The sequence below is a fragment of the Spirosoma luteum DSM 19990 genome (assembly GCF_000374065.1).
In the GTDB taxonomy this organism is placed as follows: Bacteria; Bacteroidota; Bacteroidia; order Cytophagales; family Spirosomataceae; genus Spirosoma; species Spirosoma luteum.
In genome coordinates this window covers 230,686-288,356 of record NZ_KB893268.1, presented here as the reverse complement: position 1 = coordinate 288,356, position 57,671 = coordinate 230,686, and the positions used below count along the sequence as shown (strand labels likewise).

The 57,671-nt window shown below is 51.6% G+C and carries 57 protein-coding genes (2 of these 57 only partly in view); 23 read left to right on the top strand and 34 right to left on the bottom strand.

The annotated features are described in order from the left end of the window. Positions 1–1,087: the 3' portion of an MBL fold metallo-hydrolase gene (locus B156_RS0119315; RefSeq protein WP_018621428.1), read on the top strand. It extends 20 nt beyond the left edge of the window; 1,087 of the gene's 1,107 nt are visible here — the last part of the coding sequence; its start codon lies beyond the left edge, outside the window; its stop codon occupies positions 1,085–1,087. Positions 1,088–1,164: 77 nt separating this feature from the next. On the opposite strand, the gene B156_RS0119305 is transcribed toward B156_RS0119315, so the two are convergent. From B156_RS0119305 to B156_RS0119295, 3 genes are all read right to left on the bottom strand, one after another. Continuing rightward, positions 1,165–2,052, bottom strand: coding sequence for an alpha/beta fold hydrolase (locus tag B156_RS0119305; protein WP_018621427.1), 888 nt, complete (start codon positions 2,050–2,052; stop codon positions 1,165–1,167). Between the two features lie 37 nt (positions 2,053–2,089). Next, positions 2,090–2,224 (bottom strand): hypothetical protein, encoded by a 135-nt coding sequence (locus B156_RS32420; RefSeq protein WP_018621426.1) that lies wholly within the window; start codon positions 2,222–2,224, stop codon positions 2,090–2,092. A 71-nt stretch (positions 2,225–2,295) separates the two neighbouring features. Continuing rightward, on the bottom strand, positions 2,296–3,693 hold the full coding sequence (locus B156_RS0119295) for a mercuric reductase (RefSeq protein WP_018621425.1): 1,398 nt from the start codon (positions 3,691–3,693) through the stop codon (positions 2,296–2,298). 215 nt (positions 3,694–3,908) lie between these two features. On the opposite strand from B156_RS0119295, the gene B156_RS0119290 reads away from it, so the two are divergent. The 4 genes from B156_RS0119290 to B156_RS0119275 all read left to right on the top strand — a co-directional run bounded on the left by B156_RS0119290 (position 3,909) and on the right by B156_RS0119275 (position 7,129). Then, on the top strand, positions 3,909–5,270 hold the full coding sequence (locus tag B156_RS0119290) for a Gfo/Idh/MocA family protein (protein WP_018621424.1): 1,362 nt from the start codon (positions 3,909–3,911) through the stop codon (positions 5,268–5,270). A gap of 94 nt (positions 5,271–5,364) precedes the next feature. Then, positions 5,365–6,591, top strand: a complete 1,227-nt coding sequence (locus B156_RS0119285; protein WP_018621423.1) for a sugar MFS transporter — start codon at positions 5,365–5,367, stop codon at positions 6,589–6,591. Beyond that, positions 6,588–6,908, top strand: coding sequence for a DUF4258 domain-containing protein (locus tag B156_RS0119280; RefSeq protein ID WP_018621422.1), 321 nt, complete (start codon positions 6,588–6,590; stop codon positions 6,906–6,908). Before B156_RS0119285 ends, B156_RS0119280 begins: the two co-directional genes overlap by 4 nt. After that, a complete protein-coding gene (locus B156_RS0119275) occupies positions 6,905–7,129 on the top strand; it encodes a type II toxin-antitoxin system MqsA family antitoxin (RefSeq protein ID WP_018621421.1) in 225 nt (74 codons plus the stop codon). Before B156_RS0119280 ends, B156_RS0119275 begins: the two co-directional genes overlap by 4 nt. Positions 7,130–7,195: 66 nt before the next feature. Here the strand turns inward: B156_RS0119275 and B156_RS0119270 are convergent, their stop codons facing one another. Together B156_RS0119270 and rbfA are read right to left on the bottom strand one after the other, a co-directional pair. Next, positions 7,196–8,404, bottom strand: coding sequence for an ABC transporter permease (locus B156_RS0119270; protein WP_018621420.1), 1,209 nt, complete (start codon positions 8,402–8,404; stop codon positions 7,196–7,198). A 109-nt stretch (positions 8,405–8,513) separates the two neighbouring features. Next, positions 8,514–8,885: a 30S ribosome-binding factor RbfA gene (gene rbfA / locus B156_RS0119265; RefSeq protein ID WP_018621419.1), complete on the bottom strand. Its 372-nt coding sequence runs from the start codon at positions 8,883–8,885 to the stop codon at positions 8,514–8,516. 200 nt (positions 8,886–9,085) lie between these two features. Between rbfA and B156_RS0119260 the strand changes: the two genes are divergently transcribed. Then, positions 9,086–10,495 (top strand): hypothetical protein, encoded by a 1,410-nt coding sequence (locus tag B156_RS0119260; protein ID WP_018621418.1) that lies wholly within the window; start codon positions 9,086–9,088, stop codon positions 10,493–10,495. Between the two features lie 56 nt (positions 10,496–10,551). Then, complete coding sequence (locus B156_RS0119255) at positions 10,552–11,340, top strand: queuosine precursor transporter (RefSeq protein WP_018621417.1); 789 nt, start codon at positions 10,552–10,554, stop codon at positions 11,338–11,340. A 135-nt stretch (positions 11,341–11,475) separates the two neighbouring features. On the opposite strand, the gene dnaJ is transcribed toward B156_RS0119255, so the two are convergent. Continuing rightward, positions 11,476–12,639 carry a molecular chaperone DnaJ gene (gene dnaJ / locus B156_RS0119250; RefSeq protein ID WP_018621416.1) on the bottom strand — a complete coding sequence of 388 codons (1,164 nt, stop codon included), beginning with the start codon at positions 12,637–12,639 and terminating at the stop codon, positions 11,476–11,478. A 90-nt stretch (positions 12,640–12,729) separates the two neighbouring features. Further along, the gene (locus B156_RS0119245; RefSeq protein ID WP_018621415.1) at positions 12,730–13,335 is read right to left on the bottom strand and encodes a nucleotide exchange factor GrpE; all 606 of its coding nucleotides are present in this window, start codon (positions 13,333–13,335) and stop codon (positions 12,730–12,732) included. 206 nt (positions 13,336–13,541) lie between these two features. Between B156_RS0119245 and queG the strand changes: the two genes are divergently transcribed. From queG to B156_RS0119230, 3 genes are all read left to right on the top strand, one after another. Then, positions 13,542–14,477, top strand: a complete 936-nt coding sequence (gene queG / locus B156_RS0119240; protein ID WP_018621414.1) for a tRNA epoxyqueuosine(34) reductase QueG — start codon at positions 13,542–13,544, stop codon at positions 14,475–14,477. A gap of 20 nt (positions 14,478–14,497) precedes the next feature. Continuing rightward, positions 14,498–15,172 (top strand): response regulator transcription factor, encoded by a 675-nt coding sequence (locus B156_RS0119235; RefSeq protein ID WP_018621413.1) that lies wholly within the window; start codon positions 14,498–14,500, stop codon positions 15,170–15,172. Between the two features lie 94 nt (positions 15,173–15,266). Continuing rightward, positions 15,267–16,631, top strand: a complete 1,365-nt coding sequence (locus B156_RS0119230; RefSeq protein WP_018621412.1) for a sensor histidine kinase — start codon at positions 15,267–15,269, stop codon at positions 16,629–16,631. 52 nt (positions 16,632–16,683) lie between these two features. Here B156_RS0119230 and B156_RS29470 read toward each other — a convergent pair whose 3' ends face one another. The 3 genes from B156_RS29470 to B156_RS0119210 all read right to left on the bottom strand — a co-directional run bounded on the left by B156_RS29470 (position 16,684) and on the right by B156_RS0119210 (position 19,101). Beyond that, positions 16,684–17,181: a hypothetical protein gene (locus B156_RS29470; RefSeq protein WP_018621411.1), complete on the bottom strand. Its 498-nt coding sequence runs from the start codon at positions 17,179–17,181 to the stop codon at positions 16,684–16,686. Positions 17,182–17,519: 338 nt separating this feature from the next. Further along, a complete protein-coding gene (locus tag B156_RS0119215; protein WP_018621408.1) occupies positions 17,520–17,975 on the bottom strand; it encodes a nuclear transport factor 2 family protein in 456 nt (151 codons plus the stop codon). A 163-nt stretch (positions 17,976–18,138) separates the two neighbouring features. Next, complete coding sequence (locus B156_RS0119210) at positions 18,139–19,101, bottom strand: nitrilase family protein (RefSeq protein WP_018621406.1); 963 nt, start codon at positions 19,099–19,101, stop codon at positions 18,139–18,141. A 692-nt stretch (positions 19,102–19,793) separates the two neighbouring features. Here B156_RS0119210 and B156_RS0119205 point away from each other — a divergent pair. From B156_RS0119205 to B156_RS0119190, 4 genes are read left to right on the top strand one after another with little or no spacing between them, the layout of a single operon-like run. Then, on the top strand, positions 19,794–20,114 hold the full coding sequence (locus tag B156_RS0119205) for a hypothetical protein (protein WP_018621404.1): 321 nt from the start codon (positions 19,794–19,796) through the stop codon (positions 20,112–20,114). A gap of 48 nt (positions 20,115–20,162) precedes the next feature. Continuing rightward, entirely contained in the window at positions 20,163–21,281 is a 1,119-nt protein-coding gene (locus B156_RS0119200; protein ID WP_018621403.1) for an efflux RND transporter periplasmic adaptor subunit, read from the top strand. A 27-nt stretch (positions 21,282–21,308) separates the two neighbouring features. Next, on the top strand, positions 21,309–24,512 hold the full coding sequence (locus tag B156_RS0119195; protein ID WP_018621402.1) for an efflux RND transporter permease subunit: 3,204 nt from the start codon (positions 21,309–21,311) through the stop codon (positions 24,510–24,512). Further along, positions 24,505–25,938 carry a TolC family protein gene (locus tag B156_RS0119190; protein WP_018621401.1) on the top strand — a complete coding sequence of 478 codons (1,434 nt, stop codon included), beginning with the start codon at positions 24,505–24,507 and terminating at the stop codon, positions 25,936–25,938. The genes B156_RS0119195 and B156_RS0119190 overlap by 8 nt, the downstream gene beginning before the upstream one ends. Before the next feature lie 64 nt (positions 25,939–26,002). Here the strand turns inward: B156_RS0119190 and kynU are convergent, their stop codons facing one another. Further along, positions 26,003–27,316: a kynureninase gene (kynU, locus tag B156_RS0119185; RefSeq protein WP_026260922.1), complete on the bottom strand. Its 1,314-nt coding sequence runs from the start codon at positions 27,314–27,316 to the stop codon at positions 26,003–26,005. 109 nt (positions 27,317–27,425) lie between these two features. On the opposite strand from kynU, the gene B156_RS0119180 reads away from it, so the two are divergent. Continuing rightward, on the top strand, positions 27,426–28,529 hold the full coding sequence (locus B156_RS0119180) for an alpha/beta hydrolase (RefSeq protein ID WP_245563782.1): 1,104 nt from the start codon (positions 27,426–27,428) through the stop codon (positions 28,527–28,529). Positions 28,530–28,649: 120 nt separating this feature from the next. Here the strand turns inward: B156_RS0119180 and B156_RS0119175 are convergent, their stop codons facing one another. The 13 genes from B156_RS0119175 to aroB form a co-directional block, all read right to left on the bottom strand. Further along, the gene (locus tag B156_RS0119175) at positions 28,650–29,015 is read right to left on the bottom strand and encodes a heavy-metal-associated domain-containing protein (protein ID WP_018621398.1); all 366 of its coding nucleotides are present in this window, start codon (positions 29,013–29,015) and stop codon (positions 28,650–28,652) included. A gap of 69 nt (positions 29,016–29,084) precedes the next feature. Then, a complete protein-coding gene (locus B156_RS0119170; protein ID WP_018621397.1) occupies positions 29,085–30,608 on the bottom strand; it encodes a hypothetical protein in 1,524 nt (507 codons plus the stop codon). A 19-nt stretch (positions 30,609–30,627) separates the two neighbouring features. Then, positions 30,628–31,671 (bottom strand): sialidase family protein, encoded by a 1,044-nt coding sequence (locus B156_RS0119165; protein ID WP_018621396.1) that lies wholly within the window; start codon positions 31,669–31,671, stop codon positions 30,628–30,630. 55 nt (positions 31,672–31,726) lie between these two features. Further along, positions 31,727–32,074, bottom strand: a complete 348-nt coding sequence (locus B156_RS0119160; RefSeq protein WP_018621395.1) for a four-helix bundle copper-binding protein — start codon at positions 32,072–32,074, stop codon at positions 31,727–31,729. A 93-nt stretch (positions 32,075–32,167) separates the two neighbouring features. Further along, entirely contained in the window at positions 32,168–33,316 is a 1,149-nt protein-coding gene (locus tag B156_RS0119155; protein WP_018621394.1) for a glycosyltransferase family 61 protein, read from the bottom strand. A gap of 80 nt (positions 33,317–33,396) precedes the next feature. Further along, entirely contained in the window at positions 33,397–33,963 is a 567-nt protein-coding gene (locus B156_RS0119150; protein WP_018621393.1) for an AraC family transcriptional regulator, read from the bottom strand. After that, positions 33,963–36,230, bottom strand: coding sequence for a TonB-dependent receptor (locus B156_RS0119145; protein ID WP_018621392.1), 2,268 nt, complete (start codon positions 36,228–36,230; stop codon positions 33,963–33,965). The genes B156_RS0119150 and B156_RS0119145 overlap by 1 nt, the downstream gene beginning before the upstream one ends. 76 nt (positions 36,231–36,306) lie before the next feature. Further along, the gene (locus B156_RS0119140) at positions 36,307–36,756 is read right to left on the bottom strand and encodes a hypothetical protein (RefSeq protein WP_018621391.1); all 450 of its coding nucleotides are present in this window, start codon (positions 36,754–36,756) and stop codon (positions 36,307–36,309) included. Between the two features lie 112 nt (positions 36,757–36,868). Next, positions 36,869–37,393, bottom strand: a complete 525-nt coding sequence (locus tag B156_RS0119135) for a DUF4494 domain-containing protein (RefSeq protein WP_018621390.1) — start codon at positions 37,391–37,393, stop codon at positions 36,869–36,871. Positions 37,394–37,530: 137 nt separating this feature from the next. Beyond that, positions 37,531–38,472 (bottom strand): SDR family oxidoreductase, encoded by a 942-nt coding sequence (locus B156_RS0119130; RefSeq protein ID WP_169518267.1) that lies wholly within the window; start codon positions 38,470–38,472, stop codon positions 37,531–37,533. Positions 38,473–38,597: 125 nt separating this feature from the next. Further along, positions 38,598–39,437 carry a crotonase/enoyl-CoA hydratase family protein gene (locus tag B156_RS0119125; RefSeq protein WP_018621388.1) on the bottom strand — a complete coding sequence of 280 codons (840 nt, stop codon included), beginning with the start codon at positions 39,435–39,437 and terminating at the stop codon, positions 38,598–38,600. Positions 39,438–39,675: 238 nt separating this feature from the next. Next, a complete protein-coding gene (locus tag B156_RS0119120) occupies positions 39,676–40,209 on the bottom strand; it encodes a DUF4136 domain-containing protein (protein ID WP_026260921.1) in 534 nt (177 codons plus the stop codon). Positions 40,210–40,336: 127 nt separating this feature from the next. Then, positions 40,337–41,374 (bottom strand): 3-dehydroquinate synthase, encoded by a 1,038-nt coding sequence (gene aroB / locus B156_RS0119115; protein WP_018621386.1) that lies wholly within the window; start codon positions 41,372–41,374, stop codon positions 40,337–40,339. A gap of 89 nt (positions 41,375–41,463) precedes the next feature. Here aroB and B156_RS0119110 point away from each other — a divergent pair, with 89 nt between their 5' ends. Then, on the top strand, positions 41,464–42,705 hold the full coding sequence (locus B156_RS0119110; protein WP_018621385.1) for an MFS transporter: 1,242 nt from the start codon (positions 41,464–41,466) through the stop codon (positions 42,703–42,705). Between the two features lie 78 nt (positions 42,706–42,783). On the opposite strand, the gene truA is transcribed toward B156_RS0119110, so the two are convergent. Next, on the bottom strand, positions 42,784–43,527 hold the full coding sequence (gene truA / locus B156_RS0119105; protein WP_018621384.1) for a tRNA pseudouridine(38-40) synthase TruA: 744 nt from the start codon (positions 43,525–43,527) through the stop codon (positions 42,784–42,786). A gap of 66 nt (positions 43,528–43,593) precedes the next feature. Beyond that, entirely contained in the window at positions 43,594–44,817 is a 1,224-nt protein-coding gene (locus tag B156_RS0119100) for a helix-turn-helix domain-containing protein (RefSeq protein WP_018621383.1), read from the bottom strand. Between the two features lie 134 nt (positions 44,818–44,951). Here B156_RS0119100 and B156_RS0119095 point away from each other — a divergent pair, with 134 nt between their 5' ends. Together B156_RS0119095 and B156_RS0119090 are read left to right on the top strand one after the other, a co-directional pair. Continuing rightward, positions 44,952–46,370, top strand: coding sequence for an aldehyde dehydrogenase family protein (locus B156_RS0119095; protein WP_018621382.1), 1,419 nt, complete (start codon positions 44,952–44,954; stop codon positions 46,368–46,370). Between the two features lie 64 nt (positions 46,371–46,434). Further along, the gene (locus B156_RS0119090) at positions 46,435–47,103 is read left to right on the top strand and encodes a hypothetical protein (RefSeq protein WP_018621381.1); all 669 of its coding nucleotides are present in this window, start codon (positions 46,435–46,437) and stop codon (positions 47,101–47,103) included. An 18-nt stretch (positions 47,104–47,121) separates the two neighbouring features. On the opposite strand, the gene B156_RS0119085 is transcribed toward B156_RS0119090, so the two are convergent. The 6 genes from B156_RS0119085 to B156_RS0119060 all read right to left on the bottom strand — a co-directional run bounded on the left by B156_RS0119085 (position 47,122) and on the right by B156_RS0119060 (position 52,243). Continuing rightward, entirely contained in the window at positions 47,122–48,987 is a 1,866-nt protein-coding gene (locus B156_RS0119085) for a cytochrome c peroxidase (RefSeq protein WP_018621380.1), read from the bottom strand. Positions 48,988–49,083: 96 nt separating this feature from the next. Next, positions 49,084–50,562 carry a PhoX family protein gene (locus B156_RS0119080; RefSeq protein WP_245563781.1) on the bottom strand — a complete coding sequence of 493 codons (1,479 nt, stop codon included), beginning with the start codon at positions 50,560–50,562 and terminating at the stop codon, positions 49,084–49,086. 138 nt (positions 50,563–50,700) lie between these two features. Beyond that, a complete protein-coding gene (locus B156_RS0119075) occupies positions 50,701–50,964 on the bottom strand; it encodes a hypothetical protein (RefSeq protein ID WP_018621378.1) in 264 nt (87 codons plus the stop codon). A gap of 15 nt (positions 50,965–50,979) precedes the next feature. Continuing rightward, positions 50,980–51,306, bottom strand: coding sequence for a hypothetical protein (locus tag B156_RS0119070; protein WP_018621377.1), 327 nt, complete (start codon positions 51,304–51,306; stop codon positions 50,980–50,982). 23 nt (positions 51,307–51,329) lie between these two features. Further along, positions 51,330–51,881: an RNA polymerase sigma factor gene (locus tag B156_RS0119065; protein WP_018621376.1), complete on the bottom strand. Its 552-nt coding sequence runs from the start codon at positions 51,879–51,881 to the stop codon at positions 51,330–51,332. A 104-nt stretch (positions 51,882–51,985) separates the two neighbouring features. Continuing rightward, on the bottom strand, positions 51,986–52,243 hold the full coding sequence (locus B156_RS0119060) for a hypothetical protein (RefSeq protein WP_026260917.1): 258 nt from the start codon (positions 52,241–52,243) through the stop codon (positions 51,986–51,988). A gap of 129 nt (positions 52,244–52,372) precedes the next feature. On the opposite strand from B156_RS0119060, the gene B156_RS0119055 reads away from it, so the two are divergent. Genes B156_RS0119055 through B156_RS31830 form a run of 5 tightly spaced genes read left to right on the top strand, consistent with a single transcriptional unit; the run spans position 52,373 to position 56,564 of the window. Continuing rightward, positions 52,373–53,470 carry a carboxylate-amine ligase gene (locus tag B156_RS0119055; protein ID WP_018621374.1) on the top strand — a complete coding sequence of 366 codons (1,098 nt, stop codon included), beginning with the start codon at positions 52,373–52,375 and terminating at the stop codon, positions 53,468–53,470. Between the two features lie 51 nt (positions 53,471–53,521). Continuing rightward, positions 53,522–54,373: a type 1 glutamine amidotransferase gene (locus tag B156_RS0119050; protein WP_018621373.1), complete on the top strand. Its 852-nt coding sequence runs from the start codon at positions 53,522–53,524 to the stop codon at positions 54,371–54,373. 4 nt (positions 54,374–54,377) lie between these two features. Beyond that, a complete protein-coding gene (locus B156_RS0119045) occupies positions 54,378–55,592 on the top strand; it encodes a hypothetical protein (protein ID WP_018621372.1) in 1,215 nt (404 codons plus the stop codon). Between the two features lie 17 nt (positions 55,593–55,609). After that, positions 55,610–56,386 (top strand): SDR family NAD(P)-dependent oxidoreductase, encoded by a 777-nt coding sequence (locus tag B156_RS0119040; protein ID WP_018621371.1) that lies wholly within the window; start codon positions 55,610–55,612, stop codon positions 56,384–56,386. A 40-nt stretch (positions 56,387–56,426) separates the two neighbouring features. Beyond that, positions 56,427–56,564 (top strand): hypothetical protein, encoded by a 138-nt coding sequence (locus tag B156_RS31830; protein WP_169518265.1) that lies wholly within the window; start codon positions 56,427–56,429, stop codon positions 56,562–56,564. 13 nt (positions 56,565–56,577) lie between these two features. Here B156_RS31830 and B156_RS0119030 read toward each other — a convergent pair whose 3' ends face one another. Next, positions 56,578–57,117, bottom strand: a complete 540-nt coding sequence (locus B156_RS0119030; RefSeq protein ID WP_018621369.1) for a YcxB family protein — start codon at positions 57,115–57,117, stop codon at positions 56,578–56,580. Positions 57,118–57,248: 131 nt separating this feature from the next. Next, a protein-coding gene (locus B156_RS0119025; protein WP_018621368.1) for an outer membrane beta-barrel protein crosses the window boundary here: on the bottom strand, positions 57,249–57,671 show its 3' portion. 2,022 nt of this gene lie beyond the right edge of the window; only the last 423 of its 2,445 coding nucleotides appear in the window; its start codon lies off the right edge, out of view — the gene reads right to left on this strand; it ends in the stop codon at positions 57,249–57,251.

Below are 57,671 nucleotides of genomic sequence, written 5' to 3'. Positions count from 1 at the left end.
TATGCTTCTAACTATATTTATCCTTACCGGCCTGGTGGCAACTACGTTCCTGTTCATGCAGCAAAGTACCTTCGGGCGTGACCCTGCTGAAGTTCGCCTGGAGCGAATCAAACGCTCGCCCAATTACCGGGAGGGCGTATTTCAAAATCTGGAACCTACTGCCGTCATGAAGGAAAATGCGTCGTACATGGGTATGATGATGGATTTCTTCAACAAGGCGTCTGACAATATCCCCGAGCGACCCCTGCCTTCCATTAAAACAGACCTCAATGCGCTGCCCGATTCGGTTCCTTCGCTGGTGTGGTTTGGGCATTCTTCGTACCTGATCAAATCGAAAGGAGTCGTTATTTTAATGGACCCGGTTTTCAGTGGGAATGCCTCGCCCGTTTCTTTTTTCGGCAAATCATTTCCGGGAACGGATGTGTATGGCGTGGATGACATGCCCGCTATTGACATGCTGGTACTATCTCACGATCACTACGACCACCTTGATTACGAGACCATTACCAAACTTATCCCGAAGGTGAAGAAATTTTATACTGCCCTGGGGGTGGGGGCTCACCTGGAACGGTGGGGCGTACCCGCCGACCGGATTGTGGAATTCGACTGGTGGGAGAATAAGCCCGTCTCGACCGATATTGAGTTGACAGCCGTTCCGGCGCGGCACTTTTCGGGTCGTAGTTTCGCCCGTGGCAAAACCCTATGGACGGCTTTTGTGCTCAACCTGCATGGCTACCGGCTATACCTGGGTGGCGATTCGGGTTATGGCAAACACTTTCAGGAAATTGGCGATAAGTACGGTCCTTTTGACCTGGCCATGCTCGAATGTGGCCAGTATGGCAATGACTGGCCAAACATCCATATGTTTCCGGAAGAAGTAGCCACGGCCGCGCAGGATTTACGGGCAAAAACCATCCTGCCCGTTCACTGGGCTAAATTTTCGCTATCGATCCACGGCTGGAAGGAACCGGTTGAACGATTTACCAAACGGGCCACCGAACTGGAACTGGACGTAACTACGCCAATGATTGGCGAACCCGTAGTGCTGAACACAAACTACCCCCGGACCCTCTGGTGGAACTTCTGAACCGCTACAGATCCCTGCTGACGTATTCAATGAAAAAGGCTGCCTTGATGGCAGCCTTTTGGTTTTCAACCAATCGCTCAGGCATCCGATGAGCTGTTTGCAATAATAGCTACCCGATCTGCTATACCCTCCCACTGCTCTTCCTGAAGAAAATGCCGTGCTGGCAGGGTATAAATAGTATCTAATCCCGCTACCTCCTTAATTTCTTCTCCATATTCATTCAGGGAGAGGGCCGGATCGTTTGCGCCCCATATCGCCTGAACCGGATAAGGAACCTGTTGTACAGCACTATAGCATAACGCCCTGAATGCTTCCGAGTGGTCAAAATTTCGCATGATTTTCAGAAATGCTTTTCCATCATCACCACGTTTCAACAGATCAACATACGCATTGATTTCCTCTTTCGATATCCGGTCATCGCTTTCTACACCCATGGTATTGAACAGCAGCGGCCAGGTAAGGTGGGTAGTCAGGGCTAACTGAGCCTCCCCTACCAATGGTACTTCAAAAGGCCGCATGGGTAACGGTTTTTTGAAATTCACCACATCAATCCAGGTGTTCAGGATAGTCAGCGACAGCACTTTTTCTTTGTTTTCGGCGGCCATCGCGAACCCGATTGGGCCCCCAATGTCATGGATTAACAGGTGGTACCTGGTCAGCCCTAATGTTTCGGCAGCTCTGGCGCAGAACCGGGCAAAATTGGGGAAGGAGTAGTCAAAATCTTCCGGTCGATCAGATAGTCCAAGCCCGGGTAAGTCAATGGCAACTCCTCTAAGGCCTTTGCTGGCTAATTCGCGCAGCACTTTCCGGTATAAAAAGGAGGAGGTAGGTACACCATGTATACAGAAAACAGGCTCTCCGGTTCCCTGATCCAGCACAAAGGTTCGAATTCCGTCTACCTCAACAAATCGACCCGAAGACTGATGGTCGTCAATTATTTTTTCAACTGTGATGTCGTCAGCCATGGTTCTGTTAGTTGCTCATGAGTAATAACTGAAAGTCTTACCAGTCGATTAACTGCCCGGCAACACTAATCAGGGAGTGGCCAACAAGTTGAGGCTCGGGAGCCAGCAGATTCACGTGGTATTTTTCCCTAAGACTCCAAAACCAGTCCTGCACCTGACTCCACCATTCCATAGCTGTCTTTTTGATACGTAAGGCAATTTGCGTTCCCTGTTGATTGGCCCAAACACCCTATGGAACATATCTTAGTCGAGCTGGCCAAACAGCGTATTGAGGGATTCGGCCAGTGTAGGATGAGAAAATATGGCATCGCGCAGTTGCTGGTAGGGCACCTGACCCATCATGGCAATTTGCAGCATAGCCATCAGTTCGCCCCCTTCCATACCCAGTATGGCCGCCCCCAGTAGCTGTCCTGTTTGGGCATCTACCACCACCTTCATCAGGCCATTGGTCTGGCTGGTTTCAATAGCGCGGGCTACCCACGCCATGGGCATAGTTGCTACTTTAACGTTCAGCCCCTGCTCCTGCGCTTCCTTTTCCGAAAGCCCAATCCGGCCTAACTGAGGGTCTGTAAAAACGGTATACGGTACGGGTCGGCCGGTTATAGACGCCTGCCCACTGCCCAGCAGATTTTGCTTTATGATTCGAAAGTCGTCATATGAGATATGGGTAAAGGCAGGCCCGCCTTTCACATCGCCCAGTGCATAAACACCGGGCTGGCTTGTTTCCAGCTTTTCATTTACCTCTACATAGCCGTGTTTATCGGTTTTTATGCCCGCAGCATCCAGCTGAAGTGCCCCGGTATTAGGTGTCGTACCAATAGCCAGCAACAGATGTGAGCCTGTCACTGTCCTAGAATCGTTCCCGGACGTGATCGATAACTCAACGAGGCCGGACTCGTTCCGGCCTATATGGGAAACCTCCGTATTCAGCCGGATGTCAATCCCTTCTGCCATTAAGATATCCGCTAGTTCACCGGCTACATCCTTATCCTCCCGACTCAGTAACTGATCGCCACGTTCTATCAGGGTAACCTTACTGCCAAAGCGACTGAACATCTGCCCAAATTCCAGCCCAATGTAGCCACCACCCAGAATGAGCAGGTGCTCAGGCATCTCTTCCAGCTCCATCAGCGAGGTAGACGTTAGCCAGGGTACGGTATCCAGGCCATTGATCTCAGGTACACGGGGGCTGGTACCCGTATCAATAAAAATATGGTCGGCCGTGAGGGTCTGATTCCCTCCATCGTTCAGTGCTATGTTAATCTGATTAGGGCCGCCAAAGCGGGCTTCGCCCCGAATAAGCGTTAGATGCTCTGCCTTATCAACGCTCTTCTGGATACCTTCCCGAAACTGTTCAACGATCTTATCCTTGCGCTGCTTTACGGCGGGATAATCTACCTGAACAGCACCCGTAGTAATGCCGTACTCGGCCGAACGGCGGGCCTGATGAGCCACCTGGGCAGAAGCAATCAGTGATTTAGTGGGGGTACAGCCATAATTGATACAGCTTCCCCCCACATAATTACGCTCAACCAGGGCAGTTTTCCACCCTTTTTCAGAAAGGGCCAAAGCCAGCGGCTTGCCAGCTTGTCCCACACCAATAATCAGGGCGTCGAAGTGATCCGTTTTTTTGTCGTTCATATCAGAAATGAACAGTGCCCATGCCATTATGTTCACACTTGCGGTCCTGGAAACCCGGGCATCACCAAAATACCTTACCTGCTTAATAGCTACGTACTGTCGGTTGGCTATGGAGTTGGCCGGTAATAAATGGCTTCATCCGGGAAAGGCGTATGTTTTTTACGTTGAAACTGCGTTCTTTGAACAGAAAACACTTACTGTGCCGCGCATTCCTTATGCAAACCCCTACCCGACGCCAGTTTATTCGTACAGCCGCCCTGACGGGTGCGGCAACGTCCATTTTTCCGACGATTCTCACCAACGCAAAACCAGCCGATGCTAAAGTCAGGCTGGCCTTCATTGGCGTAGGGGGGCGGGGACGCAGTCACGTGCAGCAGGCCCTCTACCGGGATGATGTCGAGATAACTGCCATTTCCGACCCCGCTCCCGAAGCCATCAGCCGTACGATGGCCATGATTGAAAAAGCAGGCCGTAAAGCACCCGCTACATACGGCAAGGGGGATGAGGGCTTCCGGGAAATGCTCAAACGCGACGATATTGACGGTGTGGTGATTGCCACTCCCTGGGAATGGCATGTTCCGATGGCTGTTGCCACAATGGAAGCCGGAAAATATGCCGGGGTTGAAGTTTCGGCAACTGTGACGCTGAAGGAATCCTGGGACCTTGTCAATGCGTTCGAGAAAACGGGCTCGCCTTGTATGATTCTGGAAAACGTGTGCTACCGGCGCGATGTGCTGGCCGTTCTGAATATGATCCGAAAGGGCATGTTCGGCGAGATGACCTACGCCCACTGTGGTTATCAGCACGACCTGCGCAACATTAAATTTAACGATGGCAAATCCATTGGGGGCGTAGGCGCGGAGTTTGGGGCCAAAGGATATTCCGAAGCCCACTGGCGTACGCAGCACTCCGTTGACCGCAACGGCGATTTGTACCCGACGCACGGCCTGGGGCCCGTGGCCCACTGGCTCAATATTAACCGAGGCAACCGGTTCACGCACCTGACCAGCATGGCCACTAAAAGCCGGGGGCTGCACAAGTACGTAGTCGATAAGGGAGGAGCCGATCACCCCAATGCCAAAGTCAATTTCAAACTCGGCGACGTGGTTACGACTATGATTCAGTGCGCCAACGGCGAGAACATCGTGATCATCCACGATACCAACTCGCCCCGCCCCTACTCGCTTGGCTTCCGGGCGCAGGGTACGGAAGGTATCTGGATGGACGACAACGACATGATCTATCTGGAAGGCGTATCACCCAAGCCTCATAACTGGGAACCCTTTGCGCCGTATCAGGACAAGTATGACCACCCCCTTTGGAAACGCCACGTACAAACGGCCGAGAACGCCGGGCATGGTGGCATTGACTTCTTCGTTCTTCGGGCCTTTATCGAATCCATCAAGGCTAAAACGGCACCGCCCATCGACGTGTATGATGCTGCCGTCTGGAGTGCTATCAGCCCTTTATCGGAGGAAAGTATCGCCGGGGGTAGCAAGCCCATTGAAATTCCCGATTTCACGCGGGGCAAGTGGAAAACCAACAAACCTATTTTCGGGCTAACGGATAATTATTAACCGCTCGATGGGCGATTATTCTGGTTCTTTTCCTACTTTGTAAAATAATTTAAAATCTTTTCCTTTTACCTGCCTTTAACGATTTCCTAAACGAATGACTCCAGCTACTGCTTCTGCCAAAACCCAGAATTACGTTGGCCCACTGCTCATTATCGGTGCGCTTTTCTTTGTCTTTGGCTTCGTTACGTGGGTCAATAGTGTGTTGATTACTTTTTTCAAGCAGGCCTTTAGTTTGACCTCCTTCCAATCAACGCTGGTAGCGTTCGCGTTTTTTATTTCGTACACCATCATGGCCATCCCCTCATCGGCCGTGTTGAAACGAACGGGGTTCAAAAATGGGATGTCGATAGGTTTGGTGACGATGGCTATTGGTACACTTATTTTCGTACCGGCGGCTAAGTCAGTATCGTATCCACTGTTTCTGGTAGGGCTTTTCATTATCGGTATCGGGCTTACCGTGCTGCAAACGGCCTCCAACCCCTACGCCACCATTCTGGGCCCGCGCGAGAGTGCTGCCCAGCGCATTAGTTTCCTGGGTATTGCCAACAAACTCGCCGGCATTTGCAGTCAGTTTATTTTTGGCGGTCTGCTACTATCGGGCGCCAACGAAGTGATAAACGCGGCTTCGCTCGAAAAAGTCGTTACCCCTTATTTGATTCTGACCGGCATTTTAATTGTGCTGGCGGGGCTGATCCGCTTCTCCAACCTGCCGGAGGTATCGGAGGAGCAGGATGATGTACCAACCGATACTACGGCCATCCACACCAGTGTCTGGCAATTTCCAAACCTGGTGCTGGGCGTACTGGCCCTGTTCTGCTACGTGGGAGCCGAAGTCATCACCGGCGATTTGATTATTAGCTACGGCCACGCCATTGGCTTTACTAACGATGAGGCTAAAAACTTCACCACCTACACCTTAATTGGTCTGCTGGTAGGTTATATGCTGGGTATCATCATGATTCCCCGTTTTATTAGCCAGCAAAATGCCCTGCGCTACGGTATGATACTGGCCTTATTGCTCACCGTAGGGGCACTGGTAACGGATGGGTTTGCGTCTGTACTGTGCATTGCGCTGATGGGTTTTGCCATTTCGCCCACGTGGCCTGCCATCTGGCCACTAGCCTTAAACCGGCTCGGTAAATTCACCAAACTTGCCTCTGCCCTGTTGATTATGGGTATTTCAGGCGGTGCCCTGCTCCCACTGCTACACGGCTACCTGACGGACTCCGTTAGTCCCAAAGCGGCCTACGCGCTGCTGCTTCCCCTGTTCGGGTTCATCTTGTACTATGCCATTTCGGGGCACAAAAAAACGAGCTGGTGAGACGCTTCGGACTGGCGATTTTTCGAATAGCCGTTGCTGCTGGCCAAATCAACTGGCAGAAACACGTACTTATCAGGATGGCGGAACGACATGTTTTACAGAAGGATGTAATTCGTGTTTTGCTTTCCGGAGAAGTGATTCGAGAATACAGTAATGACAGACCTTTTCCAAGCATATTACTGTTGGGATGGATAGATGAACGACCTCTGCATGTAGTAGCAGCTTTCGACGATGAGACGACTACAGCCTTCATTATTACAGCGTACGAGCCATCGCCTGATATTTTTGAGTCAGACTATAAAACCAAACGAGTATGAACTCCTTACGTTGCCCAGTGTGCAATGGTTATAAAGAACCGGGTTTTACCACATTCACGGCTGACCTAGGTGAAAACCTTGTTGTGATCCGTAATGTGCCGGCTACCATTTGCAATCAGTGTGGTGAGGAATGGATTGACAACAAGATTGCTCAACAAATAGAAACGGTTGTTGAAGAAGCCCGCGCTAAGAAACACCAGATAGAAGTTCTGTCCTTTTAAAGATTAGTGGGTTACTGCTTTTTCTCTTCAGAAATGACAGTATGATAGCGATCAGGCATCCATTCTCTACACCACTTTAGCAGCCCGCTGGGCGGGGAACCACGACGTTAGAACGGTCACCACAATGGCCAGGAGACCCGTCAGGATAATATCCCGCGCATCCAGCCGAACCGGGTAGGCATCAATGATGGAACTGACGGTTCCCATCCGGATAAAGCCATACTGCTCCTGCGCCAGGCAAATCAGAACACCCAGGACCAGACCGGTAAATGCCCCTACCAGGGCAATAATAGCCCCCTCAGTCAGGAAAATCCGGCGCACCATCATTTTCGTGGCTCCCAGTGCGAACAGAATCTGGATATCGGCCTTCTTCTCGATAACCAGCATCGACAGGGAGAAGAAAATGTTGATACTCGCCACCAGAATGATAAACGAGAGCGTCAGGGCAACGAATAATTTTTCTATATAAATGGCCCGGTACAAATCGATATTCAGATCATCACGGCTTTTTACATCGAGTTTGGCTCCCGCCACCGCCTGTAAGGCCCGTTTGACAGTCTCTTCATTAGTACCGGGCAGGAGTTGAATCTCAAGACTCGTTACCTCATCTGGCTGGTATTCGAACAAAGTCCGGGCCACTGCTAGGGGCGACAGCACGAAATTATCGTACTTCGATTCGATGAAAAATATTCCCGACACGGTTAGGGATTCACGATTGAACGCATCGGGATTGAGTACACTGAAGGATTTACCGCTTTCCGGGTAGAGCACTTCCAGGGGCGTTAAAATATCGACCGGCGAAATAGACAGGTCGTTGCGAACACCATCGGCTACGATGGCGTAGTTAACGCCATCACGCTGGAGCAGTAACCGGCCTTCCAGCATGGCCGAATCCAGTTGCTGGCGCAACAGGTAATTATCATCTACCCCTTTGAGTTTAACGACCGTCTGCGCACGGTCGTAGCGAGCCAGGGCATTGTCCTGAGCAACTGATGTAATGAATTGTACACCACTTACTCGTTGCAGTCGACTCAGCAACGCGGGCGGAGCCATAAACCGTTTTCCCTGCCTGGGCGAAACGGTCATATCGGCTTCAAACGTCTTAAACATCTGCCGGTTCAGCTCTTCCATCCCATTGAAAACCGACAGCACAACTACCAGCGTCATAGTGCCCACGCCCACACCAAGCATGGACAGGATAGACAGCCAACTGATGAAACTGCGCTTTTTGCGGGAGAAAAAATACCGACGGGCAATCCAGACGGGAAGGTTCATAGGTAAAGAGCGAATGAGAGAAAGAGTGACAGAGTAATATTGAAAGACTATTCAGTGTTAGCCAGTTTACATCAGCGATTTTCGCTCATTCGCTCTTTCACTCTTTATTTTATTCTTCTTCTTCCGACTCGGGGGGAATTTCCAGGCCGGAGAAGAGTTTATCCATTTTGTCAGCGTAGTCGGCCGTATCGTCCAGGTAGAAGCTAACCTCGGGTACAATGCGCAGTTGATGCCGGACTCGCTCACCAAGGTGCTGCCGGAGCACTTTGCCCTTCTCCTGAATGCTCTCCAACAATAACTGCTTGTTTTTTGTCGCCAGAAAGCTCAGGTACACACGGGCCACACTCAGGTCGGGCGAAACGCGTACACTGGTAACGGTGATGAAAGCTCCGTTGAACAAATGCGGTACATCGCGCTGAAAAATCTCGCTTAAATCTCTCTGCAATTGCCGGGCAACTTTCTGCTGTCGTTTCGATTCCATAGCACTAAATAGGTAATGTATTTGCAAATATCCACCCATTTTTCCGTTCTGCCGAAATTGACTGTAAATTCGCCGTTAGTCAGTCGATTAGTTAGTGAGTCGATTAGTCAGTGGCTTACATACAGACTATTCGCCTTAGCTCCTAACTACCGGATCGACTGACTAACCGATTAACTCACCGACTGATTAACTGATTAACCTTGCTACGCTTTTTTCAATCGTATTTTCCTTACCAATATGTCAGCTTGCTGGGTTTGCTGCTACTTATTCGGCTACCCCTGCTGCTCCATTCCTTCCCGCTCCTGATCCCGGAGTTGAACTGGATGATTGTTGGTGAGCAGATTAGCCAGGGCAATTTACTGTACCGCGACATCTGGGATAGCGTAAGTCCTCTGTCGGCCCTGGTGTACTGGGGGATGGATGCGCTGTTTGGCCGGTCGCTGATTGCGCTGCACGGGGCGGCCACCCTGGTAGCCGTTTTTCAGGTCGTTTATTTCAATTACCTCATCAATACGCGGGATATTTTTCCGGAGCGGACCTTCTGGCCGGGCCTGATTTATATGCTGTTCATGCACCTTTCCTTCGACTGTATGACGCTCTCTCCGGTGCTGATGTCAACCTGTTTTCTACTGCTGGCATTTGGTACCCTCGTGCGGCAGATGGATCGGCGGGGGGCTACCGACGAAGTATTTGAAGTGGGTTTTTACATTGGCATTGCGGCACTTTTCTACCTGCCATCCGCCCTGTTTATCATCTGGGCAGTGCTGTCGCTGCTTTTTTATACGGGAGCTACCTTCCGGCAGTATTCGTTGTCGCTATTTGGTTTCCTGTTTCCCTTTGCCGCTACCATTCTTTTCTATTACCTGTTCGACGGCCTGGATGATTTTAACCGGAACCTGCTGGCAGCCGTTTTCCGGGTTCGTCAGTATTCCCTGTCCGATTTTCAGTCGCTGCTGGTTTCCCTGTTTATCCCGCTGGGCCTGGGCGTGCTGGGTTTCGTGAGCTTGTTCAACCGGGCGGGCCGGTATGTCAACTTCCAGCAGCGCGTTCAGCAGATTATGGCTATCTGGTTTGTGGTCGTCGTACTGACTATTGGGCTGATGCCTTTTCTGGCACCAATGATGTTCCTGAGTTTTGTCCCCCCCATGGCCTATTTCACCTATTTTTACTTCGAGGGAATTCGCCGGGCCTGGCTGGCCGAACTAACGTTCACCATTGCGTTTATGCTGATTTTACTGTTTTTTTATCAGGGCGCGCTGGGCCTCATTCCCGGCTCCGGACTGGGCCGACTGAGCAGCTTACAGGTACAGCCATCTCCCCTGCCCAACACCATCCGAAACCAGCGTATTCTGATTATTGGCGAAGACCTGAGTGCGTATCGGTACAACCGGCTGGCAACACCGTACCTCAACTGGGATTTGTCGAAGTATGACCTGAAAAATCTGGATAACTACGAATCGGTCATCAACATATTCGACCACTTCCGGAAAGACCCGCCCGATTATATTCTGGATCGTGAAAACGTGGTTGAGAAACTATTTCAACGCGCTCCGGCCCTGGCCAACCAGTATGAAAAGACGGCTATTACGGATGTTTACAAACGTAGATAGCCATTTGTAGTTCGCAGGTTGAACGAAGAAACCATAAACGTCAAACCATAAACAGAATGGCCTCCTCTTTTATAAACAAACGCGCTAACCTGTACATTTTCCTGAGTGCAGTCTTTCTAACCAATGCCTTAGTTGCCGAAATCATTGGTGTCAAAATCTTTTCGGTCGAAGCCCTGCTGGGTACAAAACCCGCTCAAATTCACCTGTTCGATGATTTTATCCTTGATTTCAACCTGACGGCGGGGGCGGTTATCTGGCCCTTTGTCTTTATTACCTCCGATATTATCAACGAATACTTCGGCAAGGCGGGGGTTCGGCGTATCTCATTCCTGACGGCCGGATTCGTGGGCTTCAGTTTCCTGATTATTTTCGCCGTCACGGCACTCCCGCCCGCTCAGTTCTGGCTCGATGTCAATGCAAAAGATGGGGCCGGGAATCCAATCAATATCAACAATGCTTTTCAGATGATTTTCCGGCAGGGGCTGGGCATCATCATTGGCTCACTGACCGCCTTTTTGATCGGGCAGATTCTGGATGTGTACGTGTTCCACTCCCTCCGTAAAATTACCGGTAGCCGTCAAATATGGTTGCGGGCCACAGGGTCCACGCTCGTTTCGCAGTTGGTAGATTCATTCGTGGTGCTGGGCATTGCGTTCTACGTATTTGGCAACTGGTCGCTGACGCAGGTGCTGGCCGTGGGCATTATCAACTATATCTATAAAGCTACATCAGCCGTTGTGCTCACACCATTGCTCTATGTAGCCCACTATTTTATTGACCGTTACCTGGGTAAGGAACACGCCGAAGAACTGGCGAATGAATCCGCCATGAGTTCATTTATGTGAACTGGCAGGGACCTTGTCGCCAGCCAACTGCACTCATATTTTCGGAACAATTCCAGCCCCGTTTATATGTTCACAAAAAAAGAAGCTCCGCCGATACCGGCGGAGCTTTTCAACTGTATAAAGGTGCCACTAAAATCAACCGTGAAAGAAATCCTTCATCTTGTCGAAGAAGCCTTTCTCATTTTTATTGGGTTTGGGCTGGAAGTTGGGCGAATGGCGTAACTGCTCCAGAATCGACTTCTCCTCCATCGACAGTACTTTAGGCGTCCAGACGTTGACATGTACAATCTCGTCACCCCGGCCGTAGCCATTCAACTCTTTGATGCCTTTGCCTTTCAGCCGCAGCATTTTACCGCTCTGCGTTCCGGGTTCCAGCGTGATGCGGGCTTTCCCGTCAATGGTGGGCACTTCCACACTGGTACCGATAGCCGCATCGACAAAGCTGACGTATAAATCGAAAACGACGTTGTTGCCATCCCGTTTCAGGTCGGCATCTTCTTCTTCCTCGATGACAATGAGCAAATCGCCCGCTACACCACCGCGCGGAGGGACGTTGCCCTTGCTGCCCACCGATAGCTGAATGCCTTCGGCTACGCCAGCCGGAATTTTGATGGGGATAACATCTTCCTGCAATACCCGGCCTTCGCCAAAACAGGCATCGCAGCGGTCGGTCACGATTTTGCCTTCGCCATTACAGGTGGGGCAGGTACTGGTCGATACCATCTGACCCAGCATGGTATTCACCACTTTACGGGTTTGGCCAGTGCCCTGACAGGTAGAACAGGTTTGAACGGCGGTGCCATTTTTGGACCCGTTTCCCCCGCAGGTATTACAGGTTACGTGCCGTTTTACCTTTATTTTCTTTTCTACCCCATTGGCAACTTCCTGAAGGTTCAGTTTCAGCTTGATGCGCAGGTCGGAGCCGCGCCGGACGCGCTGCCTTCCGCCACCACCGCCCTGGGCTCCCCGGAAGAAACTACCGAAGGGCGAATCATCACCGAATACATCACCGAACTGGCTGAAGATATCCTCCATCGAAGGCCCACCGGCACCGTAGCCACCAGCCGCGCCACCCATCCCCGCGTGGCCAAACTGGTCGTACCGGGCTTTTTTATTAGGGTCGTTCAGGACATCGTAGGCCTCGGCGGCTTCCTTGAATTTTTCTTCGGCGGTAGGGTCATCCGGGTTCTTATCGGGGTGGTATTTAATCGCCATCTTCCGGTAAGCCTTCTTCAGGTCCTCCGATGAGACGTTTTTATCCACGCCCAGGATTTCATAATAATCGCGCTTCGTTGCCATATTTTTGAATGAGTGAATGAGTGAATGTGCGAATGAGTGAATAAAACCTGCCGGGTGTATTCACTCATTCGCACATTCACTCATTTACCATTAGCTTCCTACTATTACTTTAGCGAATCGAATGACTTTATCATTCAGGTAGTATCCTTTTTCGATTTCTTCGATGACTTTCCCTTTCAGGTCATCACTCGGGGCGGGGAATTGGGTAACGGACTCGTGCAGATCGGCATCGAACGGTGCACCTTTCGATACCATCGACTTCAATCCTTTACCTTCCAGCGTCTTGAAGAGTTTAGTGTAAATCAACTCAACTCCCTCTTTTACGGCATCTACATCTTCGGTTGTTTGAATAGACTGCATGGCCCGTTCAAAATCGTCGACTACCGGAATGAGTGCTTTTAGTACGCCTTCATTCGCATTGCTGATTAGGTCGAGTTTTTCTTTGGCGGTGCGCCGACGGTAATTCTCGAAATCAGCGTATAAACGGAGATATTTATCTTTTAATTCAGCCAGTTCGCCAGCCGTTTTATCAGCTGGTGCAGCTTCGGTTTCGGCGGTAACGTCGGCGGTTGGTATTGCGTCCCCGGTTTCTTCCGGTACACCACCATTGACGTTTAACGCTTCTTCAGTTGTCAGGTTGTCAGGTTGTTCTGTATTCATAGACGTTTGTTCGTCCAACATGTCGTTGTTTTCCATTACTGAGTTTCTATTTCGCTTCCAGAAATTCATAGGCAAAGATGGGCAAAACACCGGCCAAAATCACAATTCCTGACAAGTTGGCACATTATCTACCTGGCACCGGCCCACTCGGCAGGATATAGGTGATTAGACTCAGTTGCAGGATTTAAAAAGTAAGCACCGATGTTTATAAGCAATACTCCATTAATCATCCATCATTTCTGATGCACGCACCCGCCCATCACTATACGCAGCGTATCAAAGCCAAAGCAACGGAACTGGGCTTCGACTTTTGTGGCGTGGCCAAAGCTGATTTTCTGGAAGAGGAGGCTCCCCTGCTGGAAACCTGGCTCAAAAATGGCCGGCACGGGCAGATGCACTACATGGCTAACCATTTTGATAAGCGGCTCGACCCGAGATTGCTAGTCGATGATGCTAAATCGGTCGTTACGGTTCTGCTCAACTATTACCCGGAGCAAACCCTGCCCGAAGGCGATACCGATTATAAACTATCCAAATACGCCTACGGCACTGACTACCATTTCGTTATCAAGGACAAATTAAAGGCGCTGCTGGATTTTATTCACGAGGAAATCGGCGAAGTGGGCGGGCGGGCTTTTGTCGACTCAGCCCCCGTAATGGACAAAGCATGGGCCAAACGGGCCGGTTTGGGCTGGGTGGGGAAGCACTCCAATCTGATCAACCGCGAGATTGGCTCGTTTTTCTTTATCGGTGAACTGATCCTTGACCTGGAACTGGAACCCGACGGCCCCATCACCGACTATTGCGGCACCTGCACCCGCTGCATCGATGCCTGCCCTACAGATGCCATCACGGACCCGTACGTGGTGGATGGCAGCAGGTGTATCTCCTACTTTACCATTGAACTAAAAGAAGCCATACCGGAAACTGTTCGGGGGAAGTTTGATAACTGGGTGTTCGGATGCGACATTTGTCAGGATGTTTGCCCGTGGAATCGGTTTGCCCGCCCCCATAAAACGCCCGCCTTTACCCCCCACCCCGAGTTAGCCACTATGAAGCAATCGGATTGGGAGGAAATAACGGAGGATGTTTTCCAGACCCTTTTCCGGCGGTCGGCGGTAAAGCGCACCAAACTGGCGGGCCTAAAACGTAACATCGCTTTCAGTAAGCCAACGTAAGTGATGAACCTGTCTCTCTTATGAAAATCCTGTTAGTTGAAGACGAAGTACGACTGGCCTCTTTTATCCGGAAAGGGATGTCGGCCGAAGGCTACGAAGTGGAAGTGGCGTACGACGGGCGCATTGGCCTATCCCTGTTTCGCAACGATATATACGACATAATACTTCTGGATGTCAACCTGCCGCAGATGAACGGCTTTGACCTGTGCCGGATAATCCGGTCAGAAAACCAGGCCGTTCCTGTGCTGATGCTCACCGCCCTGGATAGCATGGCCGACAAGTCGGATGGGTTCAACGCCGGGGCCGACGATTACCTGGCCAAGCCATTTGAGTTTCAGGAATTACTCCTGCGTTTGAGAGCACTGACGCGCCGGAATAGTGGCACCGGGCAAAAATCGGTCCTCAAGCTGGCTGACCTGGAATTAAACCTCGATGCCAAGACCGTGGCACGGGCGGGCAAACGCATCGATCTTACCACCCGCGAATACGCCCTTATGGAGTACCTGATGCTGAATAAAGGGAAAATTATATCGCGGGTAGATATCAGCGAGCGGGTCTGGAGCCTGAATTTCGATAGTACTACGAATGTGATTGATGTGTACATCAGCTACCTGCGCAAAAAAATCGACAAAGGTTTTTCGCCTAAATTGCTACACACCATTGTTGGCATGGGGTACGTTCTCCGGGAGGACTAAAGGGCTATGCTCATTGATTTCAGGTATCGTTATCATCAGCTGGTAATAAATGACTACCGATTGACCTTTCAATGATCGTTAATGACCCGTTTTTATGCTCATCCGAAATCGCCTGACAATTATTTTTACGGTACTGGCCACGGCCATCCAGATTACGCTGTCTCTGCTGGTGTGGTACTTTTATTCGGTGTACCGGCAGGAGGAATTTTACAGCCGACTGGAAGGAAAAGCCCGGGTAACGGGCCGGGTATTGATTTCCCGACGGCACCTGCACGACGATTTTTTCAAGAATATGGTACGCACCGATTTGCTTACCATTGTGGAGGAACAAATCAGCATCTACGACGACCGGCGTAACCTGGTATTCACCAACCGAACTCTAAAAGAATCGGACTACTACAAAGAAAAGATTCCGTTGCTCGACAGGGCTTCGCTGTTTGAATTTAAAAGCGGCCACCTCGAATCCATTGTAATCTCGTACCGTGACCGGGGGCAACTGTTTTACATTTTTGCCTCTGGTTATGACCGAATCGGCCTTTCCAAATTAGCCACGCTGCAACAGATTCTGCTACTGGCCAATCTGCTGGGTTTTACGCTGATTGTACTGGCCGGGTGGTATTTTTCCGGGCGGGTACTAAAACCCATTTCCCGGATTGTAGACGAAGTAGAACAAATCACCGCTACGCACCTGCACAAACGGGTGAACGAAGGAAACCGGCGGGACGAAATTGCCCAGCTTGCCATGACCTTCAACCAGATGCTTTTCCGGCTGGAAGATTCGTTCGTTTCCCAGCGCAGCTTCGTTTCGCACGCATCGCATGAGCTGCGCACTCCACTCACTAACACCCTCGGTACGCTGGAAACGTCCCTGCGGTACGATCAGAACCCCACCGATTGGCGCGACAGCATGGAAGTGGCCGTTGAAGAACTCAAGAAAGTGATTACGCTGACCAATGGGCTGCTGGGGTTAGCTAAAGTTACCGATGGTACCGTTGCCCTGACTGCCGTTCAGGTGGATGATTGCCTGCTTACGGCCATTGGGCAGGTACAAACCAAGTACCCCAGCCGTCACCTGCCGCTTCAATTTATGACCGATGAGGACGAATCATTAACGGTAAAAGGCAGCGCGACCCTGCTAACTACGGCTTTCCTGAACGTGCTGGATAATGCCTGCAAGTACTCCACCGAACCGGTGGCCGTTCAGCTGAAAGCCAGCGATGGGCAGATTGCTGTAACCGTAACTGACAAAGGACGAGGTATTGCCGAAGCCGACACAACGCACATACTCAATCCGCTTTACCGGGGTAAAAACGTAGAGGGAGTCCCCGGCTACGGCATTGGTTTGGCTGTAACGCAGAAAATCGTTGACCTGCACCTGGGTATCCTCCAAATCACCTCCGTTGTGAACCAGGGCACTACTGTTAGCATCCGTTTACCTGGCAATGAGTATATTACCTAAGTTCATTTTACGTACGAATGCGCCATCATGAAGGACTGATCAGCGAACATTTTTATTCTTCTTCGTGACAGGGAATTCGCTTGAATACCTGATCTGACTCAAATGTTAGGGGTTGGTTCGGGGTAAAGACCATTTTGCCATTTTGTTCCTGAACGGGGCCATAGCCTTCCACAAGCCCGTTTTTTGTGGCCAGAAACACCACCTCCCGCACCGACTCCTTTCCTTCTGACTGGAACGTATAATCAGCGGTCAGCGTGTCACCCCGCATTTTTCCAAGCAGGGTTCCCGAATTTTGGTCTTTCTCCGCCAGCCGATACTGCAGGGTACCGCTTACGTTGAGCTCCTTCTGTGTCACATTCAGCAGGACTGTATCACGGTCAGTCATCATCGCATAACACTGTACGTGACTATTTGCCATATCGGCGGCAGTGAGCCCGGCGTCTGGGGAGGCATCCTGCGTTGTAGTGGTCGAATTATCAGTTGACGTTTTCTTCGTATCGCAGCTACTTAGCGTTATGACCACAAGGAGAATAAATAGTTTGGCTTTCATAAGTTATAATTGGCTAGTGTAAGGTGTGTAGGCGCATTTCCTTGCGCCAGCCTGTACTCTTTTTTCCAGGTTGCACTTTTTTGACATAGTCAAAAAAATCAGCGGGAAACCCATATCGGTTTACCCGAGCTATCCTATTCCACCGGCCGCTCGTCATTTTCCATAACGAGTTTTGTGCCATTCTGTTTTCCGGAACACCACAAATGGCCATTACTTTAATCTGGATAAACAGAGGTTTCAGGGTCGATTCGCTCATGGCGAATTTTTCACTTAAGGCATCCGTTATAATCCAACTCTATGCCCAACCTATAACCAAAAGGCAAAAAGAAACACAGCACTTAATTGCTTTTCGGCTTCACTACCGTTGAGTGAAGCAGCGTGATTTTCCAATCGTTTCCCTGCTTCACCAGCGACGCACTTTCCAGCCACTGCCTGTTGCGCTTTTGGCCGTTAACAACCACATCGGCTCTGTTATGATAGGCCACCCAGGCCGTGTTGCCCGATACATCGGTGCGGATAAAGTCCAGGTGGTTGACCCGGCTGAAAGCAACCTTTTTTAAGGGGGATACTTTATTGATCAGTGTATCTATCGTCCAGATGGCCCCATCTTCCAGCAGCAGAAAATCAGCGGTCACGTGGCGTCTCATCAATTGCTCATCCAGGGTTGCCAGGCCGTCGAATAGTCCGATTATGGCGGCATTCACCTTTTTTTGCTCATCGTTCTGCTGCGCCCGGGCACAAAAAGAAGAAAGGGAAAATCCCAAAAAAAGGAGGGCTAAAAAACGGTTTCTCATGGCTGCTGATCTGATTGTGTCAACGGGTGGTACGGCTGGAACTGACCATAAACTTACGTTAATAAAGGGTCAATAAAACACAGTGACCCGCGCTTGTGCATTACTGTGTCGGGATGCTCACGATCATCTTCACAGAACAGGATTTACTTCATAGCCGATTACCTTACTCAGTATCCGTATCAGAGCTTAACCAAATCACCTTTTGCTCAGGAAGGTGGTCCTGACCTAAAATAGCCTTGTATAAATCGGGACGGCGGGCCTGGCGATAGCGGTAGCCACCTGCCTGTTGCAATTTCTCTGGTGTACACACCCCCAACGCAATGTCATCGCCTAAGGCACGACATTCGGCGATGACATCCCCAAACGGGTCAATGATCATGGAACATCCATTCTTTAGCTGGTCATCATCCATACCAATGGGATTGGAAAATACCGCGTAAATACCATTATCGTAAGCCCGGGCGGGTAACCACTTCATCAACCAGGCACGTCCTTTCATGCCGTCAAACTCCAGGCGTAAGGACGTAGGGTCAGTCAGCCGATTTTCCCAAAGATGTGGATCAACAAAGCCAGCACCGGGACGGGTGGAAGGCGTTAACATCGTGACATGAGGCATGAAAATAATCTCAGCCCCTAACAAGGCCGTGGCCCGCACGTTTTCTACAATATTGTTATCGTAGCAAATTAAAATGCCGCATTTCCAGCCCAACAAGTCAAAGACCACATACTGATCACCGGGTAGTAGATGCGGATTAATGAACGGGTGTAGTTTGCGGTATTTAGCCAGTAAACCTGTTTTATCGACGCACACGTAGGCTTTGAAGAGTTGATTGTCATGGTCTTTCTCGAACAAGCCTGCCAGGATGACAATATCATGGGCCCGGGCAATTTGGATAAGTTGTTGAATACTGTCCCCCTCTGGGATGACTTCGGCTAAGTCCAGTAACGCTGGCTTTGATAAATGTCGGGCGAAGGTGTACCCCGTAATCGAGCACTCATGGAAGGCAATAACCTGCGCGCCCTGTTGAGCCGCCTTTGCCGCCAATCGACTAATCACTTGCAGATTGTGGGCTTTATCCCCACTGGCATTCTCAAACTGAGCCGTGGCAATGGTCAAATTATGCATAGGACTCTACACAAAAAAAGGTTTAAATAAATAGATGATGAACAAAGCTAAAGGGGACGGCTAATACGCCAATCCTACTTTATAGTCAACTCAGAAGTCGTTTTTGAGGGCACTCTACTCACCATGGATCAAGCCAGTCTACGGGTGTTTCCTTACTATTCTTCAGCAATTCCGTTGTCCCTTTCCAACCAGCAATTCGTCACTCATCATCCTATAGCTTTTGAAGGATGGTTGATAGTGGACTGGCCCCCAACAGCAGAAGTCATAGGAAACTCGACTAGTAATAGACTCTACGATAACAATCTGGAGTCGCCATCTTGGTTTGATTAAGTTTAAACTTCTGACAGATGCGGGTGGATGATGTGGATACACAATGAGGTCTTGGCCGAAACCCCGACTAAACGAGCTTTGTCGAGGTACTCACTAACCTGAGTGCTATGTGTCAAAACAGCCGTCTGTATCGCTTTGCCTCCCGTTAGGGTAACCCCTTACTGGCGTTGTCCATGCGCTACATTCCTAGACAGCCAATTTAATCTAAAGCACAATTTATAGGATTTTTTCAATCAAAAACCTATTCATAGCGGGGACAGGTATAGCGTGTTTTTAACTTTTCTAATATCTTTTAATTTCCTTCTCACACCGTTTTAATGTCCTGATGCTTCATTTGTGTAAAATCAACACAGTCACCAGCGATGCAACACCGGAATTTTCCGCCCAGCACGGGGCGGCCCGTGCCGGGCAACTCGATCTTGCTCTACTGCTTCGGGCTGGCATTGGCTCTTTCCCTCCTGTTCAATGGTTTTCTGCTGTATGAGCAGCGGGATAAACGTAGTGGTTACGAGTACGAATCAGGTAATTCAGTTAACCCCGTAGATATTCTGGTTTGGCAGGAGCAACTCTCCGACTGTAAGCGGGCCAATGAACAGAAAGACAGCCTGATTAACCGCCTGGCGAAGCTCCCTAATGCACCTCCCGATAAAAAAATTGCTATTCAGCGCATCATGCCAAAGTAATCCCTCCTTGCTGCACCAGTCAACACCTTTCATTAATCGAGACTACCGATGCTTACCATTAAAAAAAACAAGATAATGATAAAAAAAGCCCTCCTGCTATCACTCATGAGCGTAAGTGCCTTGGTATTCTTCACAGGCTGTTCTGAAAAAGAAGAAGAGAAGGAAGAGGAGATTGAGTTTTTAGTGACCAATCCACTTCGAAAAGATACGACGGTCACCCGCGATTATGTGTGTCAGGTTCACTCGATTCAGCACATCGAACTGCGGGCGCTGGAAAAGGGCTATCTGGAGAAAATTTTTGTTGACGAGGGTAAGATTGTTCATAAGGGACAATTGATGTTTAAGATTCTGCCGATCCAGTACCAGGCCGAACTACAGAAAGCCGAAGCCGAAGCCAATTTTGTTGAAGTCGAATTCAAAAATACCAAGGCACTGGCCGACAGTAATATCGTTTCCAAAAATGAACTCGCCCTTGCCAAAGCCAAACTGGATAAGGCCAAAGCCGAAGTATCGGTCGCCAAAATACACCTCGGCTTTACGGAGGTACGTGCCCCCTTCGATGGTATCATGGATAAATTTCAGGTACGACTGGGTAGCCTGATCAATGAGGGTGATCTGCTGACGACCATATCGGATAATAGTAAGATGTGGGTGTATTTCAACGTGCCGGAAGCCGAATACCTGAGTTACAAAGCCCATACCCAACAGGAAAACCTGAATAGGGTAAGCCTGTTGATGGCCAACCAGCAGTTGTTCCAGTACCCCGGTGTTGTGCAAACAATTGAGGCCGACTTCAACAACGAAACGGGCAATATCGCTTTCCGGGCCACTTTCCCCAACCCCAACGGGCTGTTACGGCACGGCGAAACCGGCACTATTCAGATGACGGTACCGCTCAAGAATGCCCTGATAATCCCCCAGAAAGCCACGTTCGAAGTGCTGGAAAAGAAGTACGTCTACGTAATCGACAAAGACAACAAGATTCGCTCTAGGGAAATCACGATAGCCTCGGAGATGCCGCACATTTTTGTCGTCAGCGCGGGGCTGGCGGCAACGGATAAAATTCTGCTGGAAGGCTTGCGGCAGGTAAAAGAGAACGAAAAAATAAAGTACACATTCGCGAAGCCTGACTCCGTTATCGCCAATCTTGGTTTGTATGCCGAGTAAGTAAACACCCTCAAATCGGATAAATATATGTTCACAAAATTCATACACAGGCCGGTATTTGCTATTGTAATCTCGATTATGATAGTCTTCGTCGGTGTGCTGGCTATCAAGCGGTTACCTATTTCCCAATTTCCTGATATTGCCCCTACAACGGTTAATATATTTATCGCTTATCCTGGCTCCAGTGCCGATGTACTGGTTAAATCCACGCTGATTACCCTGGAGCAGGCTATCAACGGGGTGCAGGATATGCGGTACATCGCTACCGACGCCACCAGTGCCGGTGAAGCCACCCTCCGGATTATTTTTGAGCCCGGGACCGACCCCAATGTCGCGGTAATCCGGGTAAAAACGAGGGTAGACCAGGTCATGCCACTGTTGCCCGAACTGGTACAGCGGGAAGGAGTTATCATTACGCCCATCCAGCCGAGTATGTTGATGTACGTCAACCTCTACTCCACGACCAAGAGCATGGACGAGAAATTCCTGTTCAACTACGCTACCGTGAAGATGATTCCGGAGATAAACCGCACTAAAGGGGTAGCCAGATCGCAGATACTGGGTAGCCGCCGGTACGCCATGCGCGTTTGGCTGAACCCCGACCGGATGCGGGCCTATAAAGTCTCGGTAGAAGACGTAAACAACGCCATAGGCGAGCAGAGTGTGGTCGGTCGTCCGGGCCGGTTAGGGCAAAGTTCCGGTATATCGGCTCAGTCGCTGGAGTATGTATTGACCTATAAAGGACGGTATAACAAGCCGGAAGAGTATGAAAACATCATTATTCGGGCCAATCCGCAGGGAGAAAGTATCCACCTGAGGGATATAGCCCGGGTAGAGTTGGGAAGCGAATTCTTCGATATTTATTCCAACCTGGATGGCCATCCGTCGGCGGCTATTGTATTGAAGCAGAACTACGGCACCAATGCCAGTGACGTAATTGAATCCGTAAAAGAGAAGCTGGAAGTGATGAAAGAATCCTTTCCTCCGGGAATGGACTATAAAATCAGCTACGACGTATCTAAGTTCCTGGACGCGTCCATTGAGCAGGTGATTGATACCCTACGCGATGCGTTCATCCTGGTTGCCCTGGTGGTATTCATCTTCCTGGGCGACTGGCGTTCTACCCTTATTCCAATTCTGGCCGTTCCGGTATCCTTGATAGGCGCATTTTTTGTCATTCAGTTCTTCGGCATTTCCATTAACCTGGTTACGCTCTTTGCCCTGGTGCTGGCCATTGGTATTGTGGTGGATGATGCCATTGTGGTGGTGGAGGCCGTACACGCCAAGATGGAGGAAGAGCCCGACCTGACGCCTTTCGTGGCCGTCAAAAAAGTACTTGGTGAAATTAGTGGCGCCATCATCGCCATTACGCTGGTCATGGTATCGGTATTCCTGCCCATATCGTTCATGTCGGGTCCGGTTGGTACGTTCTATCGGCAGTTCTCCATCACCATGGCCAGTGCCATTGTCATTTCGGCCCTGATCGCTCTGACGCTTACACCCGTGTTATGCGCCATGCTGTTGAAAAATCATACTGGCCATGAGCGGAAGAAAAACCTGCTAACCAAAGCACTCGATAAGTTTAACGGCGGGTTTGAAAATCTGACCGGCTGGTACGTAGGCCTGTTAAGATTAATCGTGAACCGACGGGTGGTTACGTTTGCTATATTACTGGCATTTGGTGCCGGCATTTTCTACGAAAGCACCATTCTGCCGTCTGGCTTTATCCCGAATGAAGACCAGAGTACTATTTATGGCATTATCCAAACGCCACCGGGTTCTACGCTGGAGAAAACCAACCAGGTAGCCCAACGCCTTCAGAAAATTTGTGAAAAAATTGAGGGGGTAGAAGGCGTATCATCGCTGGCGGGTTACGAGATTATGACCGAAGGCCGGGGTTCCAATGCCGGTACCTGTCTTATCAACCTGAAACCCTGGTCGGATCGGACACAAAACGTGAAAGAAATTATGGAAGAGCTGGAGGAGAAATCGAGGGGTCTTGGAGCCATTGTCGAATTCTTCGAGCCACCGGCCATCCCCGGATTTGGTACGTCGGGTGGTTTCTCGATGCGTCTGCTGGATAAAACAACGGAAACGGACTACCAGGAATTTGACAAAATTAACAAGAAGTTCATGGAGGATCTGGGCAAACGTAAAGAACTCTCCGGGCTGTTTACCTTTTTTGCCGCCACCTATCCGCAGTACGAACTGGAGATCGATAATAACCTGGCCATGCAGAAAGGTGTATCTATCGGAAAAGCGATGGATAACCTCAACATTATGATTGGTAGTACCTACGAGCAAGGCTTTATCAAGTTCAACCAGTTCTTTAAGGTGTACGTACAGGCCGACCCCAGCTTCAGAAGGCTCCCATCCGATCTGCTGAACCTTTTCGTGAAAAATGATGCGGGCGAAATGGTGCCTTACTCGGCGTTCATGCGGCTTAAAAAAGGGCAGGGGCCTAATGAAATTACCCGATTCAACCTCTATAATTCAGCCGCTATTCAGGGGCAGCCAGCTAAGGGTTATACTACTGCCGACGCCATTCAGGCCGTTCGGGAAGTAGCCGCCAAGACGTTGCCAAGAGATTACGACATCGCGTTTGAAGGCCTTTCCTACGACGAGTCTATCCGGGGAAATGAGTCGCTGTATGTATTCCTGATCGTGTTGGCCTTCGTCTACTTCGTGCTGGCAGCCCAGTACGAAAGCTTCATCATTCCGCTGGCCGTGGTGTTCTCCCTGCCGGTTGGCGTATTTGGTTCGTTTATGCTACTCAAGCTGATGGGGCTGGAAAACAACATCTATGCCCAGATCGGGCTTATCATGCTCATTGGTCTGTTGGGCAAAAACGCCGTACTGATCGTAGAGTTTGCCGTGCAGAAACGCCAGCAGGGAGCCACGATCCTGGACGCAGCCATTGAAGGAGCCAAGGTTCGTTTCCGGCCTATCCTGATGACCTCCTTCGCGTTTGTGGCCGGATTGATACCGTTGATTCGTGCCACGGGTGCCGGTGCTATCGGTAACCGTACCATTGGTGCTTCGGCCATGGGTGGTATGCTGTTCGGAACCATTTTTGGCGTCATCATCATCCCCGGACTATACTTCATATTTGGCAGTCTGGCCGATGGCCGGAGGATGATTAAGGATGAAGAAGACGGGTCACTGACCGAAGAGCTTGTTCATTCGCTAGACACTTTTCCCCAACCTGAAGAAGTTGCAACCCATGACTAATAAACAACTAACAAACTGGGCCGGAATCGCGCTTATCTCACTGCTCACTACCGCCTGTACTATTCCACGCATTGCGTTACGATCAGTAAATAAATCGATACCGGCGAGTTATAACGGCTCGCAGGACACGACCAATACGGGCCGGTTGGCCCTGCGGGACTACTTTAGGGACCCTTACCTGTACGCCCTGATTGATACGGCCCTGAACAATAATCAGGAGTTGAACATCACGACGCAGGAAATTCAGATTGCCACCAATGAGGTATTCGCCCGCGCTGGCGCCTACCGGCCAACAGTAAGTCTGGGGGGTGGAACTGGCGTCGAAAAAGTATCCCGGTACACCAGCAAGGGAGCGGCCGATGCGGTTACGGACATAAAACCCGGTATAGAAACGCCCGAAGTCCTGCCCAATTTCTACTTTGGTGCGTTTGCCAACTGGGAAGTCGATATCTGGCATAAGCTGCGCAACGCCCGAAAATCGGCGATAGCCAGTTACCTTGGCTCCATAGAAGGTCGGAATTTCATGGTAACAAACATCGTCGCCGAGATTGCCAACAACTATTACGAATTACTCTCGCTCGATACGCAATTGAGCATTATTCAGCGGAACCTGGTTATTCTTAATAATGCGTTGTCTATAACCCGGCAGGAGAAGGAAGCCGCCAAAGTAACCGAACTGGCCGTGCGCCGGTTTGAAGCTGAAGTGCTCAAAACACAGAGCCTGCAGTACGACATTCAGCAGAATATTGTTGAGAAAGAAAACCGGATTAATTTCCTGACAGGTCGCTTTCCACAGCACGTTGACCGAAACCCCCAGAATTTCAACGACCTGGTTCCCAATACAATGGCATCGGGCGTACCAATGCAACTGCTTGAAAACCGACCCGATATCCGGCAGGCCGAGCGGAATCTGGAAGCGGCTAACCTGGATGTTGGCGTGGCGCGGGCCAATTTCCTGCCCTCGCTGAACATCTCGGCATCGCTGGGAGTAATGGCCTACAACCCCCTGTATATTCTCAACCTGCCCCAGTCCTTAATGGCCTCGCTGCTGGGTGATTTGACTGGCCCGTTAATCAACAAAAACGCCATTACGGCCCTATACCGTTCGGCCAGTGCCAAACAGATACAGGCCGTTTACAGCTACCAGCGAACAGTACTGAATGCCTATATTGAGGTGGCTAATCAGTTGGCAAACATCAACAACCTACAGCAGAAATACACCACCAAAAGCAGCCAGGTGGATGCTCTCGTTCAGTCGACCAACATCTCGCTCAAACTGTTCACCTCGGCTCGTGCGGATTACATGGAGGTGCTGCTGACCCAGCGCGACGTGCTGGAAGCGCGGATGGAACTGGTAGAGACAAGAATGCGGCAATTGAACGCCACAGTGAATACCTACAGGGCACTGGGTGGCGGCTGGCGATAAGGCTATCGCTTATCTAACAAACCAGCCACCGGGCCGTGTCAACAATTGACACGGCCCGGTGGCTTTAAACCCCTTCTTTTCTCGTCTGAAAAAACTGTGTCAGGGCCTCTCCTACCCGCCAAACGTCCTCAAAGCTATTGTACAGGGGCGCGGGGGCCAGCCGAATGCAGTCGGGTTCGCGCCAGTCGCCAATAATACCCTGAGCCGTCAGATGTTGAAACAGTACTTTCCCGTCTTTACGTACCAGCAATGAAAGCTGGCTACCCCGCTGGTTCGGGTCATCGGGCGTCAATAGCTGAATGTCGGTGAAGGGGGCCAGGATATGGGCCAGAAAACCCGTTAGCCGCTGACTTTTCTGCCGGAGGGCGGTCATACCGGCTTCAGCGGTGATACGGAGCGAGGTCCGGTGCAGGGCCAGGGCCAGAATGTTGGGCGTACTTACCTGCCAGCCGTCGGCACCGGACGCGGGCACAAAACCGGGCGTCATGGCAAAGCGTTCGTCTTCCCGGTATCCCCACCAGCCCGCCAGCCGCGGCAAATTTTTATCGTGATGTTTTTCGTGAACGAACACCCCCGACACGGCACCGGGACCACCATTGAGGTATTTATACGAGCACCACGTGGCAAAATCGACCCCCCAGTCGTGCAGTTGCAGGGGTACGTTACCGATGGCGTGCGCCAGATCGAAGCCAACGGGTATGTCCCATTGGGAACGGCCGTTTCCACGACGGCAGTGTTGCCTGACCGTTTCGGTAATAGCCGCCATGTTGTACAACTGACCCGTGTAATAGTTCAGGCCACTCATCCAGACCAGCGCCAGTTCATCGGCGTGTTCGGCCAGCGCGTGCTGAATGTCGGTCACGTGAATGAGCCGGTCGTTGGGGCGGGGTGCTATTTCAATGATCGTGTCGGCGGGGTTCAGGCCACGGTGTTTGACGTGGGTTTCCAGCGCGTACTGATCCGATGGAAAATCGCCTTTGATGGTTAGAATTTTGTATCTCTTTTCGGTAGGACGATAGAACGAAGCAAGCAGCAGGTGCAAGTTAACGGTCAGCGCATTCATGGGGCACACCTCCGATGGCTCCGCCCCTACAATCTGGGCCAGGTCGGCCTTACAGCTTTCGTGGTAACTCAACCAGGGCTGTTCTGTTGCTTCTGCCTGATGAAACCACCCCTCTACGCCCAGATTCTGCCAGGTATCCAGTTCCCGCTCCAGAGCCTCCCGTGCCGTTTTAGGCTGTAGTCCCAGCGAATTTCCACATAGATAAATGAGTGATTTACCAGCCTGTCGGGGACTATGAAACCGCTCACGAAAGGACCTCAAGGGGTCATTGGCATCGAGTTGACGGGCAAAGTCCAGCGAGTTTTCGTACATCATAGTGGTAAATGTAACGGTTCCTTTTGCTATTAACGGGTCTTTGCCTAATTCTAGAAAAACTATATACCTAGATACTGGTTAGGTCGAATAAATAGATAGCTCAATGTTTATGAAAAAATTTAACCTACTCCTTCGTTTCGGCACACTTGCCGCCATTACAGGTTTAATTGCCGCTACATTTTCCTGTCAGGATCACCGGATTCCATTACCGGGGCAGGTCATTCAGTCAACCGGCCCCAAGCCCGACTGGGGGCCAACCATTACCCCACAGATGCTGGCCGTCATTGAGGAATTGGGTCGGCTGGCGCCCGCTCCCCTCGAAAGTCTGACACCAGCCCAGGCCCGTTCCCGGCCATCGTTCAAGGATGCGGTTACTTCATTGCTCGACAAGAACAATATTGCTCCACCGGTGGCTAATGTCACCATTAGTGAACGGATGATTCCGGGCTACGGTGGCGTACCACTCCGGGCTAAAATCTACACGCCAAACGGCGTTACCGGTCCGCTGCCCGTTATCGTGTATTTCCACGGGGGTGGCTGGGTTATTGCCAATGCGGATGTGTACGAATACTCCACCCTGGCCCTGGCGCAGGGAACCGGTGCCGTGGTCGTTTCGGTCGATTACCGGCTGGCTCCCGAAAATAAGTTTCCAACGGCGCACCAGGATGCCTTTGCTGCGTATAAATGGGTTAAGATGAATGCAGGCTTACTCAACGGAAATTCGGCGAAAGTAGCCGTAGCGGGCGAAAGTGCCGGGGGTAATATGGCCATTACGGTAAGTATGATGGCCCGCGACAGCAGTGTAAGCTTACCAGTTCATATTTTGTCGGTGTTCCCGGTAGCAGACAATAACCTTCACACGTACTCGTACGACCTGTATGCCAATGCCAGGCCGCTGAGTCGGCCGGCAGTGCAATGGTTCGTGGATAAGTATTTCAATACGCCTGCCGATGGCGACAGCCCGCTGATTTCGCTGGTTGACGCGGCTAACCTGAGAGGCCTGCCCCCTACCACCATTATAGGGGCTGAAATAGACCCGCTGCAAACGGAAGGAATGCTGCTTCGGGACAAGCTTCAGTCGGTGGGGGTACCGGTTACGTACCAACTGTACCGGGGGATTACCCATGAGTTTTTCGGCATGTACGCAATCCTTCCCGAAGCCCAGCAGGCGCAGGCGCTGGCCGCTACTCAGTTGATCAACGCATTCAGGTAAAGCAGGTTTCTACTTGCCAATGACAAAACCGCCCGGTATCAACCTGATACCGGGCGGTTTTGTCATTGGCCTGTTTCCAGGGTATTTTAGCTTCTTTACTATAAAAGCAACTCCAATACGTTACTGGTGGTTCATAGTGCTGGTTTTCTTACAGCAACTGGGTAGTTTATTATACCCCACCTCGTCGGCAGGCACTTCTTCCGCATCGTAGCCAACTTTACTGATGTTCGCCTTCAATCTGGCAACGTCCGTTTTAGCCGGGTTGTATTTAATGGTTACAATCTTCGTTTTCACATCCAGACTGGACTCCTTTACCCCCTTCTCAAAGGCTAGATTCCGCTCGATGCGGGCTTTGCACATACCGCAGATGGCGGATGTTTTGATTTTCACCTCCTTGTCTTTATCGTCGCGCAGGGAAGCCGTGGCAAACACGTTTCCTAACAATATAAGGGAGGTCAGGGTGGTCAAAAACAGGTTACGTATCATAGTGGTCAATGGTTTACGATGCTTAAATAACGGTAATTAACGTGAATTGGTGCCCCATGAATGGGACTTTTAGTGACGCATGCCTTTCATACCGCCCATACCGCTATGCCCTGAATGATTCATACTACGCATGGTCATCAGGCTCGGCGACAGGCGCAGATAAATTTCACCGGAAAGGGGCATGCTCCCATAAATTGGCTGCAGGGCTTTGGCTGGTATGGCACCCGTAAGCTGAGCACCAAGCACAAAATCAGTGTTGTAGACCTGTGCCAGCCGGTGGTTGATACCCAGCGTCAGGCTGTTGATGGTCAGTTCGGAGGATCCGTTATACGGAAAACCACTGTCAGACGGCGTCAGGGCCAGTTCTTCCGCCGATTTTGTTATGTTCTCGATCCGGCCGTATACGGCAGTCCGGTTCATCTGCCAGCTACTTTCGGCCAGGAACGAGTTGTCGCCTTCTCCATGGTGGCTGTTGCGCCCCCACACGAACGCCGATGTAATGTAGCTGTTCGGTCCCAGTCCTTTGCTGTGCAAAACAGATGCCGTAGTGCGGGTTACGTCTTCTTCGGGATGCAGGTCTTCGGGGCTATGAATGAATCCCTGCGAGAACTGCAGCGCCAGCGACGGCGATGGATTCACCGACAGGCGGTACGAATAGCTGTCGAACGTGGGTTTATCGAAGTTATACCGGTTTTCGTTGGGTTCCCGACCGGTAAAACTGGATGCTTCCACCTTCGCCCATTTGTAGCGGAATCCGGCCGTAGCTACGCCAAACAAAATGTGGGTAGCATCCTGCCAGTGATGACTCAACGGTGCATCGGGATTATTGAACGTCGAAATCCGGTGCATAAACGCCGGTGGCCCCATGGCCGGTTCGCCGGGGTAACCGACGTACCCGTACAGGTCAATGTCTTTGCTGAAGGCGTGGCTGTAACTAACCGACAATTCCGAGAACAAATCATGCGGGTGCTGTTTGTCAATCAACGGCTGCCCTTTATAGCTTTCGCCGGTCTGGAACAGGAGCGGATAGCCGCCCGGACTAACGGTGAGCGCGTCGAGGGAAATCATGGCCCGTACCTGGAAAAGTCCGCGTTGCCCTACTTTGCGCTGGGCCATACCCATAAACCAGTTGGGCACGCCAAACTGCTGTCCCCTCCCCCGCTTGTCGGTATTGTTAACGTTCTGGCTGGTATAGCGCAGGTAAATGGCGTAGTGCAGCATATAGCTCCACTTATTGTTTGATGGCTGACTCATGTAGGCGTACATGGGCGTATTGTCCGGGTGCCAGGACGTACCGGAGCCATTGCGGTTCATGGACAAATTCCGCGACAGCGAGTGGGTCATGCCGCCCATAGCGGGGTCCATCGTCAGGCCGTAGTTGGGCATGGCCATCGAGCTACCGGATGCGCTATCCATGACAATACCCTGATGTGTTTCGCTCGTGTTACTATGCCTGGAATTATTCATCGGCCGGGCCGAATCAGCCATGGCTTTCCCTTTCGCTGGCATGGACATGCCTTCATGATGTTGGTGCTGACCAACCGCCACTACAGTCATTAAACTCAGTGGCAGCAGTAAAAGACTTTTTTTCATACCGTTGTTGCGTGAGTAATCAGCCAATTATCCGGGCGCGGATGGTGCCCTCCTGTTCCCACAAACACAGCACCCGATTGTTGGGTAACCGGGTTAACTTAGGATAACCTCCGGGAGCCACGGCGGCTGGATTTGGCTGGTCGGGGGTGATGGTCCAGATTTGACCTCCCCGTTGAAACACGATGTAATTGCCTTTGGGCGTTGTAATAATTTTTGCGTTTTTGCCCGTTGTCAGCTCGGTTTCCGGCTGACCGGGTCGAGCCGTGAACAGCGTATCGGCCCGTCGCCAGACCGTTGATACAGACCCATTCGGTGTCATGAACAGCCCCCCACCATCCATAGGGCAGGCCTTTAGTTTCCAGGTGCCGTCACCCAGTTTACGGGCTTTACCGAATGTTTTACCGCCATCCATCGATTCGATCAGGTACATATCCCGCGACCCGTTCAGGGAGTTGCGGAACATAACTGCCACGTGCTCCCCCTGACTCACCTCCGAAAGCTGGCAACACTCGCAAACGGTGCCATCCGGAGAGTTGTACACTATCCGGTTCGCTGACCAGGTTCGCCCGCCATCAGTCGAATGAGCGCCAACTATCTTATTGCGTTTAGTATCCCGAAGGTCGAGCCAGGCTGCGTTATAGGTGTTGCCCGGTCCGGCCGTCAGGGTCACGAATCCCTCTTTGGCTACATCGGGCAAATCGGTAACGCGCACCCGTGGCAGCCACTTTCCGGTGGTCCGACTCTGCGAATAGGCCCATACATTTCCCGCTTTGTCGATAGCCGTAATCACCACCGATGTGGCAGTAGCCGCAATTTGCGGGCCGCGTGAGGCCCCCAGGTGTAATCCTGGTACGCTATCGACCAGCACGGGTTCGCTGTACGTTTCGCCATCATGCGATGTGGCATAGAAGATGAGTCCACCCCGGCCATAAACAACATGAACAACCCCAGCAGGATCAGTTGTTACGGCCGGGTGGATGCCAGCGCCAATCGGCTTTCCTTCCTCAGCCGGGGAATGAATCAGCGATAGTAGAAAAACAAACAGGGTAAGTAAATACGTCATCGTTGTACATTAGTAACCTGTCTTTTAGGCAGGAATGGCGGCTTTATGGTGCTGGTTAGCCCGCCATCTGGCGACACTCTGCCGCACACTTACGGCAGGCTTCGGCGCAGGCTTTGCAGTGGGCACTATGGTCAGCGTGTTTTTCGCACTCGGCGGCACAGGCTTCGCAAGCTTCTGCGCAAACGGTCATGAAGGAAGCCATCGACTGTGATCCACGCACCGTTAGCCGGGCGCATAGGGTACAGATGTCGGCACAATCGCGGCACAGTTTGATGCAGGCCGTCATATCGTGGCCCTTTCCATCTTTGTCGCCCATCTCCAGGCAGGCTGTTACACAGGCTTCGCAGGCTTGAGCACAGTCGAAACAGGTATCGACATGCTTATTCGTCATCGTGGTTTCCATAGTAGTCGTTAAGTTGCGTGTTATTTCCCGTTTTGGATCTACTAGAATAACACCTGAAACGACGCAGGGTTTTTATATAATTCAGGTTGATGTTTACAAATCGGCTTCTTCTGCTTGGGACTTGCCCAGCAGTTCATCGAGGCTTCGTTCCAGATCCGGAATAGAAATAAAAATATCTTCCTCCAATGCCTTCTTTCTATTGCTTACCGTCAGTACATGGTGGTAGGCCGAATAAGTCATGTTCATGATCCGGGATAAATACCGAAAATGGTCGACGATCATGGCAGGTGCGAAGAGTTCGACAAGATGTGTACCCGGCTCACACCAGATAATGTTGGTGAAGGAGGCACCGTGTGGCCCCAAGATGAAGGACGCATTTTTATAAATAGCCACCTGTTCAGCAACGGAACGGGGCTTATCCTCAATGATAGTAAAGTCATACTTTTTGAGCAGTTCAACCAGCGACGCTTCGTTGATGACCCGCCTGCGCCCGGCACGGCTCACGTAAATACGGCTCTTTACTGATGGAGGAACCCGTATTTGTTTCTCTACCTGCTTTTTTAAAGCCCTGATATCGGCCGGGTGCGGGTAGAACCAATGCCCGCTATTACCCAGAATGCACTGCTTAAACCGAACATCATAGGTACGACTATCAAAAACGTGGTTGGGTGCAATGCCAATCAGTGCCAGCAACTCCTGCTCATAGGCCGTCTGGAAGAAGGGGTAGGAAACGACCGCTTCGGCAAAAACTTCGGGCAGCAGTGCCTCCTTCATCCGGCATAATTTGGCCGCTACCAGCATTACAAAATCATAATACCCACCAAATATTATTCCATCGGAAAAATGACTCCACGGAGCCAGCAGGGTATCATATGTAACTACGGTCCGTTTGTTGCTACCGAGAAAATTCTTTACCAGATGGTACGTCTGGAAGTCAGTACACAAAATTTTACCATTCGTTTGTATACCACCATACGGTAACTGAGTGGTTTGGGCCGTAGTATCATCAAACTGCCAGACGAAGGCGGGGTGCGTAATGGCATCCGTCCGGTTAAAGATGAGCCTGTCCCCGCCCGATTGATTGGGCACGTCGGGCAGCACGATACGAGTCTGCGAGTTATTATCGATCTGAAAATTGTTCAGGTAGACAACGGTTTCTTCCTTCGTCAATAAATCAAGGCGAAACGCCTTCAGGAGCAATCCAGTCAATTTTCCCAACAGGCGTTTAATAGGGTTCGCCATATAAGTCTGCTACGCGTGGAATAGGGAGTAAACATATCACAAAGAGTTGACCCGGTTATCAATTAATTCATTCCGGCAGGTTAAATCGTATCCAGGCTACGCCGTCCTACCCGATTGTCTTTCCTGAATTGGCTGGGCGTTTGCCCCATCACCTGCCGAAACTGGGTAGACAGGTGCTGAACACTGCTGTAACTCAACCGCCAGGCAATTTCACTCAGGGTCAATTCATTATACCGGAGCCACTCTTTTACTTTCTCTATTTTTAACGCAATGATATACTTTTCCAGTGTCTGTCCTTCGCTGGTTGAAAACAAATGGCTCAGGTGCGAGTATTCGTACCCTACTTTCCGTTCCAGAAAAGCGGAGTAATTCTCGGCAGGCAGCCGCTCTCCTTTCAGGTGCTGGATTTCATTGATAAGAATTACTTTCATCTGCTCCACCACCACCTGCTTTCTGTCGTCGATTAAATCAAAGCCATCTTTTTGCAGCGTTAGCCGCACTTCGTCCAGGGTTAGTCCGGCAGGCAGTGAATCAATAATCACCGCGCCCAGCTCAACGTCGAGAACAACAATAGCCAGCTTTTCCAGCTCCTCGCGCACCACCCGCTTGCAGCGGTCGCACACCATATTTCGAATCGTGAGTGTCATTAGCGCTGGGGTTTAAAACGAACACCTACGTACACCATTCGACCCGTAATTGGCCCCCAGACCCGGGAACCAGCATCAAATTGGGTGCCAAAAGGGTCCTCTGCCGAAACGATTGGATTTAACTGGCGGAAGCCCGTCAGATTTTCGCCCCCCAGATATACCTCTAGGCCGCTGAGAAATGCCCGGCTGATTTGAGCATTAAGGTTGTAAAATCCAGGAGCCATATCAACGGGCATGTTCTGGTAACCGGTATGCACGTAGCCTTCGCGCAGGTAGGGAATCCGGCGGGGGCCGTTCCATTGCAGCGTAGCATCGAACTTCCATTTATCGTAGGGTAGCGCGTAGCCCGCATTGAGCAGTACGCGGTCCCGGCTCACCATCATTTTTGGTAAGAGCCGTTCCTCGCCGAAGAGCCCCCCCATCGTTTGCTGCACATCGAAAAGCCGATAGGCCGCTTTTACTTCCAGGCGTTTGGCCGGTTGCACGTTCAGTTCGGCCTGGAAACTATTGGCAAACGAACGGCCTCTTCTGCCCGACTCAGCCAGGTTGTAAAAATACAGTTCGCCGGGGTGTTCGAGATCCACAATGAGCTGGTTCTGAAAAGTGGTTCGGTGGTAGTCCAGCACCAGGGACGCTTTCTTACCCAGCAAAGTGAAATCATTCGTGAGGCTTAGCCCATAATTCCACGACGATTCGAACTGCAATGGCTGATTGAGCAAGACGGTCCTTGCACTGACGAAGTAGCCAAAGTTTTCAGCAAATGGATTTGCCGTCCGGAAACCCCGTCCGGCCGAAGCCCGCAGCGTAACGTTGTTGCTCACCGTATATTTGAGGTGGGCCCGAGGTGTCCACTGCGCCCCGAACAGATTATGATAATCGAACCGGCCACCCAGTACTAGGGTCAGTTTTTCGGGGTACGTATACGTGTACTCTAAAAACGCCCCCGGTACGGATTCCGTACGGGCCGTATTGATAGCCCGAAACTGTTCCCTGTAATCGTCCAGCAAGTAGCTAAGGCCGGCCTTAAACGCGTTATTCGTGGTACCGATTATGCTCTGGTAAATCAGGTTGGCATAGAACGTCTGCTGCAGGCCGTTGTAGGGAGAGAATCCAAAGCGCCCCGTTTGCTCGTGGTGTACGCCGTTCAGGATCAGGCCCAACCCCTTGTAGGGTTTATCGGGGTACAGTTTTGCTGTTTTGGAGAACACCTCCAGCCGTTTGGTGCTGTTCAGAAAACGATACCGGGAAGCACCAAACCGCGACAGCTGCCCGCCATCCCGGTCTTCGTACAACGCCTTCACGCCAAACTGCGCCATGAACCGTTCCCCACTGTATTTGTACCGGTTCACTGCGTTCACCTGGGTATAGAGCGGTAAATCGCGGAAACCATCCTTATTCTGGTCAAGTTCGGTACGCAGCGTACTGGCATGCCCCAGCACGCCCATACTCCACTTCTTACTCAGCGGCTGCGACCAGTTGACATTGCCTTCCAGCCGACCAAAGCTGTTGACATAGCCATTCAGAAAGAGTTTGTTTTCATCGTCGGGCTTCTGCAACTCAACATTCATTTGCCCGCTCATGGACTCGTAGCCGTTCACCACCGACCCGGCCCCCTTCCCCACATCGATACCCGTAATCCAGGTGCCGGGGATGTAGTTAAGCCCGAAGGTAGTAGCCAGCCCGCGCACGGTTGGGATATTCTCAACGTTGGTCTGTACATACTGCCCGCCCAATCCCAGGAACTGAATCTGTTTCGACCCCGTAACGGCATCACTATACGACACGCTTACAGACGCATTGGTCTCAAAACTTTCCGACAGATTACAGCAGGCCGCCTTGGCCAGAGTACGCTGGTTGATAAATTCCGTCTGGATGGTACTCATTCGGTCTACCTGACCCGGTGCCCCAGAAACGGTCACTTCCTGTAATGTCTGTTCGCTATGAAGCGTCAGTATTAATTCAGTTGATGGGGTATCGACCGTTATTGTATCGGGTTTATACCCTACATAACTGGCAATCAGTTTAGTATAACCAGACAAAATGGCTAGCTGAAACTGGCCATCAGCGTCGGTGACGGTTCCAACGGTAGAGCCGAGCCACTGGACCGTTGCTCCAACGAGGGGTACACGCTTGCCATTGGTTAGTTCGCCCATGGTTCCCCGAACCAGGACTTGGGCATTCGTATTTATAGTTGAGTCGGTCTGCGCCAGAACAGCCGAAGAGACCCCGCTGAGTAGCAGGATAGTAATGATTGAAAGAAAACGCATGCGTTCGTTGATTATAGATAAAATGCTAAAAATCAGCGTCGTACAGGACGCTGAGCAGTCATATCAATCAACAAAGTCAAATAAGCAGGCGCTGAATAAGCGTCAGGATAGTCCGCCCGGAGGGTGAGGGCGGAGGGGAGAAAACGGAAACCGACGCCGAATCCCGGGCAAAAACCCAGTCTACAAGCCAGGTAAAGACCGTCACAATACCCGTCAGTACAGATTCGGTAAGGACCTTGACCAGTTGGGCAACAAACTGACTCAGCGACGAAGAGACATCAATGTTCTCGTAATGCTGTCCATCCACGCAACACTCCGCCTTTTTAACGATAGTCTGGTTATCGGCAGCAGGCTGGTTATCCAACGCACAACCGGGCTGTGTTTTGTGCTCGGTAAAAGCGACAACCATCGTTTTTTTCTTGCCACGCATCTGGCACGAATGTTCCAGTAACCCGAAGCCAGTACTGCTCAGCAGTATGACACAGGCCATCATCAGGTTAAGAAACTGGAACAGAATGCGCTTCATAATGGGTCAAATATCTGCATTCAACGGGTTCAACGCAACTTTTAAGGGTTGAAAATGGGAGATTTCGTAAAATACAGCCGTTCTTTTAGGGAACGGCTGTAGGCTGAGGGGGTCAGGCAACTTCCGCTTCCGGTTCTGCCGACACCAGTTCACTAAGGGGCCGCAGGTTGCGCTTCTCTTCTCCGTTGTACGGAAAAATATCCAGAATTTTAGTGAGGTTCACATCTGTGATTTCAAACGGATCGAGGGCCGTTTTCAAGCTCACCTCAATCTGTTCATAAGCCTGTTTAGGGCTGTGGGCATTGACCAGCATCAGGCTGGGCGTTTTTTTCTGCTTGCCGGTTTTTTCATCTTCGGTAATAAACATGGCCTTCACCTTGTACCAGATGTCGCCCCCGTCGTCGGTATGAAAAACATCGGCCAGTTTCATCCGCGAAATATCCGTGATCTCGAAATCCGGGGTGTTGGCCGCAATCTCCTGATACAGCCGGGTTTCGGCATCAGTGTAGCTGACAGCGTCCACCAGATACGCTTCGGTGACCGTTTTCTGCTTGATAAATTCTTCGTTTCGGGTTCCGACGGTGGCCTCGTCGATGGGTTGTTGATAGCGGATTTTTCCGAGAAACCAGTTTGGCATTTTAACGTGTTTTAGTCCGTAAATAGAACAGTTTTGAGTGGGTAAAAGTGCGAAAATTAATGATGAATTATGAATGATTAATTATGGCTTTACAAGCTATCCGCTCATCATTTATCATTCATAATTCATCATTAAGATCACTCTTTCTTACTCTCTTTATTTGCCTGTTTGATGGTTTTTCCAATTTCGTCCCACTGTTCATTCGTTACTTTTTCGAGGTGGCTGAACTCGCCAGCCATCAGGACCTCACCCCCGTCGATGGTGATGCTTTCGCCGGTGATGTACCCGGAGTAATCGGAGAGCAGGAAAGCGGCCAGGTTGGCCAGTTCGCCGTGTTCACCTACCCGGTGCAGGGGAATACGACTGGTGGGGTCCATCAGGCTCGCCAGGGGTTCGGGAAAGAGCCGGTCCCACGCACCTTTGGTCGGGAAGGGGCCGGGTGCAATGGCGTTGAGCCGGATGCCGTATTTGCCCCACTCGGCCGCCAGCGATTTGGTCATGATGAGGGCCCCGCCTTTGGCTACCGCCGAAGGAACCACGTAGCCGGACCCGGTGGTAGCGTAGGTGGTCGAGATGTTCAGTACGGTGCCTGGAATTTTGTTTTCGATCCAGTATTTTCCGACGGCCAGCGTAAAGTAGTACGTTCCCCGCAGCACAATGTCCACAATGGTATCGAAGGCTTTGTACGACAGCCGCTCGGTGGGGCTGATGAAGTTACCGGCGGAGTTATTGAGGAGTCCGTCGATACGGCCAAACTGCTCAATCGTCTTTGCCATCACGTTTTCAATCTCCAGCGGGTTACGCACATCGCAGGGCACCGCCAGCACACTACCCGATGCGTCGTTCTGCGAACTGTCTCCCCCCAAAACGCTGGCCCCCAAAACGTTGGACCGTCCTATTTCGGCCATCAGTTCTTTGGCCGTTTCGTCAATCACGTGCTGCCGACGGCTGCAAATGGTTACGTTGGCACCCAGCTGGAGCAGGTACCGGCTAATGGATTTGCCGAGGCCCGTGCCCCCCCCGGTTACAATAATGGTTTTCCCCTTGAGCGCGTCATCGCGCAGCATTCCAGTTGTCATCATGTTTCAAGTGTGAAAGAGTGAAAGAGCGAAAGAGTGAAAGAGTGAAAGGGTGATTGACGCAAATACCACTTGTGCGCGTCAGCCATTCACTCTTTCGCTCTTTAACCCTTTCACTCATTGAATTAATAGCCCCGGTTTGATTTTTTGTTGAAAGCTGCTTTTCGTTTTTCCAGCGTAGCCTGCATTACCTCGGAGAAGTCGTCGGATTGCAGCTGACTTGCGTTCCAGACCGCTACGTATTGCAAACCATCCTCGATGGATTTATTCAGCCCGTAATTGAGTACCCGTTTGGCACCCTGCACCGCCGACGCTGAATTACTGGCAATCTGATGAGCCAGCGTATCGGCCGCTTCGAACAGCAGCTCGGGGGTATCGTACACGTGGTTAACCAGCCCGATGCGTTCGGCGAAAGCAGCGTCATAGTCAGCACCGGTAAAGGCCATTTCGCGGGTAAATCCCTGCCCGATGATGTGGGGCAGAAACTGGAGCCCGCCAATATCGGGTGTGATGGCCAGCTTGGCTTCGCGCAGGCTGAACCGGGCCTCGCGGGAGCAAAGCCGGATGTCGGCTGCGGCTATCATGTTCACTCCCCCACCAATGCACCAGCCATGTACGGCTGCAATGACCGGTTTGGGCGACTCATGCATTTTCTGAAAGCCGGACTGCATCTGCCGGATTTGCGCCATCAGGGCCACCCGCTGTTCGGCCTGAACGGTACCGGTAGTCATTTTCCCCAGGTGGGGCATCATTTGAGGCAGGTTGAGACCATAACTAAAATGGTCGCCACTACCCCGAAAAACCAGGCATCGAATGTGCGACAGTTTGTTGATTTCGTCCATCGCTACGGGCAGTTCGTCCCAGAACTCCGACCCCATGGCATTACCTTTACCCGGCCCCAGCAATGAAACCGTCATGACGCCATCCTTCTCCGATAGGGCTAATGATTGATACGTTTGTTCCATTTTCCTTTCCTGTGGTATGCGTGCATACAGTTTTGTAAAGGTAACGGAATAACCAATTCTGAAGCAAGTGAGGATGGAGAAGCAGAAGCCTCAACGGCTTTCGTTCAGTGTAGTAAACCTGCCGGAGCCGGTTGGACGGAAAGACAGACTGAGTCACCCGTTTTATTCAGCGACAAAACAAAGACAGGCGAGACTATATGCCTCGCCTGTGGAAATGATAAAGAAATTACCCCTTGTATTATCGTGCCGTTGCCATGAGGGGATACTGGTCAAAAATGGACCGGACAATCCCTTTGAAGTAATTGTTTTTGAAATTCTGGTTGCGCATCATCTTGGACGCGTACCCCTTCCAGATTACCTGATAGGACTCAGCATCGATGAGTGAAATCATCAGGGTACCCTCATCCAGGTTATAGTCAATGCGCTTGTAAGTGGCTTCATCATCTTCACGCACTACCCAATCCTTAATGACAGGCTGCTGATAGCCGCGGAATCGAAGGTCGGAACGGAAGATATTATAGGAAATCAGCAGGTTTGGGCTGCGGTTACTGACCCGGTAACCCCGTGCTTCCATCTGATGCCGGATGGCATCCTGAATATCGGAGCATAGTAACGTGGAATCAACAAATTCACATTCCAGAAAATTAAAAGACTCATAGTTTTTGAAATGGCCTTCGTAGCTATAATCATGCTCCACGAATAATTTGCTCGATGAGCAACCCGCCATAGCAACAACGGCCAGCATACACAATACTCCGATGCACTTTTTCATACTCACGATTGTAAAGAGTTTTTCAATAGATAAATTATGGTTGATAAATACACACTAAGCAACTTGGTTTCAACTCAAATATAATTGTAAATGTTTGGCAAGCAATGCTCTATTGCCAAATAATCTTTTATTTGTTTAGCCCCCGGTAAAACTCCAGTCCTCTGCGCATCTCGGCGGCAGATACCGGTATATCGAATGCGCAACTCCCGATGCCGTCGGGCAGCGACATGCGAATTTCCCGCCCCCGATTCTTCTTATCCTGTAAGGTAAGTGCCAGTATCGGCTCCGTATCCGCTTCCGTTATTCGTGCATTTCCATATACGGCAAACAGGTACTCTTCGATTTCTGTCAGCAGTGTTTCGTCAATCATCTTTTTGTGGCAGGCGATGTACGATTCGGCCAGCATCCCTACCGCAATGGCTTCGCCGTGCAGAAGCCGCTTTCGGGGCTGGGTCAGGAAATACGTTTCAACGGCGTGCCCGATGGTATGGCCGAAATTCAGAATCTTGCGAATTCCCCGTTCGGTCGGGTCCTGCTCCACTATCCGCTCTTTTATGGCTACAGAATGAGCTACCAGCGCAGACCAGTTCTGCTCATCGAGGTCGCGCCGACGAATTTGATTCCACATAGTACCGTCTGCAATGAGGCAGTGTTTTATCACTTCGGCAAACCCCGACCGTAGTTCGCGCTCCGGTAAGGTCTCCAGCAGGGTTGGATCAATCAAAACGGCGTTCGGCTGTTTGAATACACCAATGTGATTTTTGAATCCGTTGAAGTCAATGCCCAGCTTCCCCCCTACGCTGGCATCCACCTGCGCGAGCAAAGTGGTGGGCAGCTGGACAAAATCAATACCCCGCTTATAGGTGGCGGCACAAAATCCACCCATATCCCCGATAACGCCCCCGCCCAGGTTCAGCACCAGCGCGTGCCGATCGAAGTTGGCCCGGGTAAACGCATCCCAGATCAGTTCGCAGGTGGCGATGTGCTTTTGTTCCTCCCCGGCTTTGATTCTGATCAGCGTATGCTTCGGTAGCATTTCTTTCACACTGGGATAACAGAAACGGAAGGTATGGTTGTCGACGATGACGGCGATGGCCGAAAAATCGTGCGTATTCAGAAAAGCGGGCAGGCTTTCGGCCAGGGGGGCGATGGTTACAGTTGACATGCTGTAAAAGTACAGCAGCCTGTTCAGTGTAGAAAGTCGAATTCGTACCTATTTTTGAACTTTCCTTCGCCTTCCATTCAGTTGCCCCTATGAACGTTCGCTACCGTGTTCTGTCCGGTTTATTCCTGCTCTCCACCATCACCTACCTCGACCGCGTTTGTATGAACGTAGTCAGTAAATACGTCAAGGCAGATTTACACCTCGACAATCAGGAATTTGGCTGGATTCTGGGTGCTTTCTCCCTGGCGTACGCGCTGTTCGAAATTCCTACCGGTTCGCTGGGTGATTCCCTTGGCCCCCGGCGCGTACTGACGCGGGTGGTGTTCTGGTGGTCGGGGTTTACGGCCCTTACCGGTACGGCGTTCAGTTTTACGTACCTCCTTGTTGTGCGGTTTTTATTTGGCGCGGGCGAAGCAGGTGCATACCCCAATGCGTCCATTGTGATTGCCCGCTGGTTTCCGGCGGTAGAAACGGGCCGGGCGCAGTCGGTCATCTGGGCCGCTGGCCGATTGGGGGGTGCGCTTACGCCCCTGCTGGTCATTCCGCTGGTACACTGGGCGGGCTGGCGCTGGGCTTTTGGTTTACTGGGGATACTGGGCGTGATGTGGGCGATTGGCTGGTACGCCTGGTTTCGGGACGAACCCGCCGAGATGCCCGGCATCACCGCAGCCGAAGTAGCGGAAATTGAAGCCGGTCGGCACATTAAAAAAACCGACCACCGCATTCCCTGGACAACCATCATCCGCAACCCCGATTTGTGGGCGTTGATGCTCATGTGCCACCTGTTTTTTTACGGGTCGTATTTCTTCACTAACTGGTCGTCGGTATATTTTCAGGAAGGGCGCGGGCTGAGTGAAGACGAAACAAAGAATTTCATCTCCCTCTCCTATTTCCTGGGGGCTATTGGCTGTTTGATAGGCGGTGGGTTGAGCGATGTACTGACCAAACGCTACGGGCTGAAAATCGGGCGCCGGGCGGTAGGCGTGACAGGGTTGGGTTTGTCGAGTCTCTTTTTCCTGCTGGCCGGACTAACCACGGATAACCAGCTGGCGGGTTATCTGCTGGCCACCTGCGTACTGATGAAAGACCTGGCCCTGCCCGTTGCTTTTGCCGTGTGTGTCGACATTGGCCAGCGGAATGCCGGCACGGTGGCGGGCTCAATGAATTTTGCCGGGCAACTGGGTGGCTTCTTCATCACCATCCTGTTTGGCATCATTGTGGAGCAAACCAAAAACTTCAATTACCCCCTGTTTATGATTGCGGGTTGCCTGCTGGTGAGTGCGCTGCTATGGTTCCGTATCGACCCCACGAAGCCTGTGGCGGTGCAGTAGTCAACCCGGTGAACCAATCCTATAAGGTTTTCAAAACCTTATAGGATTACACGTTATACAAAATATGCCTACTGACACTCATTCAGTTTTCGGAAAATCATACCCTACTTCCGTCAGAAACAAGCCCGCAGCGGGGGCGGCCCGACCCGCCTGTTTCCGGTCGCGGACCAGAATAATACGTTCTACATCGGCAACGCTTCGTTTCCCCTGCCCTACGTCCAGCAGCGTGCCCACCAGGGCCCGGACCATGCCGTGCAGAAAGCGGTTGGCCTGAATATGAAACACTAAATCGCCGTTTGGTTTTTGCTCCCAGCTGGCTCGGTCGATGCGGCAGTTGAAGGTTTTGACATCGGTTTTGACCTTACTAAAACTTTCAAAATCGGTGTGATTCAGAAAAATGGCGGCCGCTTCGTTCATGGCCTCCACGTTCAGGGGTAACGTGAAAACATACGACATCCCCTCCTGAAACGGGTTTTTCCGGCGACTGATGTGGTACTGGTAGTAGCGGTACATAGCCGAAAACCTAGCATGGTCGTCGGGACGGACGGGAAAGCAGTCATACACCGCTATATCATGTGGTATCAGGCTATTGAGCGACCGGAGCAGGTGTTCGGGCAGGGGCGTATCCAGGTCGAGGTGAGCAAATTGCTGTGTGGCATGCACCCCGGCATCGGTGCGCCCACTCCCGACGATGGCAATGGGTTGCCGGAGTACCGTAGCCAGAGCCGTTTCGAGCACCTCCTGCACGCTCAGTCCGTTGGGCTGCCGCTGCCAGCCATGGTAGTGTGTTCCTTTGTAAGCCAGTTCAAGAAAATAACGCATCGCACCGGTAAAAATACGGGTTGTGTCTTTCTAAAACCTTCATTTTGCTATATGCATAACCCACTCCTACATCCGCTCTACCTCAAACTTCAATTCATCGACCAATTGCCGGAGCCGGTCGGTATTGGGGGGCGATGGCGGGAGTTGCTGACTGACGAAGGCGCAGACTTCCCACACCTCCAGCACATCATTCAGGGCTACATCCAGGTTGGGCAAATCGACCCGGTCGGTAGTCAGGAGCAGTGACCCCTTCGCCTTTACCTGATTATAAACGCGTCGGCAGCGGATCCCGGCTCCGGTAGGTTGCTGCTGAATGAGTAGCACGTAGAGCTTCCCATCAGCAATATCGAACCAGTTTCGTATGAATTTACCCACGAGCAAGGCTCCCGGAAAGGCAAAATCATCGCCCGCTTCGAAGGCCCGGTAATGGTCTTCGGGCAGGGTTGGCAGGTGCATGGCGGGTAACCGACGCAGGAAATCGTCCTGTCGGTACCGCTGACCGTACTCGGCAAACTGGCGCTGCATCACCACGGGGAAACTCGGCGTGGCGGGTTGGCTGGTCGATGCCGGATGCGCCGATGCCGACGCTCCTTCGTATACGTTGTTAAAGGCCAGTGTTTCATTGGCGCGGCTGGCGGGGGTAGGCCGGGGTTCCGGCGGGGACGAAAACAGCCGTTCGACGGGCGGAGCTGCGTTCCGCTCCGGTGGCCTGGAATCGGCCGGGCGGGACTGGTAGGCCGCTGGTTGCGGGCGGTCGCCGGACGAACTGGGTTGGCTCCCCGGTCGCACCGGGGCGGTAATGACGGGGGGCGCAACGGGTTCCCGACGCGGTTCCCCGCCTGGATTGGCTTCTGCCGGTTTATAGTATTTATTCAGCACCGTAGCCAGTGGTTGCGGTTCGGGCGTGGGTGCCGTAGGTTGTGCAAAAATATCGGGGAAGTCGGGGTGTTGAAACGGGTCATCGTCCGTAGTCAGTTTTCCATCGGATCGGATAGCGACCCCATTTTCATTACTACTCCGACCAGCGTAGGGATCGTCTCCTTTCTGGCCAAGTGGAATGCTCAGGCTGGGTGTTTCGCGGATTTTCCGGAGGTCCTGCCGGGTCAACAGCTCCACGGTGGTGTTGAAGGCTTTGGCAATAGCCTGAATATTCTGCTGGTTTGGATTGGCACGTCCCTCTTCATAAGCCCCTAACAGGGAACGTTTTATGTTGATTTTTCGGGAGAACTGCTCCTGGGTCAAACCATTCAGTTTGCGTAGGTAGCGGATATTATCACTAACGAGCGTCATCCAGTTCGGGTTGGCTAAAGTTTTAGCTAAGATAAAGGATTCACGATTTAAAACCACATATCGTGCTTTTTTGTACTTTTAACGTACTTTCTTGAACGGTTTCAAGGGGTTATACTTCAAAAAAACAACAGCTTATGACGGCCGTTCAACCCAAAACCGACATCCAAACGACGTTTGACCTTCAGCGTCGGCACGCGCCCCATATGGCCCTTACCACCGCCAACCAGCGTATTGAACGCATCCGGCGCATTCAGGGCTGGGTGAGTAGCCACGAGGCCGACATTCAGCGGGTGATGTTTGACGATTTTCGGAAGCCATCGGCCGAGGTGATGCTGGGCGAACTGATGGCTCTATACGCAGAAATCAAGTACACCGTCGCACACCTGAAACGCTGGATGAAGCCCCGGTCATTACCCACTCCCCTCGCACTGACTGGCACCAAGAGCTATCTGGTTCACGAACCCAAAGGCAACGTACTCATTATTTCGCCCTGGAATTACCCATTCGTGCTGGCCATCCGCCCGCTGGTATCTGCCATTGCGGCTGGTAATGTCGCCATCCTGAAACCGTCGGAAATGGCCCCAAATACCGCCGGGCTGATTAGCCGGATGATTACAGAACTGTTCCCTACCGAAGAGGTCGCCGTTTTTGAGGGGGATGCCGAGGTGTCGAAGGCCCTGCTGGAACTGCCCTTCAACCATATTTTCTTCACCGGCAGCCCGGCGGTGGGGCGCGTAGTCATGACCGCTGCGGCCAAACATCTGGCTTCTGTCACCCTCGAACTGGGTGGCAAATCCCCCGCCCTCGTGGATGAGTCGGCCAATGTGAAACAGGCCGCGCAACAACTGGCCTGGGGTAAATGCCTGAACAACGGGCAGACCTGCATTGCCCCCGATTATCTGCTGGTTCACGCATCCATAAAAGAACCATTCATGCAGGCCCTCCGCGGATCGCTGACCGCCATGTACAGTCCCGATGGGCAGCCCGTTGCCGTATCGGATAGCTACGCCCGCATCGTGAACAATCGTCATTTTACCCGCATCCGTGGGCTACTGGATGATGCGCAGGCGAAGGGAGCAACAATCACACTGGGCGGCCAAACCGATGCGAGTCAAAACTTCATCGAACCAACCGTGTTGGAAGGCGTAACCGGTGACATGCAGGTAATGCAGGATGAAATTTTCGGGCCAATATTACCGGTACTGACCTATACGAACCTCGATGATGCCCTGCGGATTATCAACCAGCACGAGAAGCCACTGGCTTTGTATATCCACAGCCGCAACCGGAAAACAACTCAGTATGTTCTGGACCGCACCTCGGCGGGTGATACGGTCATAAACGATACGTTAGTACAATTCGGCAACGTCGAGTTACCTTTTGGCGGGGTCAACAACAGCGGCATTGGTAAATCGAATGGTTACTTCAGTTTTCAGGAATTCACCAATCAGCGGGGGGTGATGCAACGCGATTTTGGCACCATGAAATTCATCTACCCGCCCTATACCGACAGGGTGAAGAAGTTGATTAATTTCCTTGTGAAGCACGTGTAGTTTTTAGCAGGCGTTCCAACCATTTTTACCGGATAGGAATCCCTGGTAAAAACAGGCTATACCAATGAAAAAAATCTACTTTACCTTCATCATTATCAGCCTCATCATTGATAGTGTACAGGCGCAACAGACAAGTCCTGCTATTAAAAGCAATCCCTGGGGATGGGGTGTTTTTGCGGGAGTAAACTATTCATATCCCATTGTAGGTACCGAAGGACCTGCCCACTTTAGCCCGCAGGCCAATCTGGTCACCGGTGCCGATGTGCACTACCGACTCAACTATCGGGCATCGCTGCGTGTTCAGCCTTCCTGGACCCGCGTTTCTAACATTACTGCTATCGGCGGAGGAAGTCAGAGATTTAGCCTTAGCACGTTAAAAATCCCGGTTCTGTACCGAAACTACGTACTACCGACTCACAAACTTCTTTTTCTTGAGGTAGGTGTGAGTTACAATCGAATCGTAGATAGTAACTATCGGGAGGTAGTACAACCCAATTGTATAGTAGCTCCCTGTCCGCCCTTCTACGGCTCCGAAATCCCACCTTTAACCAAATCGGCGGTAAGTGGCATTGCGGGTTTGGGAGTCGATATACCAGTGAATAGAGTTACCATTCCGGTTACGCTACGCTATGAACGATATCTTAGTAGCTATCTGTTTCCTAGTGCTTACACTGATCGAAAAACGCCCGTTCAATTCGAGACCGTTTCGCTGACGACCGGCATCAATTTCTAGCCTAGGGCTTTTTCTTAGCTACAATGCTTTCATGAAGGCGATAAGGGCACTTTTTTCCGGCTGCGTCAGGTCCAGTTTGTCGAAAGGCAGGGTTTGGTTGGAGAGGTTAAAGCCCAGCCCGTTGCCCCCGCCTTTATTGTAAAAATCAACCACTTCCTCCAGAGTTTCATACACGCCGTTGTGCATGTACGGAGCCGTTTTGGCTACGTTCCGCAATGTGGGCGTTTTGAAGGCGTAGCGGTGGGGTTCCCGTTTTGTCAGGACAAACTTACCCACATCACCATCCACCAACTTCCCGTCTGCGGTGGCCGGAACGCCCAGCACTTCGCTCTCCGTTTCCTGATAGCCTGGTGGCACGGTCCCGTTGAACAGGGGAAAAAAGTGGCAGGTAGCGCATTTACCTTTGCCCATAAATAGGTTGAACCCCCGCTTTTCTTCTTGGCTCAGGGCATTGGGCTTTCCCCGAAAATACTGGTCTACCCGCGAGTCGAGGGTGGTGAGTGACCGGATGTAGCTGGCAATGGCATTTTTGAGTGTTCGTTCCGTTATGCCTTCTTTGTACGAACGGGCAAACAACATGCGGTACTCCGCTTGTTGTTGCAACGCCTTCACCGCTTCGGGCAATGACCCGTGCATTTCCTGCCGGTTTCGGATCACATCGCTGGCCTGGTCTTCCAGGAAAACCACCCGCGAATCGGCAAACTGAACCGCCTGAAAGGCCGCGTTCAGCAGCGTTGGCGCGTTGCGGTTAATCCGGCTCCCGTTCGTGCCGATAGCCAGACTTGTTGGTTCGCCGTCCGTAAAGGCACGCTCCGGCTGATGACAGGACGAACAGGTTCGGTTAGCATCGCCCGACAAAACGGGATTGAAGAATAGCTTCTTACCCAGGGCAACCCGGTTGGGGGTGCTGCGCTGTTCAGCAAAATCAACGAAGTAGCTGCTATCGAAAACGCCCGTGTTGGTCAGCGTTCGGGCGGAGGGTGACAGGAGTCGATTTTCGGTAAAAACCGGAATCTGCAACGCCTTTTGAGCATCGAACAACAAACCACTCAATACATTGGTCCGCTGGTCGATGAACGTCAGCCGGTCGAACGAATCGAAGTTTCGGGCCGACCTGAGGATGCCGATAGCCTGTCCGAATGCTTTCGTTAGTTGGGTGGTCAGGTCTGCGTCGGTTTCGGTTAGCGGGTAATACCTCAGGTGCTCCTGCATGCTTTCCAGCGCGGCAGCTGATTCGGGTAACGACTGAAAGGCGATGGGCGAATCGAAACCCGTTATTCCCAGCGAGACAATCCGAAACACTTCCAGCCGCATGGCATCGAACACGTGGCTATCCGTCAGTTCGTTGGTTTGGGATATGGTGCGTAACCGATGCACATTGGAACGCAAAACGGCGGCCTGTAGCACGATTTCGGCCCGGTTTAACGCATCCATTGTCGGGAAAATCAGCTCCTCCAACACCTGAAATCCTTCGGGGGCATTGACCCGCAAATCGTCGTCTACTTCGGGGATGTTTGGCCCGTTGAGGGCGCGGGTGGTTTCGGGACTATAGTAGGCCGCTATAAACTCGACCCGCTTGTAGGCCAGCCGCGCCCGCAAAAAAGCCGCCTGAACTGCCCCGGCCGACTGCCGGGTACGAATAGTCATCTGCAACTGACTTGCGGCACTGTCCAGCCCATTAATGTCCTGCATAAATGCCTGTTTTACCAACTGAGCCGGCTTCGGTTTTGGACCATTGAGCAGGCCGTATACGCAGATGAACGACAGGATAACGGCTCCCAGCACCAGCAGCCACCAGATACCGGGCCGGGGCAGTTTTGATTCGTGAGAAACCGACGTTTGAGAAATCAACGTTTGAGAAACAGTGGGTTGTTCGGCAGGCATTGATACGTAGCGTTTTATGACTAAAGCGTGTAGCAAACCGCCCAATCGGAAGCATCCGGTCGGGCGGTTTCAGGATGATACGCTTGGTTTGGTTGGTTACCGGGGCAGTCCTTCGATCAGGATAAGCTGACTGGCCTGGTTTTCGTTGAGTCGCTTCGAGCCGCCATCGACGCCCTTGTACTTATCGCCCCGCCAGGTGTGGGCCTGAATGCCGAGCATAAACGTATTGGGCCGACCCGTTACGTCCGACACGTCGATCATACCGCTGCTTTCCCAGTCGCCCAGGGCGGATGTACCCCCCACGTTATATTTGGCAGCATCAACGGCGGTACGGCGGTGGTCCAGTTCAATGATGGGGGTCAACTGCTTCGTGTTCAGGTTGTACTGATACACGTAGCCATCATGCTTCTCGTCGCCGTAGCCGTTCGGATCTTCCATGATGTAGATGTAGTTGGTCGTCACGCAAACGTTGTCCGGGTCCTGGAATGTTTTGGCGATGCCCGACCGGTCGTCGCCGTTCAGCAGCACTTCCAGCTTACCTTTCGTTGGGTCGCTGGCATCCAGCATCAGTTTGTAAATACGGCCGTATTTAGAGCGGGAATAGTCGGCGTTGGCCCCCGAATTATCCTGGCCCGTTACGGCAAAGAATACGTCCCGACCATTGGCACCACCGCCTTTCCGGTAATCGACGTCTTCTACCCGGCCAAATTTTATGCCTTTCAGCGTGTTTACTCTACCGTTGATCTGAGCGCCCGTCAGGGTTTTGTGGTTATCGATTTTGGCGAATTCCACATCATACAGCGTTCCCGGATTCATATCCATTTCGCGCTGATTACCGTCGGTCCGGCGCAGCATATACAGGGAACCGTTATCCAGATCACCCACCGTATTGGAGAGGTACATGGCTACCTGACCACCGTCGGTACCCGAATCATCATCGCCAATCACGATAACGGTCTTGTCAGGATAGGCTGTTTTAGGCAGGGGCACCGCATTCTCGGCACTCCACCGGCCCAGGCCAGCTACTTCCCGCGAGATGGCCGCCTGTTGCGGATCGGCATCTACCCGCAGCGCGTGCGTCCGCGACTCGACCCCGCTTTCACCGCAGGTCAGGAATACCGGGCCAAAACCATGCTCAACGGGCGTAGCCAGCGTGGCCGAACACAACCGCCAGGTTCCACCGTCGGAATTCAGGATGTACTCGCCTTTGATGGGCTTGAACGCCTTGTCGAGGGTGATGCGGGATACGGCAAAGTTATCCTCGTTGTTCACGATGAGCGAGTAATTACCATCGGGGTTCTGGAAGATACCCGCCCCGTCGGCCGAGCCGCCAAATACGTAATTGGGCGATTGGGCCAACTGATCATCACTGCTGAGCAGGGAGTACATAGCTACGCCACCGACCGCCAGTCGACCACCCGCGGCACCGGGCAGCAATTTGGCCAACACGGGCGTAACGGAACGATTCTGGATTACAATGGCCGGGCTGTCGGGTGCCCGATGATCAGTACAACCTGCCAGGCCAAGGAACATCAGGAGGGCCGAAGAGGGCAGGATTAATTTGTTTGTAGACATACGCAATAAGGGGGTCAGCTAAATTTCCACAAAGCTATTCCTGGCTTATTACCCCAGCGTTAATCCAGTATTACGGCAATGATAAGATTGGAAGAGAGGGAAATGAGCGCCTTTTCCCGGGCATCTGGCCGTTATCCGTTAGTCTGCGTCTGTCAGCCCGGGGATTCGGTTCACCGCCTGCCTGTCCTCCGCCGACATCCTGACAAGGGAGGCAAAAACGGCTTTTTTCGACACCTGATCGGTGGAGTTGAACACCTGAAAAGTAGCCCAGTTCACAAAGGCCGTGTTAGTATTGACATCCAGGTAACCCGCTACCGGTACGGCATCCAGTCTGGGAACATACACTACAGTCAAGGTAATACTGGGTTGCCCATTGGGATAAAAAGTCCAGGTTAGTTTCATGGTAGGTAGGGTTGGTTACTCGCTGTCATGCCCCCAGCGTCGCCATTTATTTTTGATGGCGGACCTTTCTTCGTCGCTCATCCTGCGCCATTTTTCGCGCCAGTGGTCGCTCTGCCCCCCCATAGGCGGATGGTTGGACGGGCCACCGAATTTAAAACCACCCAGCAGAATGCGGGATAAAATAAGCAGCCCCATGGCCTGCCAGTAGGTAACAGGCTTTACGGCTATTACCGCCACCAGCACGTTGTTCCAGAGCCAGTACACGGCAAACGTAACAGCAAACAACGCCAGCAGCATGAATACCGGAATGAAAAAGCGTTTTTTACCAGCGTAATTTCTCATTATATCAAAGGCAGTTTAGGAGCTTACAGATTATCGAGTTCATCATACAGGGATTTCAGGCGTTTTCGGAGGTGCTGTACGGCGTAGCGTTTTCGGGAGATGATAGTTTTCAGGTTTTCACCCGTCTGGTTGGCTATTTCCTGTAGCGTTACATCGTCCAGTTCATTCTGTACAAACACGGTTCGCTGGTTATCGGGTAGTTCGTCCAGTGCCCGCATTAGTTCTTCCCAGAACATATCCTTGAAAAACTGGTCTTCGGGCGTTTCGGCATTGGCCAGCAGCAGGTCGCGAATACTGAAGTCGTCGGCCTCATCATCGGGCATCAGGTCCGCAAACGAATCTTCTTTCTTCTTTCGATAGGTGTCCGTTATCCGGTTGCGGGCCACCTGAAACAGCCAGCCACTAATGCTCTCGATACCGTTCAAATCCACTACGTTACTAAGCTGATACCAGACATCCTGCAAAATATCTTCGGCATCCTCATCCGTTTTTACCCGCCCCCGAATAAACCGCGACAGCCGATTCCCGTATTCCTTAACGGTCTCGATAATGGTGCGTTGGGGCGGTTCGGGCATGGGAATTATTCAGGCAAGTGGCAGTAACCCGGAATCCGGGTTACTGCCACTCGTATTTAAACAGGCTTGCGTCCTGCAAAGTAGCATTCAATACGGGTTTTCCATCACGATTTTGTACGACTGTCCAGTTCCCGCAGTACATCGACCATGGTTCGGAACCGGTTGGCATCACCAATAAAACCAAGGCCCGACATGATGAGGGCAAATCCCCCCGTGCTTACCCAGAACCAGGGGTCGGCGTTGATTTCCCGGAGTTTGGACCCGTGCAGCAATACGGACAGACCGCTACCGAGCAACATCGCTCCACCCCCACCAAATAGCCAGTATTTTGTCATCAGTTTTTTTTCACGTTTCGTTTTCATAGTACGTTTAGAATAAAAGTCCGTTTGCAGGAAAAACAACTGGTGCGCCAGCAGGTTTTCAAAAAAACAGTATCTTACCAAATCGTTTCCCGATACACATTAACCGGCATCTTTCTAACGTATACACCTATGCCCGCATTTACACTCGGAATTGAAGAAGAGTTTCAAACCATTGACCCGGACACCGGTGAGTTACGGTCGCACATGTCGAAGATTGTTGAGGGTGGGCAAATTGTACTGCACGAGCGCGTCAAGGCAGAGATGCACCAGGCCGTGGTGGAAGTGGGCACCAACATCTGCAACAACATTCATGATGCCCGTGAAGAAGTAACCTACCTACGGAAGATGATTATCGAGTTAGCTGATAATCAAAACCTTAAGGTAGCGGCTGCTGGTACCCACCCCTTCTCCGACTGGCAGGATCAGTTGATTACCCCCAACGAACGGTACGACCAGCTCATTGACGAGTTGCGGGATGTGGCCCGGTCGAACCTTATTTTTGGCCTGCACGTACACGTGGGTATCGAGAACCGCAACGATGGTATTCAGATTATGAATGCCGTGCGGTATTTCCTGCCCCACATCTACGCCGTTTCGACAAACTCTCCCTTCTGGCGGGGCCGCAATACCGGTTTCAAATCGTACCGCTCCAAAGTTTTTGACAAGTTTCCGCGTACGGGTATCCCCGATTTTTTTGCTACCGCAGCAGAGTACGATGATTATATCAACCTGCTGGTAAAAACCAACTGCATCGACAACGGCAAGAAAATATGGTGGGACATTCGGCTCCACCCTTTTTTCAATACCATCGAGTTCCGGATTTGTGATGTGCCCATGCGCGTAGACGAAACCATTTGTCTGGCGGCTATCATGCAGGCGTTAGTGGTCAAGATTTATAAACTCCACAAGCAGAATCTGAATTTCAGGCCCTACCGCCGTATTCTGATCAACGAGAACAAATGGCGGGCCGCCCGGTATGGAATTGAGGGAAAACTAATCGACTTTGGCAAGCAGGAAGAAGTGCCCACGCATCAGCTGCTGCACGAGTTACTCAACTTTATCGACGATGTGGTGGACGAGCTGGGCAGCCGCGCCGAATGCGAATACCTGCTCAAAATTATGGAGATGGGTACCGGTGCCGACCGTCAGTTAGCCGTTTTCCAGGAAACGAATGATTTGAAACAGGTTGTAGATTACATTGTTAAAGAAACTTCTTACGGAATCTGACCGTTCTTTCTGGAACCAATTTCATCAATAAACCAACCGTAACGCAACGCTATGAATTCAGTTAAAATTGCCGTTCTGGACATGAATAATAAGCATGCTAATGAAAGTATGCGCTGCATCATGCACCTGATCCGGAACGCACAGGGGGAAAACCACCAGTCAGAGCAACCCAGCGAACTAACGGTCGACGTGTTCGATATCCGGGGGAGCAATGATGTTCCCGACCTGAGCTATGACATTTACATTTCATCGGGCGGACCGGGTAGTCCAATGCCGTCGGATGAGGCCTGGGAACAGGACTACTTCACGCTGATCGACCAGCTTTTTGACTGGAACCGGCATAACGACCGCAAAAAGTTTGTGTTTCTGATTTGCCACTCGTTCCAACTGGTTGTCCGGCATCTTGAGTTAGGGTTACTCAGTCAGCGCAAATCAACCTCCTTCGGTATTTTTCCGGTTCACAAAACCGAAGAAGGCGATACGGCACCCATCCTTACGGGCCTGGATGATCCGTTTTTTGCCGTCGATTCGCGGGACTATCAGGTTACGGAGCCAAACGCAGAACGGCTGGAACAGCTGGGTGCTCAGGTCTTGTGCCTGGAGAAATACCGCCCGCACGTTCCCCTCGACCGGGCGGTGATGGCCATCCGGTTTTCGCCCGAAATAGTTGGCACCCAGTTTCACCCCGAAGCCGACAACGAAGGGATGCTGCGGTATTTCCAGACCGCCGAAAAACGCAATCACATCGTCCTGAATTTTGGGCAGGAGAAGTATGACGATATGGTCGCCTACCTGCTGGACCCCGACAAAATTGCCCTGACCGAGTCGGTTATTATACCCGGTTTTTTGCGGGAGGCCATCCAGGCCCTGTCCGTTACGGCCGAAGAACCACAAAGCGTATAGTGTTATGATACAGTCTGTTCGCCAGCGTTATAACGAAGTTTTTAGCCCGGAACTATACCGGGCTTTTTTGGATAGAATTGAAGCCGACCTACCCGGCCAGCTTGACTTTCGCGTAGCCGAAAGCCCTATTTTCATCCCCAAGTTACTGACCGGCAAGCTATTGCAAGCCTGCGACGATATTATCGACGTAATTACCCGCGACGATTTCAGAGCCCTATCCGAAAAGGCAATACCAGCCAGCCAGCGGGTTCCGAACGAACCGGGCGACGGGCCGGATGCCCACACCCAATTCCTGGCCGTCGATTTTGCCGTTTGCAAAGATCCCTCAAACGGAGAATTTGTCCCGCAGCTTATCGAATTACAGGGATTCCCATCGCTGTACGGGTATCAGCCTTACCTGGCTACCCTTTTTCGTACTTTTTATCCCATTCCTGATAACCTCTCGCATCTGTTCAATGCAGCTACCAATATTGATTATCTGGGGCAATTACGGCAGATGCTGGTGGGCGATTGCCAGCCCGAAGAGGTGATCCTGCTGGAAATTTATCCCGAAAAGCAAAAGACCCGTATCGACTTTGTGCTGACGGAAAAAGCCACCGGCGTAGCACCCGTTTGCTTAACCAAAATCAGGAAAGAAGGCCGGGCGCTCTACTACGAAAAAGAGGGTCGGCAGATCCGTATCAAACGAATTTATAACCGGCTCATCTTCGACGACCTAAAGCATTTCCCCGACCTGAAGACCGATTTTCAGCTCACGGACGATGTGGATGTGGAGTGGATCGGGCACCCGAACTGGTTTTTTCGCATCAGCAAGTACACGCTGCCACTCCTGAAAAGCCCGTACGTACCAGACAGTTATTACCTGTCCGATCTGCCCGAATACCCGGCCGACCTGGAAAACTACGTGCTGAAACCGTTGTTCTCGTTTGCCGGTAGCGGGGTCAAACTCAACGTTACACCCGCCGACCTCGATGCTATTCCGTTCGATCAGCGGGACGGTTACCTGCTCCAGAAAAAGGTAGTGTATGAACCAGTCATCCAGTCGCCGGATGGGTTGGTCAAGTGCGAGATTCGCATGCTGTTTATCTGGCCGAAGGGCGATGAAAAGCCGACGCTGCTGACGAACCTGGGGCGGTTGAGCCGGGGCGAAATGATTGGCGTGGATTTCAACAAAAATAAAGATTGGGTAGGTGGCACAATCTGCTTTTTCGAGAAATAAAAACAGATTTATCGGTTATGGCTATACAAGCGGAAAAAGCAATGTTCGACCTTACCGGCAAAGTGGCCGTAATCACCGGGGCCAGCAAAGGAATCGGCGAAGATATGGCCCGCGTTTTTGCCCGCTTCGGTGCTAAGGTCATTGTGAGTAGTCGCAAGCAGGACGCCTGCGACGCTCTCGCCAGCGATATCAGCGCGCAGGGGGGCGAAGCAACCGGCATAGCCGCCCACGTGGGCGATATGGACCAACTCCGGCAACTGGTCGACAAGAGCATCGCGACTTACGGCGGCATCGATATTCTGGTCAACAACGCGGCCACGAACCCCGTATTCGGTCCCTCCCTCGACTGCGACGGGGCAGCGTTCGACAAGATTATGCAGGCCAATGTGAAAGCCCCCTTTGAGTTGAGCAAACTATGCTATCCGAGCATGAAAGCGCGGGGGGGCGGCAGCATCCTGATGATTAGCAGCATTGCCGGTCACACCCCCGACCCCGGCCTGGGGATGTACAGCGTCAGCAAAGCATCGCTGAATATGCTGACCAAAGTGCTGGCAAAGGAATGGGGGCCGGACGGTATTCGGGTAAACGCCATTTGTCCCGGCCTGATAAAGACAAAGTTCAGTCAGGCACTCTGGCAGGATGAGAAGACACTGAATTATTTCACCAAACGCATTCCCATCGCCCGCATGGGCACCACCGACGAAATTAGCCCGCTGGCCCTATTTCTGGCCTCCGATGCGTCATCGTACAGTACTGGCAGCTTGTTTTATGCCGACGGTGGCACGGTTATTTGACAAGACCATTCTTTCTCCATCAGTACGATCAGGAACAGCTTTGAAAAAAATGCTTCGGCAGGTGTTTCTTACCCCGAAAATCGGTGATCTTTCTGAGATCGCGGCAAGCCTCATTTATCAGGCCAGGGTTCTGGACTATTTCGGCTCGCTACAGGTATTGCGTGAACTGCCAGAATAAATAGATCGAGTTTCTAGGAATCAAATCTCGATTTTAGCTTTGGTATCGATTGTATTATCTCTTTAAATACGGCGAACTGGTCGACTGACACAGCGCGTTTGGGGATTACGTGGGCAGTGCCCTCTGATAGCTTCAATAAAATAAAATCAGTCGTTTCCCTGACTTCATACAGCTTGGCATAATCCATACGGGTTAAAAAACTCTCACCAACAAGGCTATAGTCCGTTTTATTGAACGTATACGTTACCGGCTCGGTGATCTGGGCGTTTCGTTTTACCAGGGTTTTCGCCTGGAACCAGGTTGCGGTCTCCGGACTGAACGTGACATATAAGCTGAACAGGATAAACAACCAGCTATACCAGGCTGGGTAACGACCGGAGAAAACATCAATAAACACGATCAGGAAACTTGCCAGCGTTAACCCTATTCCAATTAATCGAAACACTCTCGTGCCGGGGCGACTTATCGAAACGGCCAGTAACCCGTCAAAAAGCTCTTTCCGGGTAAACTGAAATGTGATTTGAATTACGGATGAATCAGGCGTGTGTATCATGTGAGTAAAAACAAACTTACTGATTCTCTTACGTTTCCCTGGCAATAACAGGATAATGAGTAGAGAGAGCCCTCCTGCAAGTGCATTTGCCCCGTACAGGAGATTAAGGTAATCAGCGAGACCAGGTTCGTTTAATTAGCCCGCCGGGTTTCGTCATCCGAACCGGTACGCCGTTGCCGTTCGCCCTTCAGTTTCTGGTTGCCAAAGGTGTAGGTCAGGTTCAGCAGGGCTACGCGTGTGTCGAAGGTTAGAATACCGGCCTGGTTTCCATTCGGCGTATTCACACTGGGGCGGAACCGGTTGGTATGAAACACGTCCTGCAGGCTGAACTTAACTTTCAGCGCCGACGATACCAGCTTTTGTACGCCCGTATCCAGCGCTCCCAGCCAGGGCGATGACCAGATGCCATTGACGGCGGGCGTACTGACCCAGCCGTTGAGTTCAGCCGTCCAGCCGTGGCCCAGCGTAAAGGCGTTATTACCATTTACACGCCCCGCTACGTTCTGGATTTGCAGAACTGTTCCTTCATAGTCATACTGAAAGCGGTTGTAATA

Bases quoted from the DNA above. Each gene is read 5' to 3' on its own strand.
- B156_RS0119305 (WP_018621427.1), bottom strand. From the start codon at position 2,052: ATGGCTGACGACATCACAGTTGAAAAAATAATTGACGACCATCAGTCT.
- B156_RS32420 (WP_018621426.1), bottom strand. From the start codon at position 2,224: ATGGAATGGTGGAGTCAGGTGCAGGACTGGTTTTGGAGTCTTAGGGAA.
- B156_RS0119295 (WP_018621425.1), bottom strand. From the start codon at position 3,693: ATGAACGACAAAAAAACGGATCACTTCGACGCCCTGATTATTGGTGTG.
- B156_RS0119290 (WP_018621424.1), top strand. From the start codon at position 3,909: ATGCAAACCCCTACCCGACGCCAGTTTATTCGTACAGCCGCCCTGACG.
- B156_RS0119285 (WP_018621423.1), top strand. From the start codon at position 5,365: ATGACTCCAGCTACTGCTTCTGCCAAAACCCAGAATTACGTTGGCCCA.
- B156_RS0119275 (WP_018621421.1), top strand. From the start codon at position 6,905: ATGAACTCCTTACGTTGCCCAGTGTGCAATGGTTATAAAGAACCGGGT.
- B156_RS0119270 (WP_018621420.1), bottom strand. From the start codon at position 8,404: ATGAACCTTCCCGTCTGGATTGCCCGTCGGTATTTTTTCTCCCGCAAA.
- rbfA (WP_018621419.1), bottom strand. From the start codon at position 8,885: ATGGAATCGAAACGACAGCAGAAAGTTGCCCGGCAATTGCAGAGAGAT.
- B156_RS0119255 (WP_018621417.1), top strand. From the start codon at position 10,552: ATGGCCTCCTCTTTTATAAACAAACGCGCTAACCTGTACATTTTCCTG.
- dnaJ (WP_018621416.1), bottom strand. From the start codon at position 12,639: ATGGCAACGAAGCGCGATTATTATGAAATCCTGGGCGTGGATAAAAAC.
- B156_RS0119245 (WP_018621415.1), bottom strand. From the start codon at position 13,335: ATGGAAAACAACGACATGTTGGACGAACAAACGTCTATGAATACAGAA.
- queG (WP_018621414.1), top strand. From the start codon at position 13,542: ATGCACGCACCCGCCCATCACTATACGCAGCGTATCAAAGCCAAAGCA.
- B156_RS0119235 (WP_018621413.1), top strand. From the start codon at position 14,498: ATGAAAATCCTGTTAGTTGAAGACGAAGTACGACTGGCCTCTTTTATC.
- B156_RS0119230 (WP_018621412.1), top strand. From the start codon at position 15,267: ATGCTCATCCGAAATCGCCTGACAATTATTTTTACGGTACTGGCCACG.
- B156_RS29470 (WP_018621411.1), bottom strand. From the start codon at position 17,181: ATGAAAGCCAAACTATTTATTCTCCTTGTGGTCATAACGCTAAGTAGC.
- B156_RS0119215 (WP_018621408.1), bottom strand. From the start codon at position 17,975: ATGAGAAACCGTTTTTTAGCCCTCCTTTTTTTGGGATTTTCCCTTTCT.
- B156_RS0119210 (WP_018621406.1), bottom strand. From the start codon at position 19,101: ATGCATAATTTGACCATTGCCACGGCTCAGTTTGAGAATGCCAGTGGG.
- B156_RS0119205 (WP_018621404.1), top strand. From the start codon at position 19,794: ATGCAACACCGGAATTTTCCGCCCAGCACGGGGCGGCCCGTGCCGGGC.
- B156_RS0119200 (WP_018621403.1), top strand. From the start codon at position 20,163: ATGCTTACCATTAAAAAAAACAAGATAATGATAAAAAAAGCCCTCCTG.
- B156_RS0119195 (WP_018621402.1), top strand. From the start codon at position 21,309: ATGTTCACAAAATTCATACACAGGCCGGTATTTGCTATTGTAATCTCG.
- B156_RS0119190 (WP_018621401.1), top strand. From the start codon at position 24,505: ATGACTAATAAACAACTAACAAACTGGGCCGGAATCGCGCTTATCTCA.
- kynU (WP_026260922.1), bottom strand. From the start codon at position 27,316: ATGATGTACGAAAACTCGCTGGACTTTGCCCGTCAACTCGATGCCAAT.
- B156_RS0119180 (WP_245563782.1), top strand. From the start codon at position 27,426: ATGAAAAAATTTAACCTACTCCTTCGTTTCGGCACACTTGCCGCCATT.
- B156_RS0119175 (WP_018621398.1), bottom strand. From the start codon at position 29,015: ATGATACGTAACCTGTTTTTGACCACCCTGACCTCCCTTATATTGTTA.
- B156_RS0119170 (WP_018621397.1), bottom strand. From the start codon at position 30,608: ATGAAAAAAAGTCTTTTACTGCTGCCACTGAGTTTAATGACTGTAGTG.
- B156_RS0119165 (WP_018621396.1), bottom strand. From the start codon at position 31,671: ATGACGTATTTACTTACCCTGTTTGTTTTTCTACTATCGCTGATTCAT.
- B156_RS0119160 (WP_018621395.1), bottom strand. From the start codon at position 32,074: ATGGAAACCACGATGACGAATAAGCATGTCGATACCTGTTTCGACTGT.
- B156_RS0119155 (WP_018621394.1), bottom strand. From the start codon at position 33,316: ATGGCGAACCCTATTAAACGCCTGTTGGGAAAATTGACTGGATTGCTC.
- B156_RS0119150 (WP_018621393.1), bottom strand. From the start codon at position 33,963: ATGACACTCACGATTCGAAATATGGTGTGCGACCGCTGCAAGCGGGTG.
- B156_RS0119145 (WP_018621392.1), bottom strand. From the start codon at position 36,230: ATGCGTTTTCTTTCAATCATTACTATCCTGCTACTCAGCGGGGTCTCT.
- B156_RS0119140 (WP_018621391.1), bottom strand. From the start codon at position 36,756: ATGAAGCGCATTCTGTTCCAGTTTCTTAACCTGATGATGGCCTGTGTC.
- B156_RS0119135 (WP_018621390.1), bottom strand. From the start codon at position 37,393: ATGCCAAACTGGTTTCTCGGAAAAATCCGCTATCAACAACCCATCGAC.
- B156_RS0119130 (WP_169518267.1), bottom strand. From the start codon at position 38,472: ATGACAACTGGAATGCTGCGCGATGACGCGCTCAAGGGGAAAACCATT.
- B156_RS0119125 (WP_018621388.1), bottom strand. From the start codon at position 39,437: ATGGAACAAACGTATCAATCATTAGCCCTATCGGAGAAGGATGGCGTC.
- B156_RS0119120 (WP_026260921.1), bottom strand. From the start codon at position 40,209: ATGAAAAAGTGCATCGGAGTATTGTGTATGCTGGCCGTTGTTGCTATG.
- aroB (WP_018621386.1), bottom strand. From the start codon at position 41,374: ATGTCAACTGTAACCATCGCCCCCCTGGCCGAAAGCCTGCCCGCTTTT.
- B156_RS0119110 (WP_018621385.1), top strand. From the start codon at position 41,464: ATGAACGTTCGCTACCGTGTTCTGTCCGGTTTATTCCTGCTCTCCACC.
- truA (WP_018621384.1), bottom strand. From the start codon at position 43,527: ATGCGTTATTTTCTTGAACTGGCTTACAAAGGAACACACTACCATGGC.
- B156_RS0119100 (WP_018621383.1), bottom strand. From the start codon at position 44,817: ATGACGCTCGTTAGTGATAATATCCGCTACCTACGCAAACTGAATGGT.
- B156_RS0119095 (WP_018621382.1), top strand. From the start codon at position 44,952: ATGACGGCCGTTCAACCCAAAACCGACATCCAAACGACGTTTGACCTT.
- B156_RS0119090 (WP_018621381.1), top strand. From the start codon at position 46,435: ATGAAAAAAATCTACTTTACCTTCATCATTATCAGCCTCATCATTGAT.
- B156_RS0119085 (WP_018621380.1), bottom strand. From the start codon at position 48,987: ATGCCTGCCGAACAACCCACTGTTTCTCAAACGTTGATTTCTCAAACG.
- B156_RS0119080 (WP_245563781.1), bottom strand. From the start codon at position 50,562: ATGTCTACAAACAAATTAATCCTGCCCTCTTCGGCCCTCCTGATGTTC.
- B156_RS0119075 (WP_018621378.1), bottom strand. From the start codon at position 50,964: ATGAAACTAACCTGGACTTTTTATCCCAATGGGCAACCCAGTATTACC.
- B156_RS0119070 (WP_018621377.1), bottom strand. From the start codon at position 51,306: ATGAGAAATTACGCTGGTAAAAAACGCTTTTTCATTCCGGTATTCATG.
- B156_RS0119065 (WP_018621376.1), bottom strand. From the start codon at position 51,881: ATGCCCGAACCGCCCCAACGCACCATTATCGAGACCGTTAAGGAATAC.
- B156_RS0119060 (WP_026260917.1), bottom strand. From the start codon at position 52,243: ATGAAAACGAAACGTGAAAAAAAACTGATGACAAAATACTGGCTATTT.
- B156_RS0119055 (WP_018621374.1), top strand. From the start codon at position 52,373: ATGCCCGCATTTACACTCGGAATTGAAGAAGAGTTTCAAACCATTGAC.
- B156_RS0119050 (WP_018621373.1), top strand. From the start codon at position 53,522: ATGAATTCAGTTAAAATTGCCGTTCTGGACATGAATAATAAGCATGCT.
- B156_RS0119045 (WP_018621372.1), top strand. From the start codon at position 54,378: ATGATACAGTCTGTTCGCCAGCGTTATAACGAAGTTTTTAGCCCGGAA.
- B156_RS0119040 (WP_018621371.1), top strand. From the start codon at position 55,610: ATGGCTATACAAGCGGAAAAAGCAATGTTCGACCTTACCGGCAAAGTG.
- B156_RS0119030 (WP_018621369.1), bottom strand. From the start codon at position 57,117: ATGATACACACGCCTGATTCATCCGTAATTCAAATCACATTTCAGTTT.